A 52,220-nucleotide genomic window follows, 5' to 3' on the forward strand; every position below is an offset into this window, starting at 1 on the left:
ACGCGTTGTGGCTTTCCATCACTTACCAACTCCTCTGTTTGAAGTGCTGGTATCCAATATCTCCGAAACACGTCACCCATGGGTGTGCCTGCATTTGTTTGAGTTAGTAATTGATTATCTTCTGGTGTTAACATATGAATATGCCCTCCCTATTTACTATTTTTTGTTATGCCAACTCTACTTGCATAACCTGTTCAATTTTTCCTCGGAAAAATAGCAATGGCTCAGCTGTAGCATCATAGGAAACATTTTTTACATGACCGGTCACAATATAATGATCTCCGCCTTCAATAACTTCTGCAACATTACACTCAATTGTGGCTAGATTTCCATTTAGTAAAGGAACTCTATCCTCCGATAATGTATACGATGCACCAGAGAATTTGTCATCAGCTCTTTTTGCAAATCGCCAGCAATCTTCTTCCTGTTCTTTTTGTAGTATGTTAATCGCAAAAGGAATATCTTTTTTTAGTGTTTGCAAACTGCTAGACTTTTTATCAATACAAACTAATACTAAAGGTGGGTCTAATGAAACCGATGAAAATGCATTCGCCGTTAGCCCAATTTTCTCACCTTTATCAGTAGTTGTAGTTATTACTGTGACACCTGTTGCAAAATTCCCAAGTGTATTTCGAAATTCTCTTGAATCCATATTAATTCCCCCTATACTTTATAATGTTTTTATTCTTCCGAGTAATAAGAAAATTTGGAGCGCCATTTGAATCTCAAAGCGGCTATTGGAATTTGAAAGTTCTACAGAAAGTAACTCTTCAATTCTCAGTATTCTATATCGCATCCCACTAATCGAAATTGACATTTCACGTGCAGTTTTATGCAAATTAAACTCATTTTGTGAGTAATAAAACAATGTTTCCAATAACTCGGAATTCTTCTTCTTATCATAATCGATGATTTCTTTTAATTTTAAACTGGCGAAGGACTCCAATTCTTCTGGTTCTCTGGCATTTAAAAATAATGTTAAATTCCCTAATTCACTTGATAAAATAACACCCGAGTCTCTTGATCGAAACTTTGCTAACTCGACAGCTTTCTTGGCTTCTTTGGCTCGGCTATTAAAATCAGAAATCTTTTCTGTTTTATCGCTAATACCAATGCAAATTTGCTTCTCCGGGACATCGATTATTTTTAATAACCGTTCACCAAATTCTTGTATAGTTACATTTTCATTTTCCAAGAATTGCTTTGGGACAATTGTCTGCACGGTATTCAATTTAGTTAAGACAGGTACATTCGATGTATATTTATTCTCATTTTGAAACAAGTTTGTTAGCTGCCGTCTAATTCTTAAATAGTCATAATTCAAATTATCTTCTTCATTTATGATTCGATCATTTATTTCAATGTAAATGATGTAATGGGGCTGTTTAAGATCATATCCAAGATAAGAAAACCTATTAAAAATATCCCCAACATCTGCACTTTTTTCATTTAATAATTGCTCAAGTAGTTCCCCTTTGAGTCGTTGTTCTGTTTCAATTGCAACTCGTTGGTTTTGCATATACAATGCAACCACAACCGCTACCCGTTCCAGTAAATCTATGTGATAATTATCACTTTTTCTGTTCAATGCTATTGTAATAAATCCATAAACCTTATTTTCAAGTAAGATTGGCGTCGTCAATAATTTAAATGTTTTATCTTTAAGTTCCGTTTCAACGAATTCAGGTATGCTTTCATTATTCTCATCCCAGAAGTTTTTGGCTGACATATTCTTTTTCATACCTGGATTATCACCGTTTTTCCCAAGAACTTCATAATTCATATTTTCGATTAAAACTGGGCAATGTAAACTCTTTCCAAGGATCTCAGCAAACTCTGTGAATCCGCCTCCTTGAAGCATTACCTTTGTTAAATTACGGCTTAATGAGTACCCTGTCTCGAGTCTTTCTTTCTGACGTTCCACTTTTTGATACATTTGATCAAGTTCACCTGACATGTCTTCATCTTCGTAGTAGAGAAGTTCTTCAGAGATTTCATCTCCCCATTCTTCTACCGTTTTCCCAATATAGCTGCAGTGGTCGTCTCCCTTGCCTTTACATTTTACTTCCTTAAAAATAATTCTCTTTCCTAAACACTCACTTGTATAACCACTTGCATAGCCAATTAAGAAATAACAAATGGGTTCTACATGCATCGGGAAATATTCTAAATGCTGTTTGACTTCTGAAGAATCAATCCAGTATCCACAAACATTGAATTGGCCTTTCTCTATGTCTACATTGAACTTATCAGGATAAGATAGAGAACGTCCTGTTAAATCATGCATCTTAGAACCTGCAATCAGCCATTCCAAATCATTTTCCCACTTAATTTTTTCTTTCAATATACGCGCTTCATGCATTCCAGATCGATAAGCATATCTTAATATAAATCTTTTAGCTCTCTGAATTCCCAACGCATTGATTAAGTCTGCGCGAAGAACTGCCCAGCCGTCCATACTAGTTAATCCAAAGTTTAAATCCTGCAGACCTTCACCCAGCTTTGTGGAAATTGTTAGTAAGTCATTAAGAGTAAGTTCACTAGCTTTAAGCTTCAAATAAATCATCCTCACAAAGTCTTTCAGGTAAATGTCGTTCGGCAAAATTGGATAGACTTTCCTTTACGCCTTTTTTCCCAAATTGTAAAAAGAGTTTTTTTTCATTGTAAAATCCTTGTGTAAGCAAATAGCGTAAATAGGTATCCATTGCTCGACGACGTGATACAATATCTTTCATTCCATATTCAAAGAGCCAACTATCAATCACATTAAATATCCCTCGGTTAATAAAATAACTATTTGCACACCAGTCAAAAAACCTCCTATCTGGCAAATGAAAGACATCTTCCATTTGTTCTTGCGAAGGGAATATATTCGTTTCTATTGCATACATATTTGACCCTCCCTTTATTTACTATCCGTGAAAAGGAATTTGCATAGGATAAGACTGTCCTTCCTATGCAAACTTGTCCACCATTGAATAATTCTATAAAATACTAATATTGTACATTGGAAAATTATACTTTTTTACTTTATCGGTATCTTTATCTGTACACAAAGCTTGATTGTAATTTAATATATGTTTATATCTCCCCATGATAGCGCTCTCAAATGACGTCTAATATTTTCAACGCTTGGTTTATAAAGTCATAATACAAACAACTAAACATTTTTAAACAAAGTTTTCGTTTTAAATTGTTGAATCTCTCAGAATTCTTAGCATAAAGTATGAAAAACTCAAAGTTATTTCATATTTTTCTCTACTTCAACTATGCGATCTTATTGCTCTTTACGCATAACAAAGTCCAAAGAAGCTTCATAATGGTCGCCCTTTTTCTCAAATTTTGTAAGAAGATCTAAGCGCACACCATCTGCTACGTCATTTTCTAGCCATTTATCATCATCTGGGAAAACTTGTGTAATAAGTGTTTCATGCCCTTCCGCTTTAAACATTAAATGAAGATGTGCAGGACGCATCGGCTGTTTATCCGTGTATTCTAAAAATTCTCCTGTTGGACCACTTGTTGGAATTGGATAAGGAGTTGGTAGAATTGTTTTCACTTCAAAATCACCGTTCTCGTCTGTATAGAAGTGACCTCTTAGGTTATATTTAGGGGCTACTGAATCAAATGCTGAATAAGTTGCATCTGCATCGTTTTGCCACATTTCAACTTTTATATTACCAAGTGCATGGCCGTCAACACTACTTACATTTCCCTTAAAGTACAAGACTTCTCCTGCTTCATCAGGACGCTGTGTCAATACAAGTGGCCCGCCATTTTCTGATTTTAACAATGGAGATCCATCAATGAAATAAGGCCCTAAAAGTGAAGGTTGTGTTCCAGGCATCTCTGTATACATCGATCGCAATAAGTGCGTTTCTAGAAACACATCTGCAAACAGTGGAAGTTCGCCTGTACGTCCTAACCTATCAGCCCAGTTCACGAAGTTTGTATATTCTTCATGATTTAGTTCCGCTTCATCCAAAAAGCTTTGGATATGTTTAATAAATAAATCGAAAACTTCCACCACACGTTCATTCTTTTTAACCGCTTCTTTTTGCATGATTCAATTCCCCCTAATTATTATTCAATCTAACTTCTTCAATTAACTGTTCTACAAAAAAAATTATTATGAATAATAAGTCTTTCGAGAAGTTAGAATATTTAATCTACAATTACATCTTATTCTAACTAAAAAACAAAATCAACACACTATCAGGCCTAACTATACCAATTATTCAGACCTTTTAGTATTGTTTTTTCATTGAATACAATAAATATTTCTTATCTATAGATCTTGTCAATCTGACTCACAAACAATTCACTTTTATCATACGAAAAATTGCTTACACTGAAAGGTCGCACTCCAGCATAAGCAATTTTGAATTAGAGATGGTTAAATTTTTATTAGCTCTTTTGTTAGTTTTCCAAATTTGCCAGCGAAATAAGTTAAGGCATCTCCTTCATTACTTACGAAGTTCTGTACTTCTCCCACAAACAACACGTGATCACCGCCATCATATTCTCGCCATGGTTTACATTCAATATAGGCAAGAGAATCTTCAAGACGAGGAGCATGTTCACCTTCAATCCAGTTAAAAGGTGCAACTTCTTTCGGTCTACCCGCAAAATGCATTGCGACATCCTCTTGAGCAGAATTTAAAATATTAACAGTAAATGCGTTATTTTTCATATGTTCAAATGCTTTAGTTTTACGGTCTACTGAAACTAATACAAGAGGTGGATCTAGTGAGACAGAAGTAAATGAATTCGCTGTTAATCCATGAGATCCATTTTCTGTTTTACACGTCACGACAGTTACACCCGTTGCAAATTTCCCCATGCAGTTTCTAAATTCTTTAACATCCATTTATATACCCCCTATGATAATTTTATCGTGCGTTAGTTAAAGCGTATGGCTTCCTACCCAATAAACAATAAGCTTGTTCTGCTTTTTGTTGTCTGAAAAGGTCACGGATTCGTGTTGACGAAATAACTTCACCTTTGGAACACGTGACTACAGGATGTTGGAATGCATTAAAATGTTTAGTTAAGTCTTCAATCGAACCGCTTTTCCCACTTCCAAAATGAAAGCCAGGGCCAATCCATATTTCTTTCGGATTAATTTTACTTAATTCATCGATAAAATCTTGCACACTTCTTGATGCGTACACCTGATCAAACGAAGCGAAAACGGTATAGGAGACACCTAACTCTTCAAGAAACTTTTTCTTTTCAGGTAATGAGGTCAGCATGGACTGATTTTGAAAATAAACTTTAGGTGGCGGATCAAATGTGTACACGACTAGTGGAACGTCATAATAATCCGCTTGTGCCTTAGCTTGACTAATTAAAGCTTGATGTCCCCTGTGAATCCCGTCAAATGCACCAATCGTCACAACGGATTGATTCAATTCTAATTGATTGTTTTTAAAACAAATCATAATAGTCGCCTCGCTTTCTCAATTGTACAAAGAGAGAAGGATACTGTCCTTCTGCTCTTAAATTTTACTTATACAGTGCGCATTATAAAATCTAGGGAAGAGACTTTATGCCCATCACTTTCTTCGAGCTTTGTCATTAAGTCCAAGCGAACACCATCTGCTACATCTGTTTCTAGCCATTCATCACCTTCGAAAAATACTTGGGTAATAAGTGTTTCATGACCTTCCGCTTCGAACATTAAATGTAAATGTGCTGGGCGCATTGGATGTTGATCGGTATATTCTAAAAACTCACCTGTCGGTCCATCTGTCGGAATTGAATACGGAAGAGGGACTATGGTTTTAACTTCAAAGTCTCCATTTTCATCTGTGTAAAAATGTCCTCTAAAATTATATTTGGGTGCATCCGAGTCAAATGCCGAATACTTACCAGAAGCATCATTTTGCCACATTTCTACTCTAACTTTTGCGAGTGGTTCCCCATTTGTATTACTAACATTTCCGCTAAAGTACATGACATCCCCAGCTTCATTAGGGCGTTGTGTCAATACGAGTGGTTGTCCTGGTTTAGCTTCGATGAGAGGCGTTCCTTCCACGAAATAGGGTCCTAATAGCGAAGGCTGAGTTCCAGGCTTCTCTGTATACATCGCTCTTAATACATGGCTTTCCAAAAATACGTCTGCATAAAGTGGTAGTTCTCCAGCACTTCCTAAACGATCTGCCCAATCCACAAAGTTTGTGTACTCTTCATGATTCAACTTTGCTTCTTTCAAAAAATTTTGTACATGTGATATGAATAAATTAAATACCTCTTCTACACGTTCATTTTTCTTTGATAGTTGTTTTACCATTATAAATTCCTCCTTTTTATGTTTCATGTTTTTAAAAACTTACTTTTTTCCATAAGCATGTACATCATCGTTATTAACCCACGTCGGATTGACCCAACCATCTAAATCATAATCATCCATACATTTCTGTACAAAGTCTTCAAACTTCTGCGCTCGGCCACTAGCTTTCGCTGTTATTAAGTTTTCCAATCGGATATTTTCGTTGTTGCCTGAATAGTTTCTTTCATATAACTCGTGACGCCCACCATATTCAGTTCCAATTGCATCCCATAGTAACTTAATCACTTTGATTTTCTCTTCAGCCTCTATACCATTTGATCCGCGGTATAGTTTATCAATAATAGGACGTAGTTCAGTATTTTTGAAATCTGCAGCACTAGACGGCTGTACAATTAAACTTCCTGCAACAACTGTCTCTACAATGTTTTTCACATGTGACCAACCGTCAGACATGAACACTCGATATGCCAAGCCATATTCTAGATTGGGTAAAACAGTGTTGTTAGCTCCTTTTTCAGGATTCAATGCCATGGCATCACTCATTGCCCAAAACATATTACGATATGCAATCACTTCACCAATTTGGGCTTGGACACCGCGGAATGAATCCGTTCCATTCCCGCGTAATGCCTTAATGAGTAGACCAGAAATGAAGTCTAATTTCACAGCGAACCTTGTTACACCGTGGAAAGTTAAACGGTGGAGGAATCCACTCTCAGCAAAAAATGTATTCGCTTTTTCAATATCTTTGTAAACTAATACGTTCTCCCATGGTATAAGCGCGTTCTCAAAAACTAGTACGGAATCATTTTCATCAAAACGGCTACTAAGTGGATAGTCGAAAGGACTTCCTGTGACAGCTGCGTTCATTTCATAAGAAGCTCGACAGACTAGTTTAATACCTGGTGTATTCATATCAGCAACGAAAACAAGTGCATATTCTTCGCTAGGAATTGCCAATGCACCGTAGTGAGCAACGAAGTTATAGTTTGTAAGTGCAGAACCTGTTGCAACCATCTTCGCACCACTTACTAAAATCCCTTCTTCCGTTTCACCTACTGCATGAATAAAGACGTCTTTCACTTCATCAATTGGCTTATCTCGATCAACAGGAGGATTAATAATCGCATGGTTGAAGAACCAGTTTTTCTCTTGAACTTCTTTGTACCACCTTCTGGCATTGTCAGCATATTCTCCGTAGTATTCTGGATTTGCACCTAATGTCGCTAAGAACGATGCTTTATAATCCGGTGAACGCCCCATCTGGCCATACGACATTTTAGCCCATTCTGCAATCGCGTCACGCGTTTTAAATAAATCTTCAGGTGTTTCGTCTGGTACGAAGAAACGTTGTGTGTATCCATCGTTCCCTGTGTCAGTTTTTCTTGTTAATATATCTTTATATTTCGGATCATGTAAGGCATCATAAAGGCGAGCGATAGAGCGAGCACTATTTCGAAAACCTGGATGAGTTGTTACATCTTTTACCTTCTCACCATGTAGCCAAATTTCACGATTATCTCTTAAGCTTTCAAGGTATTCCTCACCGGTCATCGGTAGTCTAACTGCTTGTTTTACTGTCATAAATATTCCTCCTTTTAATGTAACCGCTTACTAATCTGAATATTACACTTAGTTTCACATGTATGTAACTGTAAATAAATAGTGACAAATGATTAACGACTATCAGTTTTTGTGGGAGTACATAGAATGACTTTCTAAACAGCAAATTTATTAAATCACATAAAATAAAGACGAATCGATGAGCGATTCGTCTTAGAATTTTTAATTTCCCATTACTTTTAATCCAAAGTATATTCTTGTAGCCAATTGTCCATTAAATCGACCCGATCCAGTTTTCAAATCTATGTCACTTAAAGATTCAATCTTCCCTATACGATAACGTAGACCTGCAATCGATAGATGTAGATCATCAGCCGTTTGTTGAAGGTTACCGTTATTATCTAAATAAGATTTTAATGTTATGAGTAGACTGCCTGAGTTACATTCATCATAATCAACCAGGGTTCCAATTGTGTTCATATAAAACTTTAGAAGTTCCTCATGATCTGTACCTTTCAAAAACATCATAATTCCCTCAAAATCCTTGTAGGTTGCTTGTCTACTACTTACTGGATACGTTAACTGAACAAAATCACAAATCCGTTTTGCATCGATATAACTTTCCTTTAACTTATATACGGAATCTACCAAACGTCCAGATCCAATGTGCACAATGACGTCAGGTATATTATTTTTAATTTCATTTATCAAATTAATGGATAGTTCTTCAGCATCCCGATTTATAGTTTGAGCAGTTATAATAACGATATAATCACATTTTATAAATAAATCCAGCTTAGGGTATTTATTCTCTAAAAAGCGTAACACTCTATCTTTCATACTCTTTGGAATGACTTTAAGAGTGATAATACGATGCGGTTTATTGATATTAAACCCAAAACTTGCAGCTTGTCTACTTAAAGTATTTTCATCTGTAATTTCACTATTAATCATTTTATCAAAAAAGTCTTCTCTCTTACTCCAAAGTGATTCTGCTATTTTACGTTGATGATACATTTGAATTGTAAAAACCATTAATGCTCGTTTAATAATCATTTGTTCTCTTTGATTCAATTTCTCTTTTCCGATGACCATTAGGTTTCCAAGAACTACCTTGTTCTTTATTAAAAATGATTCAAAAAATACACCATTCTGTTGGTTTATAATGACCCCACTTTCCTTCAAGCTTTTATATGCTAATTGCTCTTCATCACAAACAAAATGCGAGGAGTACACTTCATCGAAATGGTCAACCACAATACTGCGCCCCAGAACATTACCAATTGCATGCGTTATTTCGTTAATATCTTTACCTTCCAAGAATAACTCTGTCAACTGATTTTGAACTCTCTCAGATTCAATAATATCTTCATTTAACTGTTCGATTTCTAAATACATATCATCTATTACTGACTGCATAGACTCGCTTTGATAATAGCGTAGGTCTGTTAAATAAGCTTCATCACAATTTGCTACGGTCTCAGCAACAAAATAACATTCTGTGTCTCCTTTACCCTGACAATACTTCTCATACGCGACTACTTCTTGACCAAATGCACTCGTTAAATAACCGCTCGCATAACCAATTAACGTCCAACAAATGGCTTCGTTTCCTATTTCATTTTCAGCAATATGATTCGCAAATTCAAATGAATTTTTCCAATATCCTGTAATATATAAATGATTTCCATTAATCTCTAATATGTCAGGCTCCACAGTTACAATTCCCTCTAATGTGTGCATGACTGTTCCTGATAACATTAGTTCCTCCAGTGACGCCCAATCATATTTTTCTTTAATAGATTCAGCAGCCCGTTTGCCACAAGCCCAGCCGTAGCGCATCAAAAATCCTTTTGCACGTTCTTTACCTAACGTGTTTATTAAGTCACCACGTAAAATCCCCAATGCTTCTACAGAAATTAACCCCATTCTTTTGTCATGAAGTTTAATGATCCCTGTACGCGGATTAATATCAATTAAGTTTTGCAGCAGTAATCTATTTGCTTTCATCAATATATCTCCCTCACTTCATAGCGTGTTAATTTTCATAAGGATTCTATACAATAGTTAGTAATACAAAAACACCTATTGTAACCGCTTTCAACAAGTTCTATAAAAAATCCTCTTTTATCATTAAGAAAAAATGGTGATGTATTATTTTAATACATCACCATTTTTCACTAATCATTTGACATTTTCAACCACAACGGAAATCCCTTGACCTACTCCGATACACATGGATGCCAATCCTAACTTCGCTTCCCTTTTTTGCATCTCGTAAATAAGTGTAGTTAAAATACGCGTTCCACTAGCTCCAAGTGGATGACCTAATGCAATTGCACCACCGTTTACATTTACTTTTTCTATGTCTAAATCAAGCTGTTTCACACACTCTAACGATTGGGAGGCGAACGCTTCATTAATCTCCACCAAATCAAAGTCGGAAGCAGTTAGACCATATTTTTTCATTAACTTTTTTGTCGAGTAAATCGGACCCAGCCCCATCATAGAAGGAGCCAATCCAGCAGTAGCCGAACCTACGAATTTAACAAGTGGCGTTAAATTTAGTTCTTTGGCCAATTCTGCACTCATTAACATAACACCTGAAGCACCGTCATTTATGCCACTTGCATTTCCTGCCGTGATAGTTCCGTCATTAAATAAAGGACGTAATGTGCTTAGTTTATCCAGTGTGGTATCAGGGCGTGGATGTTCATCCGTGTCTATAATTGTTTCCAGTCCTTTACGATCCTTAATTGTCACTGGAATAATTTCATCTTTAAAACGGCCTGACTCCATCGCTTTCTTTGTAAGCTGTTGACTACGATAAGCGAAAGCATCCTGGTCTTGCCGTGAAATATTGCATTGCACTGCAACATTTTCTGCAGTTTGCGGCATGGTTTCCGTACCATACATACGATCTAGTTCAGAGTTTTTAAATCGCCAGCCCATTGTAGTATCTACTAAACCAATATCTCCGCGTGGATAATCCGTTTCGGGCTTCGCCATGACAAAAGGTGCCCTCGTCATACTTTCAGTTCCACCAGCAATGATAACATCACATTCACCCGAAAGAATAGAACGCGCGCCTAAACTCACAGCATCTAAGCTGGAGCCACATAGACGGTTTACAGTCGTACCACTGACTGTTTCAGGTAATCCAGCGAGTAGCAAAGACATCCTAGCGACATTTCGATTGTCTTCTCCAGCACCGTTGGCATTGCCTATAATAACATCATCGATAATCTCAGGAGAAACTTCGGGATTCCGTTCGACTAGTGCTTTAATAACGATAGCTGCTAAATCATCTGGACGGACGGACTTGAATTGTCCTTTATATCTACCGATAGGCGTCCGAACTGCATCTACGATAACTACTTCACGTTTCATACTTTCCCCTCCTGTAATAGTTCATTACTAATAGTATAAAACGCAGTGGTATTGGCTTGTACCTCTTCTATCGTGCTATCTCCCATTAACTCAACTAGTTCATAATTATCGCCTTGCCATTTGAATACCGCTAAGTCAGTAATAATTGTCTCCGCTACACGTTCGGATGTGATGGGGAAAGTGCATTCATCTACAAGTTTGGGTCTTCCATCATTCGCCACATGATTTGTTGTAATAATAATCTTTTTTGCTCCTTCAAGTAAATCCATTGCACCACCAACACCAATAATATCTTTTCCTGGAATTGCCCAGTTCGCAATTCGTCCTCTGGAGTCAATTTGCAAAGCACCAAGGATGGCAACGTCAATATGCCCTCCACGGATCATTGCAAATGAATCCGCACTACTGAAATATGAAGCGCCCAACGCTTCGCCAACAGGGAGTTTTCCAGCATTGACTATTAGCGGATCTATATCCTTTTCTTCAACAGAAGTAACACCTAACAGTCCATTTTCTGTATGTAAAGTGTATAATCCATCGTCAATATAATTAGCAACTAATGTTGGTATTCCAATTCCTAAATTAACAAATGAATAAGGTTCAAGTTCATCTGCGGCGCGTTTTGCTATTAGTTCCCTTTTATTTCCCAATGCTATTCACCCCATCTTTCGTTAATATCAGTTCACTCTTCACAATTGCATCTACAAATAAGTGCGGTGTAGCTATTTCATCTGGATCTAGCTCTCCAACATCAACAATTTCATCGACTTCTGCAATAACGTAGTTTGCTGCAGTTGCCATATTAGGATTAAAATTTCGAGCGGTCTTATAATAAACTAAATTACCTAATCGATCTGCTTTCCACGCTTTAATAATCGCAACATCTGCTTTCAACCCTTCCTGTAACAGATAGGTTTCACCATTAATTTCTTTCGTTTCTTTTCCTCTTGCCAAATCAGTACCCACAGCTGTTTTCGTATAAAAACCACCGAGACCTGCTCCCCCTGATCTAATCGCTTCAGATAATGTTCCTTGTGGTAATAGCTCAATCTCAAGTTTTCCTTCATTATAATACTTTGCCACATCGCGATTACTTGTAAAGTACGATCCAATCGCTTTCTTGATCTTTCCTTGTCTAAGCAAAATACCTAGACCTTCACCAGCTTCCCCAACGTTATTACTAATGACTGTCAATCCAGAGATGTCATGTCTTGTTAAGTGTTCAATGATGGATAAAGGACTGCCAACTAATCCAAATCCACCAACCATCAAAGTGTGGTTAGATTTAATTTCTTTCAAGGCGTCTTCAATAGAAAATAGTTTGTCTAAATACATCTCTTCACCTCTTCATTATTTTTCAAGTAGAGCTAGTATAGATTTTTCGACCTCTGGCTGCCGTTCGAACATAAGTGTGTAATGATTTGCCGGAACTTCAATGCTTGTTAGACTATTTGCTGTCTCTATTGTTTCGTTATATGTCTCTCTGGTGAAAAGTGAATCCTTTTGCCCTAATTTCCCATATGCAATGACGAGTAAAATTGGAGATGTCACTTGTTGGAAAACTTCTTTGGGTTGGAAATCGTAAAAACTATTAAAGTCTTTTTCCATAGCAGTCGCTTGCGATTTATGACGATAACCCTTTTCGTTTTTTTTCACTTCATATCGTGTAATTTCTTCAACAACCTCATCCCACTGAACATCTAATGAGTCATAAATGATTTTCGTTTGATTCACGTAGTCATCTTCTGATTCATATACCTTTTCCAAACGGCTAAGTGATGGAACGATTAATTCGCGTTGACGTTCTTCGGTAGTACCCGCGCCATCTAGTAAAATTAATGCCGCTACATCTATTTCACTAGCCACCTGAGCACAAATGTAAGCCCCCATTGAGTAGCCCATTAAAATGGGCTTTTCAATTTCATACTTTTTAATGAATGCTTTTAAATCTTCAGCATGTCGAAACAGAGAAGTTTGTTTATCGGCAGAACTACTATTGCCCCTCCCACGTAAATCATAACTAATAAACCGATAATCTTTCTCCAGCAATTGTCTATAATGATAAAAAGTTTTATGGTTACCCGTGAGACCATGAATCGCAATAATGGTCTTCTTTTCTTCAGGTATATCGCATACTGCAAGTTTTATGTTTTTATGAATCTCAACTTCTTTTAACATGATTGAATCCTCCTCTTAATCCACTTGATAGACAGTATATTTAACACCTGTAGGTAAACGTTGACCTGTCGAGATAAAGATTCTTTTATTCATCCAATCATATTTTTTAGAGGCAGTTTCAAATATTGGATTTGTACGGAAATAATATTCGTCTACAGTCACTTCTTCATTACGATCAAGACGTTCCAACACTTCTATAGGTCCTGTTCGGATACCACGATAAGACATCATGATTAATTCTTTATCATCTGTTTCTAATAGAATGCGCACGTCTTGGATAATTGTTCCATCCTCTCTGACTGTAATCCAATCATCACCGCCTGGAATAACTTTTCCCTTAATTTCACTGCCGCCAAAGTGGCCACCTTCTACTCGAATAATTCGTCTTGTGCCAATTGGGGTAGTCCCAGGTAAGTGGGCTTTCTCTACAACTAGCTCTAAATCAAATAAGAAAGTAAGTTGTGGTGCTTTAAAATACGCCATTTGTAACTCTCTCCTTTTTTCTTCTGTATTTCTCGATTTTCGTTTCATCTAACTCAACACCTAAACCTGCTCCTGAAGGAATAATTACTTTGCCTTCTTTAAATTTCAGTGGATTTTTAACTAAATCGTCGGCAAGCCATGGTGGTCCGAACGATTCACAGCCGTATGTTAAATTGCGTATTGTACCGAATGCATGAATACTTGCTGCAGAACCGATTGAACTTTCGAGAGACGTACCGCCAAAACAAACTAATCCTGCTGATTCCGCGATAGCAGCAATCTTTAAGGTATTTCGCATACCACCTGATTTATGAATTTTAAGAGAGAATATATCAGCTGCTTTTTCTTGGACAAGTCTTTGCGCATCCTGGATTGTTGCAACACTTTCATCTGCCATTACCGGTACCTTTTTCATGCTAACAAGTTTTGCTGCACCCTCAAAATCAAGTGGTGAAAGTGGTTGTTCCAAAAAATCCACACCAGCATCATTCAAGCGTTCCATCCAACGAACGGCTGTTAACTTATCCCATGAACCGTTTGGATCAATACCAATTGTTGAGATACCGTTTAGACCTTCAGCAATTTTAATTGCTCGCTTTGCGTCATCTATTGGTTGATATTTACCCGCTTTGATTTTGAAGTCTCTATATTGTTTACTACTAACCAGTTCTTTCGCTTCTGCAATATCACCATCTGCATCACCTGTCGCAAGTGCCCATTTTACATCAATCGCTTCTTGGAATAATCCACCTAATAGTTGATGAACAGGGGCGTTATATATTTTACCTACTACATCGAAAAGTGCCATTTCAACTGTTGCTTTCGCGAAAGGATTAGCACGTACATGCCGGTCAAATAATTGGAGTAGCTGTTCAATATTTCTAGGGTCCTGATTAATTAGCAACGGTTTTAGATAACGCTCAATAACAAGCTGCATTGTCTCCACGCTTTCACCGTTCCACCAAATCCCTGGCGTTGTGCCTTCACCAATACCAATAAGCCCATTTTCTAATTCTACTTGGATCACTACAAAACTTTTCGTTGATACAATCTCTGTTGAAAATTGATGAGGTCTTTTAATCGGTACATCTACAATTACTGAACGGATTTGCTTAATCATAGTTTTCATTTTATATTCCCCTTTAATAGATATACTGTTGCCAAATAAGATTTAAAATTGTACGATATACGTACAAGATACAACCATATCGTACAACATAATATAATCATGAAAGTAGGTAGAATGTCAATGAAGAATTCTAATAATTCTATTAAAGATGCTGATTTCATCCAGTCAGTAGAACGTGGTTTACTAATTATTCAAGCTTTCTCAAATGAAAAACCAACACTTACGGTAAGTGAAGCTGCGAAAATCACGAATTTAAGTAGGCCTACCGTGCGCAGGGTTTTACTCACGCTGGAAAGTTTGGGATACGCGGAATCTGCTGATGGTCATTTCTCTTTAACTGCTCGGGTATTGTCCCTCGGATATGCCTATCTATCTTCTAAAAACATATGGGAGATCGCACATCCTCATATGCGAGATCTCGTAGAACAAACTGGTGAATCTACATCTATCTCCGTATTAAACGGAAATGAAATTGTCTATGTTGCCAGAATTCCTACGAAACGAATTATGATGATTGCTTTGGATGTCGGTTCAAGATTACCTGCATATGCAACTTCAATGGGACAAGTATTGCTCGCCAACTTATCTCCATCTGAACTGGAAAATTATTTTACTGATGCACACTTTACATCATTCACAGACAGAACAGTTAGTAGTAAATTAGAATTGACGGAAAGACTTACACAGATTAAGAACGATGGATGGGCCTTTGTTGAACAACAACTAGAAGAAGGCCTTAGTTCATTAGCTGCCCCCATTCGAAATAATGAAGGCAAAGTAGTTGCAGCTATCAATATTTCTTCACATGCAAATCGTATTAACAGAGAAATAGTGAATGATAAATTTCTTCCACTGTTATTAACAACTGCTGAAAAAATCAGTACCGACCTTTCGAAATCACACCGTATTGTGAGACTGTGAAAAGACTCGCTTGGTTCACATGACCGAGCGAGCCTTTTTACTATCCGAGTATTATGGATGCTCTTTGAGATGACGTCCATGAAAATCGTACCCTAATGAATGGGCTTGACTACACATCTTTCCGTTTGAACCAAATAAATGAAAAATACCATTGGGAAGGTATTATATTTCACGTGATGTTGACAACTAAATTAATAATGTGTATGGTAATGTGAATCAATTGACTCAAATGTATTACCATTGGAGGGATATTTTTCATTTAATACCTAGTATTCTAATTTGTTTAATTAAAAAGGGTGGTGTTATTATATAAAGTGGTTTGACATATTCAGCATGAAGGAAGTAAAAAGCAGAAAAATACTAATTTACTAGTCTTGATTTACCTACAAAAAGAATACACTTATAGAGGTGCAATTGTTTATATTCTCCAAACGATATATCCTCATCAATAATAATGAAAAGGGTGAAAGTTTATGAAAAAGTATACTATGCAACTTATGCTCGTTGTTTCACTAGTTTTTTTGTTAGTAGCTTGCGGGAATGACGAAGGTGCATCTGAAGGTAATGAAATAGAAACAGGAAAGAAATACGAACTTAGATTAGGAACCGTCATTAGTGAACCCCATCCTTGGGCAGATATGGCAGAATACTTCGCTGAAGAAGTTGAAAAACAAACTAACGGTAATGTTAAAGTGTCAATTCATGCGAATGGATCGTTAGGAAACGATGAAACGATTATAGAAGAATTACGTATGGGAACAGTCGATTTTATTATTGGCGGTGCTCAAAACGCAGCGGCATTTGTTCCTCAGTATCAAATTTTTGGAATTAGTTACTTGTTTGAAGATATGGATCACTTCGAGAAAGCAATCAGTAATGACAGTCCTTTATATGATTATTTGAAAACTGAATATGAAAACAGAAGTTTAGACATGAAGTTGTTGTCCTTAGCAGGTGGTGGAACGAGATACTTATCGAATAATAAAGGTGAGATCAAAACTCCAGAAGATTTAGACGGTATAAAAATGCGCATTCCAAGCTCACCAATTGAAAGTGAAGTCTGGTCCGCATTAGGGGCGTTGCCTACATCCCTTGCATGGAACGAATTGTACTCAGCTGTTCAAACAGGTGTCGTCAATTCATTTGAAAGTACGTTGAGTGGCTATACAGGTAGTAAGTTATACGAAGTGGCACCATATGTTAGTTTAACGGAACACCTTTACATGGCATCACACTTCTCAATGAGTGAGACAACGTACAATAAGTTACCCGCTGAGTATAACGAAATCATTGAAAAAGTGGCTATTGAGGCTGGGAAATTAGGTACGAAACGCGGTATTGAAATGGATAAAGAGTTACTTGAAGAATTGCCAAGTCTAAAAGTGACGACGACAGAAGTTGATAAACAAGCATTTATCGACATATTAACGCCACTACACGATAAGTTGGCAAAAGACTCTGAAGCCACTGATTTACTAGAAATTGTGAGAGAGTTGAAAGACTGACCGATTTAACTATTCGTTTTGCCAGTGTGAAAATCTAGGTTATAAACTGGCAAAACAACTATCTAATTAGCAAGATTATTGTATTTGTCAAAGGGGTTTTTATAGTGCTGTTTAAATTTAACAACTTCGTTGAACGATTTCTAACCTTTGTCTCTGTACTATTATTAGCTACCTTTATTATTGTTGTATTTGTGAAGGTTATTGCGAGAAACTATTTTGACATTCCGATGGTTTGGGCTGATGAATTTTCGCTACTCTGTTTCATGTGGACTGTGTTTTTAGGTGCAGCCATTGCTCTTCGACATAAGAAGCACTTTATTGTCGACTTGGCACCGTCTAAATTGAAATTAAACTTAGGTTTCGATATTTTATCACATTTCATCATTCTTTCACTCATCTACGTCATGATTGTTTACGGTTATAAATTTACTATGTCGGGTATGTCGCGTGCGTCAAATTCCTTACCTTTTACATTATCTTATTTCTTTGCCACGATTCCCGTTTCTGGGGTTGCGATGTTGTTATTTACAATCGAATTGATTATTACAGATACAAAGAAGTTTTTGAAATTAACTAGTAAAGAGGTGTATGTTGATTGAATCCACTCATTCTACTCCTCATCGTGTTCTTTGGTTTGATTTTCATACGTGTGCCGATTGCATTCGCTTTAGGGATTTCCTCTATGGTTACAATAATATATATCGATTTACCATTTACGAGTGTTATAAATCATATGTTCGCGAGCATTAACTCTTTTACACTTCTTGCCGTTCCATTCTTCCTTCTATTAGGTAGTTTAATGAATGACGGGGGCATTACAAATCGATTGATTAATTTCTCGAGAACACTCGTCGGTCATATTAAAGGCGGCCTCGGCCACATCAACATATTAGTGAGTATGATTATGGCGGGATTGTCTGGATCCGCCGCAGCAGATACTGCAGCTGTTGGATCCACATTAATCCCAGCAATGGTAAAAGAAAAATACGATGCAGGTTTTACAGTAGCGATTACGGCTGCGTCTTCCACGTTAGGTGTCATCATTCCACCTAGTATTATGATGGTGGTGTACGGTGCAATGGCCCAAGTTTCAATTGGAAAGCTTTTTTTAGCCGGTATTGTGCCAGGTATATTAATTGGTTTAGTTCAAATGGGATATACATACTACATGGCTGTTAAGCATGACTACCCTGCTTACCCAAGAGCAACGATAAAAGAAGTACGAACTTCATTTAAGCAAGCTGTGGCTACATTATTATTACCGGTCATTATTTTAGGTGGAATTGTAGGTGGGTTTTTCACACCGACTGAAGCCGCTGTTATTGCTGTTTTTTATGCTTTAGTACTTATGTTTTTTTACAAATCCTTAAAAGTAAAAGAGTTACCAAGGATTTTAAAGGAGTCAGTCATTATGTATTCCTTGCCAATGTTCGCAATCGCGACTGCAGGTATTATGGGCTGGCTCATCGGTTATTTACATGCACCTGAATTGGTTGCGGATTTCATTACGAATATAACTACATCATCTTCTGGTATATATTTAATGATCGTTGCTTTTCTACTAGTAGTTGGAACATTTTTAAGTCCTTTGGAAGCAATCATTATTTTCTTACCAATTCTTATGAAGTTGGGGGCAATTGCCAATTTAGACCCAGTTCATATGGGCATCATCGTTTGTTTAACGTTAGCAGTTGGTATGGTGACGCCGCCTTATGGTATTTGTTTACTCATTGCGACGCAAATTGCGGAAATCTCCACACCGCGCGCATTTTTAGCAGTTTTGCCGATCATTGGGTTAACATTAGGTGTCATTTTACTCGGTGTATTTGTACCAAACCTGTTTTTATTTCTCCCTAATTTACTAATGCCTGATTAAAAAAACATCCACGAATAACATTTTAAATGGAGAGGAAAGATTGATGATGTATTCATTTATTAAAACACCGGAACAGAGGAAGTTAATAGAACAAATAGAAGCGTTAAAGCCTTCGTTTCGTGCACGCGAACCTGAACTAGATGCACTAGGTTCATTTCCTTTTAAAGATATAGAAGAACTTAAACAAATCAACTATCATTTGTTAACGTTACCGAAAGAAAATGGCGGGCAAGGTTTTGGATTGTATGAATATATATTAGCGCAAGAGGCTATTTCTGAAGGTAGTGGCTCGACCGGTTTATCGATTGGTTGGCATAATGGAATTGTGCTTGAATATGCGGAAAACCGCCACTGGAATGAACAGGCTGGTCAGTTTTTAGTAAAGGAAATACGAAAAGGTGCTCTCATTAACTCGCTTGGTACGGAAAATAATACTGGAAGTCCGACGCGAGGTGGATTGCCACAGACGAATGCAGTTGCTGATGGTGATGATCTAATCATAAATGGCGAGAAGACTTACGCCTCACTATCACCCGTTCTCGATTATTTTCTTGTTTCCGCAACGACTGAAGAAAAAGAAGTTGAGCACATTATGATTCCGCGTACAGCTACTGGTATATCTATTGAACAGTCGTGGGATAGTTTAGCTATGCGAGGTACCGCGAGTGATACAGTAGTATTTAACAACGTCCGTGTGCCAAGGATAAATATTTTGAAGAAAAACAAACCTGTTGAACCTGTATCAAAGGGTTGGTTACTTCATATTCCTGCTTGCTATATCGGAATTGCAGCGGCGGCAAGAAATTATGCTCTGGAATTTGCCACTTCCTATGTACCTGTCTCACTTGGTAAATCCATTGCCGAAGTGCCATCCATTAGTCAAAAGATCGGGGATATGGAGCTAGAGCTGTCTACAGCGAGACATTTATTGTACGGAACGATTGAACGCTATGAAGCAGCGACTGATAAAACAACTTTTGAAGAGTCATTAGATGTAACGAAAATAGCCGTTACAAGTGCGGCAATATCGATTGTTAATACAGCGATGGAAATTGTTGGTTCACGTGCATTGTCTGAGTCGAATCCCATGCACCGTTACTATTTAAATGTCAGAGCCGGCCTATATAATCCCCCGATGAACGACGTCGTTATTTCTAAAATGGCGAATAATGCGATTCAATCGATGAAAAAGTCTACAATGAAATAATTTAATAAGCAATACAATTATCCACAGTGATTCGAACAACTATAAATACAATAAAGCACCGCAAATTGCGGTGCTTTATTTCATATATTATTTAAAAAAATGTATTTTTTATACTTAAATCACATTTTCACATCTCATAAGCTCGTTCTTAACAAACACAGATGGAAGGTGTTTTCTATTATCGGAAGTAGCATACTTTATATAGCTAAGTATTGTGGCAGTAAATTACTTCTCAAGAAATTCTGGTTGTTCGTTTGTAATTCGTTCCCATAATGGTTGAAAACTAAACCATCCAGCTAATGATGTTCCTAATTCTTGTGCTGTATCTTCGGCAACTTCATCTGAAATAATTTTAGGTGTTCCTACAGCTTCCGCCATTAATTGCTGTTGACAACACTTCTCCATTGTTATAAACCACCAGGCAGCTTCGTCAATTGTTTGACCGACAGTTAAAAGACCATGATTTTGCAATATTAACGCCTTCTGGTTCTCAAGTAACTCACCCAATTTTTTCCCTTCACTATAGTCTAATACTACCCCATTAAATTCTTCATATAAACCATGCCTATTAAAAAACACACATGAATCTTGTGAAATCGGATCCAATGATCGTCCTAATGCTGACCAAGTGGTACCAAACGTAGAATGCGCATGGGTAACAGCATTTACATGTGGCAATGCTTCATGTATTTGTGAGTGGATAGCTAATCCTGCTGCATTTACAACAGAATCTTTTTTCCCTTCAATAATCTCTCCTTTGAAATTAGCTAGTACTAAATCTGATACTTTCATTTGACTGAAGTGTTTGCCAAAAGGGTTCACCCAAAATAATTCAGGATGTTCTGGGTCTCTTACTGTCATATGTCCAGCTATGCCATTATCAAATCCAAATCGCGAAAACAGTCTAAATGCCCCTGCCAATCGTTCTTTTATATGTGTTCGTTCTTCTTCATATGTTGCAAACTCTGGTGGTGTTGGAAAAGTAAATTCTGCTTTCATAATATCTCTTACCTCCATAAATTTAGTTTGATTATTACTATACATCGAGCATACTTTACAACGCGAAGTTATAAGTCAATTCAACTAAATGTTTTCAAGTTGAGTGTATGCTTTTTTAACTAATTCATATTGACAATACTATATTCAGTTCTTTCTATCCTACAATAGGTTACAGAAAATAATTGCTATTGAACCATACAAATATGTAGAGCACCATCCCTGTTAAATCAAGATTTATATTTTAAAATGAACTTTCAAGTGCCTTAATAATACAAATTACTCTACTAGTTAACTGAAGTTACAGTATCCAAAGATCGTCCTTTCATTAAATAAAGTATTATAAATAGTAATCTTATTACTCGACCTCCATCCCGCTTCCCATTTCCTTATACGGAAACTTTTTTCTATGATAACATATATTTTAAAATATCGCGAGTGGAATTCTAATAATTTCACTTATTCAATCTTCTTTTCCGCTATTCATACTACAAGATTCTTGAAATCTATTGAATACAAAAAACCTATGCGTGAAATCTCATAGGCTTTAAAAGTATTCATAGTTATTTTTGCTTAGTAAGTATTTTTAACACTACATATATATCAAGTTTTATTGAACAATACCTTAACGAAACTTTTATCTCTTAATCAACTTCACCACTTCATTCAGCAGTAAAGGTAAAATACTCAAACTACAAATAATTAACCAATCTAACACACCTAATGAATTCACACTGAACAATTTAGCGAATGGACCTATTGAAACGATTGCCACTTGTAACACCACTCCTAGTAGAATGGAGTAGATGAGATATTTGTTTTTAAAGATCCCTGCCTTGAAAACGGAGCGATTTATAGACCTGAAATTTAACGAATGGATTAATTGCGAAAAGCTGAGAGCAAGAAATGCCATCGTTTGTCCGTGCATTAATGCGCTATCAGAAATATTTTGCGTATTCATGGAGAACACACTACCAGAATAGCCACCTGATGAATATATGCCAATAGCAAACGCGACCAATGTCACGGCTCCAATCAGTAAGCCATTTAGTATAAGGAAGGCAATCATGCCATGGAAAATACTTTCTTTTCGATGACGTGGTTTTTCACTCATAACATCCGCTTCTTCTGGGTCTACTCCAAGAGACAATGCTGGGAATGAATCTGTTACTAAGTTAATCCAGAGAATATGAACAGGACGAAGAATAACCGGCCAGCCGAGGAGAATTGCTGTAAATAATGCAATGATCTCTCCTAGATTACAAGACAGTAGGAAGATAATGGCCTTTTTGATGTTTCGGTAGATTGTTCGTCCTTCTTCCACGGCTTTAACGATTGAACCGAAGTTATCATCCGTTAAAATCATGTCCGATGCACCTTTTGCCACATCCGTTCCCGTTATCCCCATCGCTACGCCAATATCCGCAGATTTTAGAGAAGGTGCATCATTAACGCCGTCACCTGTCATCGATACGGTATTACCTTTCGCTTTGAGTGCTTGGACAATCTTCACTTTATGTTCAGGAGACACACGTGCATAGACATTAAGCTGACTACTTTTTTCATTCAACTCCACTTCTGTTAATGATTCAATCATTTCCCCGTCAATCACTTCCGATTTATCATTAGCAATGCCGAGCTCTTTCGCAATTGCAAATGCTGTGTCTCGATGATCTCCTGTAATCATTACTGTGCGAATACCCGCTCTTTTCGTTACTTGAATAGCTTCTTTTACTTCTTCACGTGGAGGATCAATCATCCCAACCAAACCTATGAAAATTAAATTATCTTCCGTAATTCCGTGATTGGTCAATTGTGCTGAATCCACTTTTTTATAAGCACAACCAAGTACACGAAGAGCTTCATTCGATAATTTTGAAGCATGTTCCAATATTAAATTTTTATGGTCCTCATCCATTGGTTTGGTACCTTCCGCTGTTTCATACTGAGTACACTTCGCTAGTAAGCCGTCGATTGCCCCTTTTGTATGAGTATACAGATTTCTGTCATACGTATGGACAGTCGTCATCAATTTCCTACCTGAATCAAATGGGATCTCATCTAGACGGGGATGCTTAACATATAACTCATTCCTGTTTAATCCATACTGATATGCCGCCACAAGAAGTGCTATTTCTGTTGGGTCACCCGTTTCATTTCCATTTGAAAAGGTCGCGTCATTGCATAAGGTGATATTCTCAAAAAGCAATTGATGCACAGGATTTTCAAAGCTAGCTTCTACTAACGGACTCGAATGACCATCTGCGAAGAAATGAGTTACTGTCATTTTATTCTGTGTTAATGTTCCTGTTTTATCTGAACAAATCACATTCACCGAGCCAAGCGCTTCAACTGCTGGTAAATTTCGTATTATGACATGTTGCCTGATCATGCGTTGCACACCGATTGCTAGAACGATTGAAACTATAGCTGGCATCCCTTCTGGAATAGCTGCAACTGCTAGACTGACGGATAACATGAACATGTCAAGGAGATCACGTCCTTGAAGCATACCTATACCGAAAATCAAAACACAGATCACAATTGCAGCGATACTTAAATATTTACCTAATTGTGCAAGACTCTGTTGTAAAGGCGTTTGTGTACTAGAATCGTTATCAAGCATGGCTGCTACTTTTCCAATCTCAGTAGTCATACCTGTTTCAACAGCAATTCCAGTCGCACGTCCGTAAGTTGTTAGCGTGGACATGAACGCCATGTTTTTTTGATCCCCAATAGGTAAAGTAAGATCTCCAGTAAATCCAGCATCTTTCTCTACCGGTACTGATTCCCCTGTTAATGCCGCTTCATCTATTTTCAAGTCGACGGATTCTATAAGCTGCATATCACACGGCACGTATCTACCGGCATCTAGTAAGACTACGTCTCCAGGCACAACGTGTTCAGACGGGATTTCTCGTTGTACGCCATCTCTACGCACAAGAGCATTCGGTGTAGCCATACTTTTTAATGCTTCTAACGCATCTTCTGCTTTCGATTCCTGAACGAGTCCAACCATCGCATTGATGACAATCACCAATCCAATAATGATGGAATCTACAAACTCTCCAAGTAAACCCGAGATAACCGCTGCAACAATCAGTAAGTAAATAAGCACATTGTTAATCTGAGAGAATATCCGCTTAAGTAATGAACGACTCTTTGCACTTGCAAGCTTATTAGCACCAAATGTTTCTACCCTTTTTTGCACTTCTTCTTCACTTAAACCAACTAATGGATCTGTAGTCGTCAGTTGCTTCTCTTTTTCTAGCGGCATGTAGTCACTTCCTATTGAATATCTGGTTTATTTTAATACATCATATGTTTTTTTACTGTATAATTATCTAATAAATATAAGAATGTACTTCAATAAGGAGGTATCGTATGAAGATTGCCCCGATCACATATTCTTATGAACTTCAGAACATAATTAAGCATTCACATCATTTGGATCAAGGCTTGTCGGAAGTAGATGTAATTGATTACATCAGCAAGTTGCCAAAGATTGATGTAATGGATATGTATATTGATCATCATACAGGTAACGTAACTAGTCCAGTCATTTACAAAGCAATCTCACAAGCTTTTGGGTTCAATTTAGAACGTGTTCCCGTGTTGACCAAAGAAAAGATCCGTACTTTTGAGATTCCACTATCAACGAATTTGGAGGATTGCAATAGTTTCCCTTCAGAAACCATTTTAGATTTATATTTGGCGCATCATCATCATCACGTGACAGGTGACGATATGCGTACAATGATTAACCACTATTTCGGCATGAATTTAGCTGGCATTGATGGATTGGGAAAGACCAGAATTTCTTTGTATTCAAAAGGCCAGTGGCTCGTGAAAGATGAAAAAGACTTATTCGTCATTCATACTGGAACCAAAGATGTAAACGTGAAAATCTACGGCACAAACTACTTCAAGGAGCATACTGGATCGAAAAACATACCGACTGAATTACAACAATCTTTAACAAACCTTGGATACAGTTATAATCAGCAAGTAGATACGTATTACTTTTCAAACCCTTCAGGACTGTCCGTTACCAATGCCTTTAAAGGTGAAACAATAGAGGCAATCATAAGAGTGACAAATACAGTATACAAAAATATCTGACTATGAAATAACGCGGAGAAGAGGCAGCTGTAGCCTCTTCTCCGCGTTATTCACTTTCCAAAGGAAGACAGAAACTTCACGCGATCCCCCATTGGAGGTATCGTATTATCTATTAATGAAACTTCGAGGACTGACGGCCCCTTGGTATTCATAAGCTCGTCTATCACTTCCTGCGTTAGATCCTCCATCACTTCAATTCGTTTACTCGGTATATTCATAGCCACCGCCATAGCTCCAATATTCACCGGTTCTTGTTCAAATGATGGATGGGAGCGTTTATATTGTAACGAATGTCCATGATAGACCATTCCCAAACGCGCATTATTCATCACAACAAATAAAATCGGTAACTTATGCTCTTTGGCAGTCAAGATTTCCATACCATGCATGAAGAAACACCCGTCACCCGTAACGCAAACTACTGGACGTTCAGGTTCAGCAAGCTTCGTACCAATGGCAGAACCTATGCCGCTCCCCATTGCCCCAAAATGCACATTAATATCAAATGAGTCGGGCTCTACCACGTTCATGTCATGAATGATATACGCCATGAACTCACCGATATCGACGGTATATCTAGTATTGCGGGGAGCGTAATTTTGCAGACGCATCAATACATTTTTCGTATTGTACTCTTCACTATCTACCATTCCTATTTCCTGTTTAATAAACGCTTGTTCTTTGGTCGGCAAGTTTAAACTTTTTAATTCATCTAGTAACGCGGTCAAACTTAAATTTATATCTCCCCAAACAGCAGCATCCACTTCATATTTACGATTAAAAACGGATGAATCGTAATCCAATTGTATGGTATATCGATTTTCAGTAAGATTGACGTTCCAATTATTCGTAGCCGTCTCGCCTAAACTAGAGCCAACTACAAGTAAAGCTTCACCATTTTGTCCATTGATCAATGCAGAAGCTGCGTCATGACCAGCAAAGCCGAATACACCGGCAAGTAGTGGATGATTATCCGTAATATAGCCTTTTGCCTGTGGTGTTGTAATGATTGGCCATTGAAGCATCTCCGCTAGCTCAAGTAACTGATTGACAGAGTTCCTAATACCTTGTCCTACAAAGATATATCCATCCTGTTTACTAGCAATCTCTCTTGCCACAGATTGTATGATGTTTTGATCTGGAACAATCGGGGTTCTTTTTGGTAGCTTCGGTATTTTGGGAGATTCAATTTGATTGATCTGGATATCTATTGGCATGGCGATATGAACAGGACCTGGTACACCAGAAACCGCTAGTTCACATGCCTTTGCTACCTCGTTAAGTAAATCCTTCGAATCCGTTACGGTTACACTATATTTCGTCACTGATTTAAAAAGTGGTTCAGCATCCAATTCTTGAGAAGCATTTAAACCGACAGTATCGACGGGAACTGCGCCCGTCAAAAATAAAACTGGGACATGTTCACGCATGGCATTTGCGGCACCCGTTAGTAGATTGGTACCACCAGGTCCACTGCATCCAATACACACACTCATAGTAGCTGTATATTTGGCATATGCAACTGCCATATAGGCAGCTGCGCCTTCATGCTTTGTAACAATAGGCGTCAGTTCAGGTATTTCATACAACTCATCAAAAAAAGCATTGACAGAACCTGCTGGGATGCCAAAAACATGTTTTACTCCTGTAGCCGTTAAATAATCCAATACTGCACGAACAGCTTTCATAACAACTCTCCTTTAGTAACCAGATATGTGCTTTCGAATTCATTGACCTTTAGCGGTACATTAAAGTAATAACCTTGCATAATATAACATTCTCTCGAAGCCAAAAATTCGGCTTGTTCCAGTGTTTCGACACCTTCAGCTACTACATCTAATCCCAGATTTTTTGCTAAAGTGATAATTGTATTTGCGATGGCTGAATTATCGTCATTGCTTTTCAATTCTCGAATAAATGATTTATCTATTTTCAAAGCATTAATCGGCAAATTTTTCAAATACCCCAATGAGGAATAGCCTGTACCAAAGTCATCAATGGACATCTTGATTCCGATTGCCTGTAACTTTTTCATTGTCTGGATAGTCAGTTCTGTATTTTTAATGATTTGGTTTTCCGTAATTTCAAGACATAAAAGCTTTGGTGATACGCCTACTTCATCCAAAATCCCTTTAACCGTTTGGAATAAATTATTTTGTTCAAACTGGCGGGCTGATAAATTTACGGATACTATAATCGATGGATACCCTTTTGCTTGCCACTGCTTGATTTGGTTACATGCCTTTCTGATCACCCACTCTCCGATAGGAACGATTAGTCCAGTCTCCTCTGCCAGCGGGATAAATCGATCCGGCGAAATTAACCCTTCTGTTGAATGATTCCATCTCAATAACGCTTCAGTTCCAATGAGTGTATGTGTACTGTAATCAATTTGTGGTTGAAAATAAATTTCCAACTCCTCACGATCAAGTGCTTTATATAAAGCGTTTTCAAGTTTCACATTTTCAAACGTCCTAATATCCATCGCCAAGTGATAAAATTGATAACTGCTACCAGATACGGTTTTAGACTGATACATCGCAATATCTGCGTTTTTTATCAATAACTCCGCCGTTTGTCCATCTTGCGGAAATAAACTAACCCCTATACTGCTGTGGATATGCATTTCATGGCCTTTCAGATTGAATGGCTTGTTAAATTGATCCACAATCTTTTCGGCCACCTCTATCACTTCCGCTTCAGATTCAATATAAGGCAAGTAGATAACAAATTCGTCCCCGCCTTGACGTGAAGCTGTAGCCCCTTCAGGAAGGCACGCGGATATACGTCTTGCTACATGTACCAATAAAATATCGCCATAGCTATGCCCTAATAAGTCATTGACTGATTTGAAACGATCCAAGTCCATAAACAGGACCGCTGCTTTTTCTTTACGAGAATGAGCAATGCTCAAACCTTGTTGCATTCGATCCTTTAATAGCACTCGGTTGGGTAGATCGGTCAAGCTATCATAATACGCATGGTATCTGATTTCTTTCTCCATCTTCTTTCTTTCGGAAATATCTTTAAACGTAACGACTTCCCCAACCATTCTATCGCCTTCCTTGATAGAAGACCTAACATATTCTACAGGGAAATTAGACTGATCTCGCCTAAAAAATGTAACTTCATCAAGATTCGTATGGTTTTCATTGTAAATAATACTGACAGGTTTACCTATTAGTTCATTCTTACTATTATAGCCGAGCGTCGTAGCAGCCGCCGGATTACAAAACGTAATGACGCCATGTAAATCCAACCCGAATATCCCTTCACCTGCCGAATGGAGAATTAGTTCTTTCTCCCGGCTAAGCCGCTGTAATTCTTTCATTGTTGTTTCCAGTTCGTTGTTCTTTTCGGTTATCTCTTCAGTTCGCTGTTTTATGATCGACTCTTGCTTTTCCATATTCAATAAGTTTAATAAAGTGGAAGCCGTTGTATCGACAATAGATTGCGTCAGCTGTTGACTAGCCTGGGAGTAATTCGGATTTTTTTTAAACAGGTCTGCAATAACTATTAAACCTAATACTTTACCCATGGAAACGATAGGAAGTATAAACATCGATTGAATGCCAAAGTGTCGACATGCTTTATGGTTCACTCGATCGTCTGAAAAGACATCTGGAATGAGTTCTGCTTTTCTAGTTGCGATCACTTCCTCGAACACTTTATCATTTTCCACATCAAATTTTATCTCGTCATGGGATTTAACCCACGCTTCTACCGACCAGTCGCTCTTACGATTAATTGTTGTAGGCTTAATCTTCATATGAACTAATGGATCAACTAAATGTATCCCTATATTATTATTTCCAAGCACCTTTTCTATATAAAGAAAACATATATCCAGCGCTTCCTGCATGGTAGAACATAGTGATAAATCCCGAGTTATATCCAACAATAATTGCTTTTCCTTAATAAGTTCTTCTTTATGCGTTAACAGTTTGGCATTTTGAATAGCAACAGCAGCCATATTGACATAAGATTGGACCGTTTGAATCTCAATCTCCGTCAGGTTCATCGGTGTTCCATAGTCGAACAAGAAAACTAGTCCAAATAATTCCGTCTCGCCAGTAATGGGCAAAACCAATAGAGATTTTATCTTAAACGCTTCGACTGCCCTTGGGTCAGGTCGATGATCTTTGGATGTATCCGGTATATATATCGTTCGTTGTGTTTCAATTACTTCTTTCGCCAGCAAATCGAAGTCGGTATCAATTGTATGCATATCGAGCGTCATGCCATTGATCACTTCAGGTTTTCCTACGAAGCCCCTGAACGATCCATCTTGTTGTGGCAAATAAATTCCGACCGAGTCACATCGAACAATCTCCTCTGAGATAGCAGTCACTACGTGATTCAGTACATCTCTTAACTCTAGCTTTGTATTTATTAGCTTTGTTATATTCGCTAGTCGAAGATATCTAGTTTGATCTTTCACTATTCATACCTCCTCTTCTGCCCAATGTATTCTCTATTGATAGTATATTTAATACCCTCATCTAGTGAGATATCACCTCTTACTCTACTATTCGACAAAATATTTAAAATAGCCTTTTAGTAGATGATACAACTATATTAAATATATAACGAATAGGAGTATTATGTATAAGTATATAGTAGCAATAACAAATATCATGACAAAGTGCCCCCTCAACGGTAGATTCGCTGCCAAGAGTTTATAAACTTGTATAGTTAGTTTTCAAACGACAATATAACTACATTTGCTCTAGGTTTAGTGACAGTTGCAATAGGTTCAATCTAAAAATTACCCCTCTCTTTTCGCCCGCTCCACTAAGCCTTCGTTTTTTTCACATGCTCAACTTTCCAACTATTATAAATAACGAATTTTAAAATTTGAATTTTAGTTCAGGTATGTTAGTATAGAAACTAAGTTAATAGCTCGGGTTTGAGTAACTGAGAAGACCTCAAGAAGTGATTGCGCATAATGCAATCACTATCTTGGGGTCTTTTTTTGTTCTCTAATCCTCTATAAAAGGGAGATGAAAGAAATGACAACATTTTCATCAATGAATCGAAATGAAATCGCGAATACGTTACGTACTGAGAATTTTGACGTTTTAATTATAGGTGGCGGCATTACCGGTGCTGGCATCGCATTGGATGCGGCGGCAAGAGGGATGAAAACTGCACTTATTGAAATGCAGGATTTCGCTTCAGGTACGTCTAGTCGTTCGACCAAACTTGTCCACGGCGGATTACGTTATTTAAAACAATTTGAAATTAAAGAAGTTGCCGAATTGGGGAAGGAACGCGCGATTGTCTACGAAAATGGTCCACATGTTACAACACCTGAATGGATGCTATTGCCGTTTCATAAAGGTGGTACATTCGGTCCTACAACCACAGCTCTTGGATTAAAAGTATATGACTTACTAGCTGGAGTTAAGCGCAGTGAACGAAGAAGAATGCTGAATCTCGAACAAACTATACAACGGGCTCCCCTAATCAAAAGGGAAGGTCTTCAAGGAAGCGGCTATTATGTAGAATATCGCACAGATGATGCGCGCCTTACAATTGAAGTTGCTAAATCAGCTGCGGAAAAAGGCGCAACTCTGTTGAATTACGCAAAAGCGGAAGGTTTCATCTACAATGACCACAACCTACTATCAGGCGTTCAAGTCCGCGACATGATCACAAACGAAATGATGTCTGTACACGCGACAAAAGTGATCAACGCTGCAGGTCCATGGGTTGATGAAGTGAAAGAGTTCGATGGCCACTCCAACGGTAAAAACTTGATATTGTCCAAAGGGATTCATCTTGTATTTGATCAAAGCGTATTCCCTTTACATCAAGCAATCTATTTTGATACACCTGACAAACGTATGATTTTTGCAGTACCACGTGATGGTAAGGCATATGTCGGAACAACGGATACATTCTTTGATGGTGACCCGAAAGAAATGCAAATCACAGAAGATGATCGCACATATATTTTAAATGCCATTCACTATATGTTCCCGGATGTATCTGTTACTGAAAAAGATGTTGAATCCAGTTGGGCAGGTGTTCGACCACTGATTCATGAAGACGGTAAAAACCCCTCCGAGATTTCTCGTAAGGATGAAATTTGGGAATCCGAACGGGGACTAATCACCATTGCTGGGGGTAAACTAACAGGCTACCGTAAAATGGCGGAAACTGTTGTGAATAAAATCTCTACTCTTTTGCAACAAGAAAAAGGATTACATTTCAAACGATCCACTACGAAAAACATGCCCATCTCGGGTGGGGATGTCGGTGGTTCCGCTCATTACTCTCGCTACTTCAACCAAGCTATCAGCCGTGGTATGTTGCTCGGTTTCACTGAACGCGAAAGTCGACATTTAGCCGCTCTATATGGCTCTAACGTGGATAAAGTACTAACGATTCCTTATGATAAATCCGAATCTATGCCACGTATTCTTTATGTTAAGTTACGCTATGCGATTGAACATGAGATGACTGTGAAACCAACTGATTTCTTCATTCGACGTACAGGAGATTTGTTCTTCAATATTAAAAACGTGCAAGACGCAAAAGAAGATGTACTAGTTAAAATGGGTCAATTGTTGAACTGGTCTGCAGAAGAACAGAAGCGTTATCAGTTAGAATTGGAAGACGAGTTACTAAAGTCAACATCTGTTGTGTAAATACTATAATATAAACGTATATCTATAAACGGGGGTTACTTTATATGTCTTTTCATAACCAAAAAGTGTTGCCAGCTGCGCGTACATTAAAACAATTTGAAAAACTCTTAGAAAGTACTTTTGAATATATCGTCCTGCTAGAAGTGCATATCAGCAATTTAAAAACCGTGAAACAAGAGGCGGATAAGCGGTGCAAGAAACTAATTATTCATGCCGACTTGGTTCAGGGCCTAAAAACGGATAACTTTGCAGCCGACTTTTTATGCAATGATATTCGCCCTGCAGGTATTATTTCCACTCGATCAAATATTATTATGAAAGCAAAATCTAAAAACATTATTGCTATTCAACGTATGTTTTTACTCGATACAATTGCATTAGAAAAAAGTTATTCACTAATTGATCAAACGGCTCCAGACTTCATTGAAATGCTACCAGGTGTAATTCCCGAACTCATTGAAGAAGTATATGAGCGTACGGGTATTCCCATTATTAACGGTGGACTCATTCGGACAAAGCAACACATCGAGGATGCACTAGCAGCAGGTGCTGTAGCCGTGACGACCTCTGATAACCAATTGTGGGAACACTTTATTTAAGTGGAGAACTTTCTACGTCATTGTTGACAGAATAAACTTACCACTCTATACTTGAAAACAAGTTAATATAAGTGGTTGAGTTTAGGAGTCCACAATTAAGTTCTTGCACATAGCAAGATTTAATTGTGGACTTTTTTGCGTCGTAATTGCTCAACTACCAAACTTAAATTGGGTAGGAGGAGATATAAATGACACCTTTTGCAGGTGAATTGATCGGAACGATGATATTAATATTATTTGGTGGGGGCGTAGTAGGCGGTGTAGCACTAAACAAATCCAAAGCAAATAGTGGTGGATGGATTGTTGTTACTGTAGGATGGGGTCTTGCGGTTACACTTGGTGTTTACGCGGTGGGCCAAGCAAGTGGTGCTCATTTAAATCCAGCAGTCACAATTGGTTTCGCGACTATTGGTAATTTCCCTTGGTCAGATGTCCCTATGTATCTTTTAGCACAGATGATTGGCGCAATTCTAGGTGCTATATTAGTGTACTTCCACTACTTACCTCATTGGAAAGAAACAGAAGATCCAACTGCCAAACGTGATGTATTTGCTACTACACCTGCAATTTACAATCCGCTGTCAAACATAACAAGTGAAATAATCGGGACGTTCATTTTAGTACTTGGTTTATTATCTATTGGTGCCAATGAATTTACTGAAGGACTAAACCCGTTAATCGTTGGCGCTTTGATCATCGCAATTGGGCTATCACTTGGCGGTACAACTGGCTATGCGATCAACCCTGCACGTGATCTTGGTCCGCGGATAGCACATGCTTTCTTACCTATTCCCGGAAAAGGACCATCCGGATGGAAGTATGCATGGATTCCAGTAGTAGGCCCAATAATTGGCGGTACATTCGGTGCCCTATTCTACAAACAATTTTTCCTTAATGAAAACAGCATGACATTTTGGATTGTCGGTGCATTCATACTTGCAATTCTTCTCGCGGCTCAGTTTACAATCCGTAAAGAAGTAGTACAATCAAGTCTTCTAATTCAGACACATAAAACTACGAATGACTAATCATCTTCATAAATACTGGAGGAATAAATCATGACTAAAAAATACATTATGGCATTAGATCAAGGTACAACAAGTTCAAGAGCAATATTATTCGATAAAAAAGGTAAGATTTTTCATACTGCACAACAAGAGTTCACTCAATATTTCCCACAATCTGGTTGGGTAGAACACAATGCTGACGAAATTTGGAGCTCCATTTTGTCTGTCATTGCTGGTGTATTATCAGAAAAGAATATTTCAGCTGAGCAAATTGAGGGCATTGGAATCACGAATCAACGTGAAACAACGGTCGTTTGGGATAAGCACACAGGTAATCCCATTTATAATGCGATTGTATGGCAATCTCGTCAAACTGCAGAGATATGTGAGGATCTCAAAGAAAGCGGTTACAACGATTTGTTCAGAGATAAGACCGGATTGCTTATCGATGCATACTTTTCAGGCACTAAAGTCAAGTGGATTTTGGATAATGTCAAAGGCGCACGTGAAAAAGCTGAAAATGGAGACTTGTTGTTCGGTACGATTGATACGTGGATTATTTGGAAGTTATCCGGTGGTGCGGCACACGTAACAGATTACTCGAACGCTTCTAGAACGCTTATGTACAATATACATGAACTACAATGGGACGAGGAACTATTGTCTATCTTGGATGTGCCGGCATCGATGTTGCCTAAAGTGTGTCCTTCATCAGAAGTCTATACACATGCGGACCCCGAGCAATTCTTCGGTCACGCTGTTCCTATCGCGGGTATTGCAGGAGATCAACAAGCTGCATTATTCGGTCAAGCTTGTTTTGAATCGGGTATGGTGAAAAACACATATGGAACAGGTTGCTTTATGCTAATGAACACTGGCGAAAAAGCGGTTAAATCCGATAATGGGCTGTTAACAACCATCGCTTGGGGAATTGATGGCAAGGTAGAGTATGCGCTAGAAGGAAGTATCTTCGTCGCAGGTTCAGCAATTCAGTGGTTGCGCGATGGTTTACGCATGTTCCGAAACTCTTCCGAAAGTGAGCAATACGCAAAACGGGTCTCTTCTACAGATGGCGTCTATGTCGTACCGGCATTTGTTGGTCTTGGTACCCCCTACTGGGATAGTGATGTGCGTGGTGCCGTATTCGGTTTAACACGCGGAACGACGAAAGAGCATTTTGTACGGGCTACGCTAGAATCCCTTGCGTACCAAACGAAAGACGTCGTTGATGCAATGGAATCGGATTCAGGTATCTCCCTAAAAACGTTGCGGGTAGATGGCGGAGCAGTCGAGAACAACTTCTTGATGCAGTTCCAATCCGATTTACTAAATGTATCGGTTGAACGTCCGACGATTAATGAAACAACAGCGCTCGGTGCTGCATACTTAGCCGGACTTGCTGTAGGTTTCTGGAAAGACCGTTCAGAAATTGCCGCACAATGGGCAATAGATCGACCGTTCCAACCTAATATGGAGGAATCTGAACGCGAAAAGCTGTACGGCGGCTGGCAAAAAGCTGTACAGGCAGCGACTATGTTTAAATAAGTTCTTTGCTGAAAGTACCTGTAGGTTCATTTGTCGTGACTGTTTTAATTGTCATGCCTTTCCCTACAGGTATTTTTCATCCCGTTGTCTTTTTAAACTCGCGACCCGTATGAATCTACAAGGATAGTTTGTAGTGGCTAAAGACATCGAATATAGAGTAATAATAAAGTTCGCTGCCATCTAAAAATAATAGCCGATCCGCACGATTGGAAGTTAATTGTGGCTGCAATGGATTTCCATCAGGTTTACGGAAGTCGAGCTCTTGAACTATTTCGTAGGAATCAGCTTTTTGAATCAATTCAAAAAAGTGATGATGATCAAAGTACTCTCGATGCACGACCATTGCATCGCCATTGACCGCAAATGTTTGAAATCCAAGTGCGTCAGTAGAGAATTCGAACTCGCCACTCTCATTCATTAAACCAATTTGTGCATCCATGCCAATGAAATACCAAATTTCATCATTCGCCGCCACATTCAGCGCCAAACATTCTCCTGTGAGCTTTCTATCATTCCCGTCATCTATAATATTTCCTTCATGATCCCAGCCTACTAGCCCTGAATTACCAATTGGTTTCTTCCAACCATAATTACCGTACACGCCTTCATCAAAATAACCTGTCCATATCTGATTATCTTTCGTCGTATATATATGGTCGATTCCATCGCCTAAACAGAATGAACGAATCAAGTTCCCGTCCCAATCATAGACGCGTCCATTTTGATCAACATGGGTTTCATCATGGTAAATAGATCTTGCGCAGGCAAGCAGTATATGGTCATCGTCAATCGATTCAACTACATGATAATTACACTGTTCATTCGGCAAATGCAGTACCGTCTCCTTACCATCCTTCAGACGAAGTACTTTTACGAATAAGTCTGACAAGTATATTGAACTGCTATCAATTCATACTTTCCCATAGTGTACAGGTATATCAGATAGAAATAATAAAATGTGAAAAACAGTTATATATCACTACCTATTTCATTACATTTCGAATATACGTCAACCAATGCAGCGTGCTAAAATATATTAAATGCAATTCCAAAGAGGATGTGTAAAACTCAAAAGAAGTTCGTTATTAGCTGTACACTCATCACGTTACACGGTATTTGATTTATAAAATCAAACGATTAAAGAGGTGTTCAAAGTTGATAGCAGAAAATAAAGAACAAACGATATTTACTCATACAGGAAAGAAAATCATAACAGATCGTGTGATTGATATAATAGCGAAAGTCGATGAACCACTAGTCGTTGTACTCGGCAATATGTTAAGCGACGAAGAATGCGACGAACTGATTCAGCTTTCTACAGATAAAATGAAACGTTCTAAAATCGGCGTAATTCATGCAGAAAATGAAATTAGAACAAGTAGCGGTATGTTTATTGAAGAACCTGATAACTTGATCGTCCTACGGATAGAAAAACGGATTGAAACAATTATGAATATCCCCATCGAACACGGCGAAAGTCTCCAAGTTCTTCACTACCTACCTGGACAAGAATATAAAGCGCATCACGACTTCTTCTCAGCAACAAGCAACGTTACGAATAACCGGATTAGCACACTCGTCATGTACTTGAACGATGTCGAAGAAGGCGGTGAAACGTACTTCCCTCACCTCAAACTGTCCATCACACCTAAAAAAGGAATGGCTGTCTACTTTGAGTATTTCTATAATGATCCGTTATTGAATGATCTAACGCTACACGGTGGCGCACCCATCGAACTCGGTGAGAAGTTTGTAGCTACACAGTGGATGAGGAAGCAAAGAGTACGGTGAGAGACTTAAAATCTAACTTGCATTATAAAAACCGTTTGAGGCCGCAATTCAGTCTCGAACGGTTTTACAATATCAGCTCACTTGTTCAACCGTGAGTATGCGATTTCACCTCCAATTTATGTTTTCGTAAATATTCAAAACCACCTTTATTTAAGCCGTAACAAAGTTCTATAACCATTACGCTTAACTACTTTTGGTTTTGTAAGTTGAAATTATCGATCATTAGTAAAAAAGCACCAACTCTATAAAACTGGAGTTGGCGCTTTGAATGTATTTTGATAGAATGGCTTACATCATACCGCCCATCTCACATTAAATATAACTTATGGTAAAATTGTTTACTTCCCTTAGGAAAAATTCTCATTTCACTTCTATAACAATTTTTCCTTTTGCATGGTGAGTTTCGCTTAATTCATGTGCTTCTCGTAGTCCTTTTGCGGAAAGAGGAAATGTGTGACCTATATGAGTTTTCACTTCTCCTCTTTGCATTAGCTCACCGAGTTCAGCAAGTTGCTTTCCATTCGGATTAAGCCATAGAGATTCAGCTGTAATATGATTAGCTTCAGCCTTTTCAAGGTTTGGCTGGCCTGCAATCGAAACCAGTCGACCACCTTTTTTAACTACACTCAAGCTTTTCTCTAAAATCTCTCCGCCCATTGTATCCACAACTAAATCAACGTCTTTTACGACATCTGTAAAATCAGTTGTTTCATAGTTAATAAATTCGTCAACACCGAGCTCTTTTAAGAACGCTTCGTTCTTAGCACTAGCTGTCGATAGAACATAAGCGCCAAAACTTTTAGCGATTTGAATGCCCAAGCTTCCCACACCGCCTGAGCCAGCGTGAATTAATACTTTATCTCCAGGTTTAATTTGACCAAAATCAATAAGACATTGCCAAGCTGTTAGTCCTGCTAGTGGAACTGAAGCAGCTTCCTCAAAACTAACATCGGATGGTTTTAAAGCAACTAAGTCTTCGTTAACAGCAACATACTCAGCGTATGTTCCATTTTCCATTGCGGGCCGAGCGAATACTTCATCTCCTACTTTGAAACTCTTCACGTCTTTCCCTACTTCAGCGATTACTCCCGCTGCATCCCATCCCAAAATAAGCGGAAATTCAAAAGATATATTCTCTTTCATATAACCTTCTCGAACTTTCCAGTCAATAGGATTCACTGACGTTGCATGCATCTCTATTAATACCTGATGATGTTGTATTTCCGGCTTCGGAAGTTCTTTCTCAATAAGCTCTTCTGCTCCACCGTATTGTTCAATAACAATTGCTTTCATCTACTTCACTCTCCCTATTCTGTTCATTCAGTATAGATACCCGTTTAATCAAAAAAGTATTCATTTACTGAGCTAACATCGTTTTCCTCATTAATTAAATCTACTCTCCAAAAAAGGTTCTTCATAACTATTGAAGAACCTTTACATCCCTTAAGCAAAAAATTATTTTAGTGATAACCTTACATCATTGTGTGTGCACCAGGTACCTGATTAAGATGATCTATTATTGAATAGTTCGCGTGTAGATCAGGTTTTAACATATTGACAGATAATTCTTTATGGCATCATAACCCCCAACCAACCACTTTTGTGTTACAGTTGTTACATAAATGCGGTTGGTTTAAATAACCCCTAATTGGATGGTCTTCAAAAATATTTTATATTATAACGTAGAGAACGAAGAAATTCATTTGTAAAAAGGAGGACGGCATGAACCTAGGCCTTATTGTCTCATTGATTATCGTTGTCATAGTTTTAGTTGTCGGACTACTTTTGACCATGTCCATTGCTAATTCCAGTACTACTTCCGAGAAGAAAACTTATAATAGTAAAAAAAGCTTTTCCAATTTAATGTGGATTTATGTTTTATCATTACCAGTGATTATTATATTAACTCTTATAGCTATATTTATATTTTACTAACATTTCGAGAGTGAAATTGCGTTATATCTCTTAACTTCTTGGCACATAGATACACTACCTTTATCTATAATGTATCAGGGTCCTTGGATACTTACGGTCTAACCCATTTACCATACAAAACTTTTACATTTCAGCAGACGCAAAAGCGCCAACTCCATAATAATGGAGTTGGCGCTTTTAAAATATATAGTGGGAAAACGACTTACATCATGCCGCCCATTCCACCCATACCGCCCATATCAGGCATACCGCCACCTGCTGGTTCTGGTAGGTCTGCAACAACAGCTTCAGTAGTCAAGAACATTGCCGCTACAGATGCTGCGTTTTGTAGTGCGTAACGAGTTACTTTAGTTGGATCTACGATACCTGCTTCTACCATGTTAACCCATGTGCCTTCTGCTGCGTTAAAGCCGATGCCGACTTCTTCGCGCTTCAAGCGATCTACTACGATAGAACCTTCAAGGCCCGCGTTTGTTGCAATTTGACGTACTGGCTCTTCAAGTGCACGAAGTACAATCTTGATACCCGTTGCTACGTCGCCTTCAGTATCTTCAAGTAATGCTTCTACTTTCTTATACACGTTTACTAGTGCAGTACCACCACCAGATACGATTCCTTCTTCAACTGCTGCACGTGTAGAGTTCAATGCGTCTTCGATTCGAAGTTTACGCTCTTTCAACTCAGTTTCAGTTGCAGCTCCAACTTTGATAACTGCTACACCGCCAGCTAGTTTAGCTAGACGTTCTTGCAATTTCTCTTTGTCGAATTCAGAAGTAGTTTCTTCCAATTGTGAACGGATTTGACCAACACGTGATTCGATAGAACCTGCGTCGCCGCTACCTTCTACGATTGTTGTGTTGTCTTTTGTAACTACAATCTTCGCTGCGCGTCCTAGTGATGTAAGGTCAGCAGATTTCAGATCAAGTCCTAGATCTTCTGTGATTACCTGTCCACCAGTCAGGATTGCGATGTCTTCAAGCATAGCTTTACGGCGATCGCCGAAGCCAGGTGCTTTAACTGCAACTGCGTTAAATGTACCGCGAAGTTTGTTGACAACTAGCGTAGCTAAAGCTTCACCTTCAACGTCTTCAGCGATGATCAACAATGGTTTACCTTGCTGAACAACTTGTTCAAGCACTGGAAGGATTTCCTGGATGTTGTTGATTTTCTTATCTGTAATCAAGACATATGGATTATCAAGTACTGCTTCCATTTTGTCTGTGTCTGTTGCCATATAAGCAGATGCGTAGCCACGATCGAATTGCATACCTTCTACTACATCCAGCTCTGTTACGAAGCCTTTGGATTCTTCGATTGTGATGACACCATCGTTACCCACGCGCTCCATTGCTTGTGAAATCAACTCGCCGACTTCTTCATCTCCAGAAGAGATAGCCGCAACTTGTGCGATTTCTTGTCTAGTTTCGATTTCATCGGAAACACTTTGAAGACCTTCAACTGCTGCGATTACCGCTTTTTCGATTCCTTTACGGATACCGACTGGGTTTGCGCCAGCTGTTACGTTCTTCAAGCCTTCACGGATCATTGCTTGTGCAAGGACAGTTGCTGTTGTTGTTCCGTCTCCTGCGATGTCATTTGTCTTGGATGCAACTTCAGCTACAAGTTTTGCGCCCATGTTTTCGAATGCATTTTCAAGCTCGATTTCTTTTGCGATGGTTACGCCGTCATTTGTAATAAGTGGTGAACCGAATTTGCGTTCAAGTACGACGTTACGACCTTTTGGCCCAAGTGTTACTTTTACAGCATCTGCTAGTGTATCTACACCGCGGAGCATTGCGGAACGTGCATCTTCGTTAAATTTAAGTTCTTTAGCCATTGTATTTAATTCCCTCCAGAGTTTTCTATTTGTCTACTACATTTTCGTTATAATTAATTATCCAATAATTGCAAGAATATCGCTTTCACGAAGGATTAAGTATTCAGTACCTTCATACTTCACTTCAGTGCCTGCGTATTTAGAGAAGATGATACGGTCGCCTTCAGATACTTCTAGTTCGACGCGCTGTCCGTTCTCAAGAACACGGCCTGTACCAGCAGCAATTACTTTTCCTTCTTGTGGCTTTTCCTTCGCAGAGTCCGGTAGAACAATGCCGCTTGATGTTTTTTCTTCTGCTTCGATTAATTCGATAATGATACGGTCACCTAGTGGTTTCAACAAATGAAACAACCTCCTCGAGATAATGGGTAGTTTTTATTTTTCTTAGCACTCACTTACAACGAGTGCTAACACAACTCTTATATTAAAGAATTTCACACATAATTGCAAGTAAAAGCGTTCGACATTTTCTTCTTTTGCCAAACGTCTTTTTTCGCGTTAAACTAGTCAACATGTATGAAAGAAAGGTTGTGCACCGTGAAAAACTGGGTTGTTGCTCTGATGATCTTCATGTCGTATGTGTTGCTCCAGATTGCCAGCATTTTTCTTGCCCCTGAATTAATTGTTTACTTCACCGGCAAAGACTTGTCCAAAGTAGAAGCCGTGTCTCAAGGGTTCGCTTGGACGTTATTCATTACGCAAGGTGTCGCAGCGCTCATAATCGCCGCGATCCTGTTACGAAATAAAAAGTTCTTACCTGTATTTAAAGGAAAGCCATCGGGATTCGGAAGCGTTCTTCTATGGGGGATACTTGGTTTCTTCCTCGCCATGGCTGGACAAATTGTAGGAGCTGCGATTGAGTCGGTGTTCGGTGTGACCGCAGGCTCCGAGAATACGGAGTTATTGTCGAATATCTCGAAAACCGCCCCTATTATTATTTTTGCCATGGTGTTGTTTGCACCGTTCCTTGAAGAAGTCGTGTTCCGCCGGATTATTTTCGGTGGCTTGTACAGAAAGACGAACTTCTGGGTCGCTGCCATTGTCAGCGCCATCGTCTTTGCAGCTGTGCATGGTGAGTTGCAACACTTACTCATGTACTTGATGCCAGGTCTCGCGTTCGCTTTCGTCTATTACAAGACCAAGCGACTGCTAACTCCGATGATTGCCCATTTCATCATGAACAGTTTCGTCACCGTCGTGCAATGGAATGCGGATAAGCTGCAACAATTACAAGATATGCAACAGAGTATCATATTATTCCTGCAATAGAAAAAATCTCCCCGTGAATGGGGAGATTTTTTAATATGGATATGCAGAAAGATGAATCTGGCCTGTGGTTCGGGGATTGGAGTTCCAGCAGGGGACGCTTTCCTGAGGGCGCGGCCCGAGCCTCCAGGAGTCGCCCCTACTTCCACTCCAATCCCTACATTTAAAATATATGGATATAGATCACTTACTGACAGTGTGGTCTGAATTATTTTCAGTCTTTTACTTTTTTAGTTCAAGTGCAATTGTCTAGGTTTCTACTTATACTTTTCCAATCAGATTTCAGAACACAACAGTAGTTGATCGTAAGTGGAATGCTCCCGATGGATCAGCGTCCACCTGGAACGTCGATCAACGGCGTCTCACCCACTCTCAAAATCATTACTGAGCCGCCATAACTTGCACCATCTTATCAATATCAGGCTTCGCTGTTCCTCTCACGTTCTCTGTCAAAATACTAAAGATCAGCTCTTGGCCGCTCTTTGTCTTCACATAGCCGGATAACGAATCCGTACCGTTGAGTGAACCGGTCTTCGCCTGCACCTTGCCTCTGACAACAGGACTCGTCAAACGGTTGCGCAATGTCCCGCCTAGCATGCGGTCGTTCACGCCTGCGATTGGCAACGAACGCTCAAACGCTGGATACCATTCCTTAGACTGAGCAGCATACAGTACTTCCACAATCTTCTCGGAAGGGATTTTATTCTTATGCGACATACCAGAGCCATCCTCTAGATACATACCTTTCGTGCTAATGCCGTCTTTTTCTAACGTTTCCCTAACGACACGCAAGCCGGCATTCCAGCTTCCTTCATTATATACTTCACGCCCCATGGACTTGGCCAAGATCTCTGCATGTGAGTTGTTGCTGTACTTCATGAATGGCATCATCAAATAATATAAGGACATCGACTCTTTCTTTGCGAGTAACTCTGCATTCGCAGGAGTTTTCCCACGTGTTACACGAGCAGTCGATTGAAGTTTGACGCCTTCTTTAGCTAGCGCGCGTTTAAAGACGTCTGCAGTAAAGGCTGTCGGATTGGATACCGTCACCCATTGGCGCTTGCCATTCGAATTGAGTGGAACATTACCCGAAACAATAATTGTGTTCGTGCCTTGTTGACGTTTAATTGTAACGGTGTTGCGTTGGTTTTTCGGTACAGTGCGTGTGCGATTAACGACTTTTACGATGTCTGTGTGCGGAGTCAGTGTCACTGCTCCCGCCCTACCGTTTCGTGTCGGCTTCGCATGGACAATTGTCGTACCCGCGTCGTAGTCTTTATTCGGCGAGATCGTCAGTGCTGAAACTTGCGCTGCGTAGTAATACGTCTCATCCGACTTATGAATACCGGGTGATAGACGCTGTGTATCAAACCATGTATCGTCCGCCACGATATGTCCGGTTACGGATTGGATGCCTGATTCACGCATTTGGCGTGCCATGCGCAATAAGTCGGCTTCAAGTAAGGTCGGATCGCCTGTCCCACGCAAATATAGATGACCGTCGAGGATACCATTTTTCACTGTGCCGTTCGTTAAGACATCTGTATCGAATGTATAATCTTTCCCTAACACTTCAAGTGCAGATGTACTTGTAAGAACTTTGACATTTGATGCAGGTGTGACTCCTTGATTGCCACGATATTGATAGACTATGCGATTAGTATCCGCTTCACGTACGATGACGCTGCTTCGTGTACCACGCATACGCTGACTTGAAATCACTTGATTAATCCCTGTTTCTAAACCTTTATAGGACTGCTGAGCCGCAGCTGCTTGACCTTCTATAACTGGAGTCGTAACACTCACTATAAGCAACATTGCACCTAGTAACCATTTGCTCCATTTAGTTGGAGTCTTTTTACTGTTCACTTGTATTCATTTCCCCCTACTCATTCTATTCTTAGATAGTTTACCATAGGGGCATTGGTAAATGAACCCATATTTGACCACGTCAAGGAAAACGTAAAAGATCCTCCTGCGCGAGCAGGAGGATCTAAATGGATTTACTTATCGTCTGTTTTATTCATCACTTCATCAATCTGACGCTGTTGCTCTGCCTTCACTTCTTCCATCTGGCGCAGACGTTCCGCTTTCTCGAACTTCCGATAACCTAGACGTGAAATCACAATACTGACCTCATACAAAATGAATAGCGGAACCGTGGTGAATAAATGTGACACAATGTCCGGTGGTGTAATGAACGCTGCCAGTACGAACAAAACGAAATACGCAACTTTTCGTATTTTGACAAGTACCTTAGGTTGCAACACACCGAGACGTGATAAAAATAAAATGACAATCGGTAACTGAAAGACGAAACCGAACGGCAATAGTAGCGAGAATAAAAAAGAGAAATACTCATTAATACCGATTGTCTGCTCAATGTTTAATTGACCTGACAGATTAATCATGAATTTCATGACATACGGTAGCAATATAAAATAAGAGAAACTGATTCCTGCTAAAAACAGGAGAAAAGCAAACGGGATATATGACAGCGTGACACGCCGTTCCAAGTCACGAAGTCCCGGTGAAATAAAGGCCCAAAATTGATACATGATGACTGGTGAAATAATAACAATCGCAAGAAATACAATGACCTTCAAATAGATCACGACTGGATCTACGACGTTAAATGCATTCAATGTGACTTGTTCAGCCGGTGTATCGAACTGTATAAAATTAATGAGCGGCTTCGCCAAGAAAAAACTACCGATTGCCCCAACAATAAAGAAAACGACGATTACCATCAGCCGTTTTCGAACTTCATCTATATGTTCAATGATTGTTAAGTCTTTATCTGCCATCAGAATAACACCCTAACTCAGCGCACTTCTTCTTTCTTGTCTTCAACCTTTTTTACGTCGTCTTCGTCGTCTGTAAGGCCTTTAGTTGCGTTTTTGAACTCGCGCAATGAAGAACCGAACGCTTTACCGATTTCAGGTAATTTCTTAGGACCAAATATAAGCAATGCAATCACAGCAATAATCAGTAAACTTCCGATACCTGGAGCCATGTTGGCCACCTCCTTGTAATATGTCTATTCTACATGAAAACCTATAATTTTACTATCACAGTGTCACGTAATTTGTGAATCTTTTACGTCCGTTTTGATGAGATAAATCAATGTTTGCAACTCAACAGACAAGTCGATTGTCTGAATGCGGATTGTATCTGGTACTGCCAGCCGTTCAGGAGTAAAGTTTAAAATCCCTTTTACAGACGTTGTAGCGAGACGGTCTGTCAATTCCTGTGCAACACGTGATGGCACAGTCAAAATAACCATTTCAATACCCAGCTCATTAATTTTCTCTTCAATACGATCAGGTGGATAGATAAGAATATCGTTCTTCAGTTCGCCCTCATACGGTGCTTTCGGATCGAATGCGACCACAATTTTCGTGTTATGAATCTTTTGGAAATTGTATTTTAAAAAGGCGTTTCCGAGACTACCTACCCCGATCAATGCCACATTGGTTTCTTCATCTTGATCAAGCGTTTCACGGAAGAATTGCAACAAGGAGTCGACGTCATAGCCGTACCCTTTGCGCCCAAGCGCTCCAAAATGGGAGAAATCTCTGCGAATCGTTGCCGCATCAATCTTCATCGCTTCACTTAACTCACCAGATGAAATGCGTTGTACACCTTTATCTGCATAATTTCGTAAAAATCTATAGTATAAAGGCAACCGTTTTGATGTTGCCTGCGGAATTCTAGGTTTCCTCACAGCTGTGCCCTACCCCCATTGTCACTTCAATGACCAACCCCTCAACAAGGGTATAGCCGCTTTTATCGTACAGCACAACGAGTTCATTGTAAAGCCGATTATTGCATGAGGCGCCCCATTCCATTAAACTGATAAGGAATAGAGGTGTGGGGCTTGATTATTTTACAAGTGAATGGACTAACCAAGTCTTTTTCAGGTACGGATCTACTAGAGAACGTCCGTCTCGAAGTACAGCATCGAGATCGTGTCGCACTAGTTGGACGAAACGGTGCTGGAAAATCGACATTATTGAAAATCATTGCAGGTGAAATATCCGCGGACGAAGGAGATATCATCATTCCAAAAGGTGTACGTATGGGCTACCTCGAACAGCACAGCGGACTCGATTCGGAATTAACGATTTGGGATGAAGTGATGACGGTATTCGCACCACTTCGTGAAAAAGAAAGTCGTCTACGCGCGCTAGAGCATGAAATGTCGAATCCTGCGGTATATGAAGACGCGGACCGTTACGCTCGCGTCATGACCGAATATGATGAACTACAAATTGAGTTTAAGGAAGCGGGAGGCTATCAATTTGAAGCAGATGCCCGTTCTGTGCTTCATGGGATGCGTTTTTACCCGGATGATTTCGAGAAGCCTGTACATTTACTATCAGGCGGTCAAAAGACGCGTCTAGCGCTTGCAAGGATGCTTTTGAGCAAGCCAGATTTATTAATACTCGATGAGCCAACCAATCATTTGGATATCGAAACACTAAACTGGCTCGAACGGTATTTGTCTGGCTACGAAGGTGCGATTCTAATCGTTTCACATGACCGATACTTCCTCGATAAAGTCGTTACCACTGTTTATGAAGTATCTCGACGTAAAGTCTCAAGGTACAGCGGTAATTACAGCTCGTACTTAGACGAGAAAGCGAAGAACTATGAACGTGATCAGAAGTTGTTCGTTCAAGAAAAGGATGAACGGGCAAAGCTAGAGGAATTCATTCAGAAGAATATTGCACGTGCGTCCACTTCCAAAATGGCGAAAAGTCGACGGAAGCAACTAGAACGCAGGGACTGGATGGACTCCCCAGACGGCGATGAGAAATCCGCGAACTTCTCTTTCTCTATTGATCGGCCTAGCGGTAACGATGTCCTGTCACTAGACGATGTCAAAATCGGCTATGGCGAAGAGCCTGTATCGAAGAATATTAATCTGCGTATTTACAAAGGGGATCGTGTGGCTTTTGTCGGACCAAATGGTGTCGGTAAATCCACATTACTTAAAACCATAGTTAAGCGCAACGAACTTATGGGCGGCGAAATCCGCTATGGGACGAATGTTCAGTTCGGTTACTACGACCAAAACCAGGCAACACTTATCGGTTCCGGTACCGTCCTGCAAGAAATATGGGATGACTGGCCACTAATGAATGAAAAAGATGTACGCTCACTACTTGGACGCTTCTTGTTCACTGGCGATGACATAGAAAAACTCGTTTCTTCCCTGTCAGGCGGAGAAAAAGCCCGTCTTTCATTAGCACAATTAATGCTCGAAAAGTCCAATACATTAATCTTGGACGAGCCTACGAATCATCTAGATCTCGACAGCAAGGAAATACTAGAAAACGCACTCGACGACTTCCCTGGAACGATTCTATTCGTGTCACATGACCGCTACTTTATCAATCGACTCGCCACCAAAGTTATTGAAATGAGTGACGATGGAGCAGTTGAGTACCTTGGCGATTACGATTACTTCGTTGAGAAAAAAACGGAGACAGAAGAGATCTTAGCGGCTACACAACTCGAACAACGATCAAAAGAACCCGTCGTCAAGAAAGAAGTGGCGAATAAAGAAAACCAACGCCACGAACGCCGACTAACGAGATCCATTGCGGAGTTAGAGAAAAAACTTGAAGCGTACGACGAAGCAATCGAAACTTTGCAAGCCAAACTACTAGAACCCGAATTGGCGAACGATCACGTCGAACTAATGGATATTCAACGTCAAATTGATGAGATTCAAGCAATCCATGACGAACAATCAGAAGAGTGGTTGGTACTTCAAGATGAGTTAGAGAACTTGTAAAGATGTAGGAAGACTGAAGATTATGTAATACAAAACGAGCATTGAGAACTGATTGGTTCTTGATGCTTTTTTGTTTATGCTATTTTGGTTATGAGTGTTGCTGCGGTAGTTATGAGCTTTGGCAGTGTTGTGTAGGGCGGATGCGGGAGAGGTATGAGCGATTGTGGCATTGCATAGAGCAGACACGGGGAATCTATGAGCGGGCGCGGCATTGCATAGAGCGGACACGGGGGGATCTATGAGCGGGCGCGGCGTTTCATAGAGCGGACACGGGGGATCTATGAGCGGGCGCGGCGTTGCATAGAGCGGACACGGGGATCTATGAGCGGGCGCGGCGTTGCATAGAGCAGACACGGGGGATCTATGAGCGGACGCGGCGTTGCATAGAGCGGACACGGGGGATCTATGAGCGGCGCGGCGTTGCATAGAGCACATACGGGGGATCTATGAGCGGGTGCGGCATTGCATAGAGCACATACGGGGGATCTATGAGCGGCGCGGCGTTTCATAGAGCGGACACGGGGGATCTATGAGCGGGCGCGGCGTTGCATAGAGCGAACACGGGGGATCTATGAGCGGGCGCGGCGTTGCATAGAGCGGACACGGGGGGATCTATGAGCGGGCGCGGCATTGCATAGAGCGGACACGGGGGGATCTATGAGCGGGCGCGGCATCTCACAAATCGGACGTACATTCTATAGAGCAATCCAGGTATTTTATAAGCACTTCTGCGATAACTATCAGCACTTGTAGAAAAACACCATTCTTCAACTATATTAGCCAAACAATTACACGACAAATTGCGACAAGAAACCCTCCATTCCTCTTATCATTCGTCATTTTAATACTTTCATAAAAAATCGCAAGCTAAAATACACTTTATTTCTCCACAATCTTCTCCACAGTTCAAATCCCCATTTGAACACATATGAACATAGTTATCCACGTTGTCCACAATTATTTGTTTATTAGTCCACATAGTTATCCAATATGTATCCGTTTACCATACACAGGTTATGAATGTTACCCACAAACTATCCACAAACTGTGCATAAGTACGAATGTTCCCTCTTGACAAATTAATATTCGTCTAACAAAAAAACACACAATTTGCTGAAAGTTAGCAAACTGTGTGTATCTTCATTAATTCCATGATTTTAATGGCATTCCAGGTCGACCATTCATTCTAGAATCACTTCGAACGCCACTTTTCCACATCTCATAGCCAGCTGCAGCAATCATCGCTGCATTATCTGTACACAATGAAATAGGCGGAACATAAAAGGGAATTCCCTCATTTTCAAGCGCAGTAGTCAGCGATTTTCGCAGTCCTCGATTCGCAGCTACACCACCCGCTGCGATCACTTGCTTCACATCATATTCTTTCGCTGCTTTTACTGTTTTGACTGTCAGTACATCGACAACACTTTGCTGAAAGCCCGCCGCAACATGATCATGATTGATCTTTCCGCCTTTTTGCTCGATATTATGCTTATAATTGATAACGGAAGACTTCAATCCACTAAAACTGAAGTCATACGAATCTTTTTCGAGCCAAGCACGCGGGAAATCAATACTTTCATCACTCGCCTGCGCTAGCCGATCTACCTGTGGACCTCCTGGATAGGGCAAACCAAGTACACGAGCTACTTTATCATAAGCCTCGCCTGCTGCGTCATCACGCGTTTCACCGATCAATTCGAATGAACCATGTGACTTCATAACGACAAGCTCCGTATGACCACCTGAGACGATGAGCGCCAGCAAAGGAAACTCCATCTCATGAATCAATTGGTTTGCATAGACATGACCTGCAATATGATGCACACCAATTAACGGTAACTGATTCGCAAAGGCAAAAGCCTTCGCGGCATTGATACCGATCAACAATGCCCCCACTAACCCAGGTCCTTCTGTCACAGTGACTGCTTCCAAATCACTTGGTACAAGTTTCGCTTCATTTAATGCTTCCTGAATCACCAGTGTGATTTGTTCCACATGTAAACGCGAAGCTATTTCAGGAACGACACCGCCAAATTGCTTTTGCTGCTGGATTTGTGATGATACTATAGAAGAGATAATTTCCGTTCCATTTTTCACTATAGAAGCCGCGGTTTCATCACAGCTCGTTTCAATACCTAAAATATAATGATCTTTATCCATTAGAATTCCACCCACATGACGAGCCCATCTTCATGGTCGTCTGTATAATAGTTTTTCCTGATGCCGCCTTCTTGAAAACCTAACTTACGATACAACGTCCGTGCTGGTTCATTACTTACACGTACTTCAAGCGTCATGGTCTTTACCTCATTCAATCGGCACAACTCCATAGCCTGACGCATCAGATCTTCTCCATATCCCTTACCTCGGTAAGCTGAAAGTACGGCCACATTAGTAATATGACATTCATCGAGAACAATCCACATACCGCAATGCCCAATCACTTCACCCTCTAGGTCCGCTACAATATAATGAGCATACGCATTTCCTGTTAATTCATGCTCGAAAATCTCTTCTGTCCAAGGTGTTGCAAATGATTCGAGTTCTATACTCGCAACCGCTGGAATATCATCATGTGTCATCTTTCGAAATACCACTTCATTACTCATGGGAAGACTCCTTCTTCACCAAATTGGCTTCTGCTTCAGTAATCCTTTTATACTGTGGCGTAAACATATGCACTGTTTCCGCTTGTTCTGCACTTTGAGCCAGTAAAATAGCAGAAGATGCACGCGGCACATTCAGTGCGTACGAAGCAAAATGTGCTTGTTCTCCAAGATGCTCACGAATAATTGATTCATGCAGTTTCACATCTTCTCCAACAAATAAAATCGCCTCGTTATACTCTTTTAACTCCTTCAGCAACCCTGCAAGTGCACAGTGCTGATCTTCGAGCACATTGACCAGTTCAGTCCCCTTCGCACGATAGACACCAGCGTAGACATTAGATCTTCTTGCATCAATCATGGAACAGATAAAACCGTTGAATAGTTGTCCATTCAGTGCTAACGCCTTCAGACTCGATACACCGTAAAGAGGCTTATCAAGCGTCCAGGCAAGCGTCTTCGCAATCGTCACGCCAATGCGGACACCTGTATACGAACCTGGACCCTCAGAAACGGCAATTGCATCTATTTCCGAAGGAGTAATGTCTGCCTTACGACACGCCTCTTCCACTGCTGGCATTGCGCGTAGCGAGTGATTAATCTTCATCATACTTGACTCTTCGATAAGTAATACATCATCTTTAACAATGGCTACAGATAAAGGTGAATTTGCTGTATCTATACCTAACCATATCATGTAAAAATCTCCTCACAAATACGTGTAAATCGTTCACCTTTTGGCGTACATTCAACTTTACGGGAATCGGAACCTGTATGACGGATGACCAATTCCAACCGATGTTCGGGCAACTCTTCTTGAATATATTGTGCCCATTCCACTACAGAAATCGCATCTCCATAAAATAGCTCGTCCCAACCTAAGTCTTCCTCGCTATTGGCTAACCGATATACATCTAAATGATTGAAAGGGTAATCCCCTTCATACTGCTTGATAATCGTAAAAGTAGGACTACTGACTGTGCGTGTGATACCGATTGCTTTTGCAAGCGCTTTTGTGAATGTTGTCTTACCGGCTCCGAGATCACCTTCAAGTGTCAGTACGTCAGGTGGTCTTAGATAGCGACCGATCTCAGCAGCTAGCTTCTCCATCTCTTCAACGGACTCGATTTCTTTCTCCCACACGGCTAACTCACCCTTCTCTTCCTATTATAGTACTAGTGTACAGAAAAACCTCGTAAAACAAAAGCTAAGAAGACAGCATTGATTATTTACAATAAAAAAACGATCGCACCCGTTAAGGTGAAATCGTTTTGGAATGTTAAATTATGGCGGTCCCGACGGGAATCGAACCCGCGATCTCCTGCGTGACAGGCAGGCATGTTAACCGCTACACCACGGGACCACTGAAAAGAAGCAAAAAAATAAAGCCTAGCAACGTCCTACTCTCACAGGGGGAAACCCCCAACTACCATCGGCGCTGAAGAGCTTAACTTCCGTGTTCGGTATGGGAACGGGTGTGACCTCTTCGCCATCGTTACTA

Annotated in this window: 44 protein-coding genes, 1 tRNA gene and 1 rRNA gene; 13 read left to right on the forward strand and 33 right to left on the reverse strand. The window is 39.6% G+C overall.

Annotation, left to right across the window (positions count from 1 at the left end; translation table 11 throughout):
- Positions 1 to 166: 166 nt before the first annotated feature.
- The 15 genes from CSV68_RS13675 to CSV68_RS13745 all read right to left on the reverse strand — a co-directional run bounded on the left by CSV68_RS13675 (position 167) and on the right by CSV68_RS13745 (position 15,038).
- Positions 167 to 652, reverse strand: coding sequence for a flavin reductase family protein (locus tag CSV68_RS13675; protein ID WP_099662409.1), 486 nt, complete (start codon positions 650 to 652; stop codon positions 167 to 169).
- 18 nt (positions 653 to 670) lie between these two features.
- Positions 671 to 2,557, reverse strand: a complete 1,887-nt coding sequence (locus tag CSV68_RS13680) for a XylR N-terminal domain-containing protein (RefSeq protein ID WP_158233529.1) — start codon at positions 2,555 to 2,557, stop codon at positions 671 to 673.
- Positions 2,547 to 2,891, reverse strand: a complete 345-nt coding sequence (locus CSV68_RS13685; protein ID WP_099662411.1) for an RNA-binding protein — start codon at positions 2,889 to 2,891, stop codon at positions 2,547 to 2,549. The genes CSV68_RS13680 and CSV68_RS13685 overlap by 11 nt, the downstream gene beginning before the upstream one ends.
- A gap of 386 nt (positions 2,892 to 3,277) precedes the next feature.
- Complete coding sequence (locus CSV68_RS13690) at positions 3,278 to 4,063, reverse strand: dioxygenase family protein (RefSeq protein ID WP_099662412.1); 786 nt, start codon at positions 4,061 to 4,063, stop codon at positions 3,278 to 3,280.
- Between the two features lie 333 nt (positions 4,064 to 4,396).
- Positions 4,397 to 4,870, reverse strand: a complete 474-nt coding sequence (locus tag CSV68_RS13695) for a flavin reductase family protein (RefSeq protein WP_099662413.1) — start codon at positions 4,868 to 4,870, stop codon at positions 4,397 to 4,399.
- A gap of 22 nt (positions 4,871 to 4,892) precedes the next feature.
- Entirely contained in the window at positions 4,893 to 5,444 is a 552-nt protein-coding gene (locus tag CSV68_RS13700) for an FAD synthetase family protein (RefSeq protein ID WP_099662414.1), read from the reverse strand.
- 68 nt (positions 5,445 to 5,512) lie between these two features.
- On the reverse strand, positions 5,513 to 6,295 hold the full coding sequence (locus CSV68_RS13705; protein ID WP_099662415.1) for a dioxygenase family protein: 783 nt from the start codon (positions 6,293 to 6,295) through the stop codon (positions 5,513 to 5,515).
- A 39-nt stretch (positions 6,296 to 6,334) separates the two neighbouring features.
- A complete protein-coding gene (locus CSV68_RS13710; protein WP_099635254.1) occupies positions 6,335 to 7,879 on the reverse strand; it encodes a 4-hydroxyphenylacetate 3-hydroxylase family protein in 1,545 nt (514 codons plus the stop codon).
- Positions 7,880 to 8,080: 201 nt separating this feature from the next.
- Positions 8,081 to 9,868, reverse strand: coding sequence for a XylR N-terminal domain-containing protein (locus tag CSV68_RS13715; RefSeq protein ID WP_099662416.1), 1,788 nt, complete (start codon positions 9,866 to 9,868; stop codon positions 8,081 to 8,083).
- Positions 9,869 to 10,042: 174 nt separating this feature from the next.
- A complete protein-coding gene (locus CSV68_RS13720) occupies positions 10,043 to 11,248 on the reverse strand; it encodes a thiolase family protein (RefSeq protein ID WP_099662417.1) in 1,206 nt (401 codons plus the stop codon).
- Entirely contained in the window at positions 11,245 to 11,898 is a 654-nt protein-coding gene (locus CSV68_RS13725) for a 3-oxoacid CoA-transferase subunit B (protein ID WP_099635251.1), read from the reverse strand. Before CSV68_RS13725 ends, CSV68_RS13720 begins: the two co-directional genes overlap by 4 nt.
- On the reverse strand, positions 11,888 to 12,583 hold the full coding sequence (locus CSV68_RS13730) for a CoA transferase subunit A (RefSeq protein WP_099662418.1): 696 nt from the start codon (positions 12,581 to 12,583) through the stop codon (positions 11,888 to 11,890). The genes CSV68_RS13725 and CSV68_RS13730 overlap by 11 nt, the downstream gene beginning before the upstream one ends.
- A gap of 15 nt (positions 12,584 to 12,598) precedes the next feature.
- A complete protein-coding gene (locus CSV68_RS13735; RefSeq protein WP_099662419.1) occupies positions 12,599 to 13,426 on the reverse strand; it encodes an alpha/beta fold hydrolase in 828 nt (275 codons plus the stop codon).
- A 15-nt stretch (positions 13,427 to 13,441) separates the two neighbouring features.
- Positions 13,442 to 13,909 (reverse strand): DUF3237 domain-containing protein, encoded by a 468-nt coding sequence (locus CSV68_RS13740; protein WP_099662420.1) that lies wholly within the window; start codon positions 13,907 to 13,909, stop codon positions 13,442 to 13,444.
- Complete coding sequence (locus CSV68_RS13745; RefSeq protein ID WP_099662421.1) at positions 13,896 to 15,038, reverse strand: muconate/chloromuconate family cycloisomerase; 1,143 nt, start codon at positions 15,036 to 15,038, stop codon at positions 13,896 to 13,898. Before CSV68_RS13745 ends, CSV68_RS13740 begins: the two co-directional genes overlap by 14 nt.
- A 120-nt stretch (positions 15,039 to 15,158) precedes the next feature.
- On the opposite strand from CSV68_RS13745, the gene CSV68_RS13750 reads away from it, so the two are divergent.
- The 5 genes from CSV68_RS13750 (at position 15,159) to CSV68_RS13770 (ending at position 20,547) form a co-directional block, all read left to right on the forward strand.
- Positions 15,159 to 15,959 carry an IclR family transcriptional regulator domain-containing protein gene (locus tag CSV68_RS13750; protein ID WP_099662422.1) on the forward strand — a complete coding sequence of 267 codons (801 nt, stop codon included), beginning with the start codon at positions 15,159 to 15,161 and terminating at the stop codon, positions 15,957 to 15,959.
- Positions 15,960 to 16,432: 473 nt separating this feature from the next.
- Positions 16,433 to 17,464 (forward strand): TRAP transporter substrate-binding protein, encoded by a 1,032-nt coding sequence (locus tag CSV68_RS13755; protein WP_099662423.1) that lies wholly within the window; start codon positions 16,433 to 16,435, stop codon positions 17,462 to 17,464.
- A gap of 104 nt (positions 17,465 to 17,568) precedes the next feature.
- The gene (locus CSV68_RS13760; protein ID WP_158233530.1) at positions 17,569 to 18,063 is read left to right on the forward strand and encodes a TRAP transporter small permease; all 495 of its coding nucleotides are present in this window, start codon (positions 17,569 to 17,571) and stop codon (positions 18,061 to 18,063) included.
- Entirely contained in the window at positions 18,060 to 19,340 is a 1,281-nt protein-coding gene (locus tag CSV68_RS13765) for a TRAP transporter large permease (protein WP_099662425.1), read from the forward strand. Before CSV68_RS13760 ends, CSV68_RS13765 begins: the two co-directional genes overlap by 4 nt.
- A 43-nt stretch (positions 19,341 to 19,383) precedes the next feature.
- Entirely contained in the window at positions 19,384 to 20,547 is a 1,164-nt protein-coding gene (locus tag CSV68_RS13770; RefSeq protein WP_233192927.1) for an acyl-CoA dehydrogenase family protein, read from the forward strand.
- 225 nt (positions 20,548 to 20,772) lie between these two features.
- Here the strand turns inward: CSV68_RS13770 and CSV68_RS13775 are convergent, their stop codons facing one another.
- Together CSV68_RS13775 and CSV68_RS13780 are read right to left on the reverse strand one after the other, a co-directional pair.
- On the reverse strand, positions 20,773 to 21,591 hold the full coding sequence (locus tag CSV68_RS13775; protein WP_099662426.1) for a class II aldolase/adducin family protein: 819 nt from the start codon (positions 21,589 to 21,591) through the stop codon (positions 20,773 to 20,775).
- 589 nt (positions 21,592 to 22,180) lie between these two features.
- On the reverse strand, positions 22,181 to 24,820 hold the full coding sequence (locus CSV68_RS13780) for a cation-translocating P-type ATPase (RefSeq protein WP_099662427.1): 2,640 nt from the start codon (positions 24,818 to 24,820) through the stop codon (positions 22,181 to 22,183).
- A gap of 107 nt (positions 24,821 to 24,927) precedes the next feature.
- On the opposite strand from CSV68_RS13780, the gene CSV68_RS13785 reads away from it, so the two are divergent.
- Positions 24,928 to 25,665 (forward strand): hypothetical protein, encoded by a 738-nt coding sequence (locus CSV68_RS13785; protein ID WP_099635427.1) that lies wholly within the window; start codon positions 24,928 to 24,930, stop codon positions 25,663 to 25,665.
- A gap of 50 nt (positions 25,666 to 25,715) precedes the next feature.
- Here the strand turns inward: CSV68_RS13785 and CSV68_RS13790 are convergent, their stop codons facing one another.
- Both CSV68_RS13790 and CSV68_RS13795 read right to left on the reverse strand, forming a co-directional pair.
- Positions 25,716 to 27,353, reverse strand: coding sequence for a thiamine pyrophosphate-binding protein (locus tag CSV68_RS13790; protein ID WP_099662428.1), 1,638 nt, complete (start codon positions 27,351 to 27,353; stop codon positions 25,716 to 25,718).
- Positions 27,350 to 30,109, reverse strand: a complete 2,760-nt coding sequence (locus CSV68_RS13795; protein ID WP_099662429.1) for a bifunctional diguanylate cyclase/phosphodiesterase — start codon at positions 30,107 to 30,109, stop codon at positions 27,350 to 27,352. Before CSV68_RS13795 ends, CSV68_RS13790 begins: the two co-directional genes overlap by 4 nt.
- A 568-nt stretch (positions 30,110 to 30,677) precedes the next feature.
- Between CSV68_RS13795 and CSV68_RS13800 the strand changes: the two genes are divergently transcribed.
- From CSV68_RS13800 to glpK, 4 genes are all read left to right on the forward strand, one after another.
- Complete coding sequence (locus tag CSV68_RS13800; protein ID WP_099662430.1) at positions 30,678 to 32,321, forward strand: glycerol-3-phosphate dehydrogenase/oxidase; 1,644 nt, start codon at positions 30,678 to 30,680, stop codon at positions 32,319 to 32,321.
- Between the two features lie 44 nt (positions 32,322 to 32,365).
- Positions 32,366 to 32,920 carry a glycerol-3-phosphate responsive antiterminator gene (locus tag CSV68_RS13805; RefSeq protein ID WP_099635423.1) on the forward strand — a complete coding sequence of 185 codons (555 nt, stop codon included), beginning with the start codon at positions 32,366 to 32,368 and terminating at the stop codon, positions 32,918 to 32,920.
- 188 nt (positions 32,921 to 33,108) lie between these two features.
- Complete coding sequence (locus tag CSV68_RS13810; protein WP_099635422.1) at positions 33,109 to 33,948, forward strand: MIP/aquaporin family protein; 840 nt, start codon at positions 33,109 to 33,111, stop codon at positions 33,946 to 33,948.
- A gap of 30 nt (positions 33,949 to 33,978) precedes the next feature.
- Complete coding sequence (glpK, locus tag CSV68_RS13815) at positions 33,979 to 35,472, forward strand: glycerol kinase GlpK (protein ID WP_099662431.1); 1,494 nt, start codon at positions 33,979 to 33,981, stop codon at positions 35,470 to 35,472.
- 115 nt (positions 35,473 to 35,587) lie between these two features.
- On the opposite strand, the gene CSV68_RS13820 is transcribed toward glpK, so the two are convergent.
- Entirely contained in the window at positions 35,588 to 36,361 is a 774-nt protein-coding gene (locus CSV68_RS13820; RefSeq protein ID WP_099662432.1) for a hypothetical protein, read from the reverse strand.
- A gap of 266 nt (positions 36,362 to 36,627) precedes the next feature.
- Here CSV68_RS13820 and CSV68_RS13825 point away from each other — a divergent pair, with 266 nt between their 5' ends.
- Positions 36,628 to 37,263 (forward strand): 2OG-Fe(II) oxygenase, encoded by a 636-nt coding sequence (locus CSV68_RS13825; RefSeq protein WP_099635419.1) that lies wholly within the window; start codon positions 36,628 to 36,630, stop codon positions 37,261 to 37,263.
- Between the two features lie 360 nt (positions 37,264 to 37,623).
- On the opposite strand, the gene CSV68_RS13830 is transcribed toward CSV68_RS13825, so the two are convergent.
- From CSV68_RS13830 to groES, 3 genes are all read right to left on the reverse strand, one after another.
- Positions 37,624 to 38,556, reverse strand: a complete 933-nt coding sequence (locus tag CSV68_RS13830) for an NADP-dependent oxidoreductase (protein ID WP_099635418.1) — start codon at positions 38,554 to 38,556, stop codon at positions 37,624 to 37,626.
- 844 nt (positions 38,557 to 39,400) lie between these two features.
- Complete coding sequence (gene groL, locus CSV68_RS13840; RefSeq protein WP_099635416.1) at positions 39,401 to 41,035, reverse strand: chaperonin GroEL; 1,635 nt, start codon at positions 41,033 to 41,035, stop codon at positions 39,401 to 39,403.
- 57 nt (positions 41,036 to 41,092) lie between these two features.
- Complete coding sequence (groES, locus tag CSV68_RS13845) at positions 41,093 to 41,377, reverse strand: co-chaperone GroES (protein ID WP_029055048.1); 285 nt, start codon at positions 41,375 to 41,377, stop codon at positions 41,093 to 41,095.
- A gap of 195 nt (positions 41,378 to 41,572) precedes the next feature.
- Between groES and CSV68_RS13850 the strand changes: the two genes are divergently transcribed.
- The gene (locus tag CSV68_RS13850; protein WP_233190505.1) at positions 41,573 to 42,304 is read left to right on the forward strand and encodes a CPBP family intramembrane glutamic endopeptidase; all 732 of its coding nucleotides are present in this window, start codon (positions 41,573 to 41,575) and stop codon (positions 42,302 to 42,304) included.
- A 378-nt stretch (positions 42,305 to 42,682) separates the two neighbouring features.
- Here the strand turns inward: CSV68_RS13850 and dacB are convergent, their stop codons facing one another.
- The 4 genes from dacB to CSV68_RS13870 all read right to left on the reverse strand — a co-directional run bounded on the left by dacB (position 42,683) and on the right by CSV68_RS13870 (position 46,031).
- Positions 42,683 to 44,173 (reverse strand): D-alanyl-D-alanine carboxypeptidase/D-alanyl-D-alanine endopeptidase, encoded by a 1,491-nt coding sequence (gene dacB / locus CSV68_RS13855; RefSeq protein ID WP_099635415.1) that lies wholly within the window; start codon positions 44,171 to 44,173, stop codon positions 42,683 to 42,685.
- A gap of 134 nt (positions 44,174 to 44,307) precedes the next feature.
- Positions 44,308 to 45,111, reverse strand: a complete 804-nt coding sequence (tatC, locus tag CSV68_RS13860; protein WP_099635414.1) for a twin-arginine translocase subunit TatC — start codon at positions 45,109 to 45,111, stop codon at positions 44,308 to 44,310.
- A 17-nt stretch (positions 45,112 to 45,128) separates the two neighbouring features.
- Positions 45,129 to 45,320, reverse strand: coding sequence for a twin-arginine translocase TatA/TatE family subunit (locus CSV68_RS13865; protein ID WP_029055052.1), 192 nt, complete (start codon positions 45,318 to 45,320; stop codon positions 45,129 to 45,131).
- Positions 45,321 to 45,383: 63 nt separating this feature from the next.
- Positions 45,384 to 46,031: a redox-sensing transcriptional repressor Rex gene (locus CSV68_RS13870; RefSeq protein WP_099635413.1), complete on the reverse strand. Its 648-nt coding sequence runs from the start codon at positions 46,029 to 46,031 to the stop codon at positions 45,384 to 45,386.
- A 153-nt stretch (positions 46,032 to 46,184) separates the two neighbouring features.
- On the opposite strand from CSV68_RS13870, the gene CSV68_RS13875 reads away from it, so the two are divergent.
- Positions 46,185 to 48,110 (forward strand): ABC-F family ATP-binding cassette domain-containing protein, encoded by a 1,926-nt coding sequence (locus tag CSV68_RS13875; protein WP_099662433.1) that lies wholly within the window; start codon positions 46,185 to 46,187, stop codon positions 48,108 to 48,110.
- Between the two features lie 1,143 nt (positions 48,111 to 49,253).
- Here the strand turns inward: CSV68_RS13875 and tsaD are convergent.
- The 6 genes from tsaD to rrf all read right to left on the reverse strand — a co-directional run.
- Positions 49,254 to 50,273 (reverse strand): tRNA (adenosine(37)-N6)-threonylcarbamoyltransferase complex transferase subunit TsaD, encoded by a 1,020-nt coding sequence (gene tsaD / locus CSV68_RS13880; protein WP_099662434.1) that lies wholly within the window; start codon positions 50,271 to 50,273, stop codon positions 49,254 to 49,256.
- A complete protein-coding gene (gene rimI / locus CSV68_RS13885; RefSeq protein ID WP_099635410.1) occupies positions 50,273 to 50,722 on the reverse strand; it encodes a ribosomal protein S18-alanine N-acetyltransferase in 450 nt (149 codons plus the stop codon). Before rimI ends, tsaD begins: the two co-directional genes overlap by 1 nt.
- Entirely contained in the window at positions 50,715 to 51,416 is a 702-nt protein-coding gene (tsaB, locus tag CSV68_RS13890; RefSeq protein WP_099662435.1) for a tRNA (adenosine(37)-N6)-threonylcarbamoyltransferase complex dimerization subunit type 1 TsaB, read from the reverse strand. Before tsaB ends, rimI begins: the two co-directional genes overlap by 8 nt.
- The gene (gene tsaE, locus CSV68_RS13895) at positions 51,413 to 51,862 is read right to left on the reverse strand and encodes a tRNA (adenosine(37)-N6)-threonylcarbamoyltransferase complex ATPase subunit type 1 TsaE (RefSeq protein WP_233190504.1); all 450 of its coding nucleotides are present in this window, start codon (positions 51,860 to 51,862) and stop codon (positions 51,413 to 51,415) included. The genes tsaB and tsaE overlap by 4 nt, the downstream gene beginning before the upstream one ends.
- Positions 51,863 to 52,006: 144 nt before the next feature.
- Positions 52,007 to 52,082, reverse strand: a tRNA-Asp gene (locus tag CSV68_RS13900).
- A 24-nt stretch (positions 52,083 to 52,106) separates the two neighbouring features.
- Positions 52,107 to 52,220, reverse strand: a 5S ribosomal RNA gene (gene rrf / locus CSV68_RS13905); the annotation flags it as partial.

This window comes from Sporosarcina sp. P29, assembly GCF_002743265.1.
Classification (GTDB): domain Bacteria; phylum Bacillota; class Bacilli; order Bacillales_A; family Planococcaceae; genus Sporosarcina.

Coding starts and splice junctions, on each gene's coding strand:
- CSV68_RS13675 (WP_099662409.1), bottom strand. CDS start 652: ATGGATTCAAGAGAATTTCGAAATACACTTGGGAATTTTGCAACAGGT.
- CSV68_RS13685 (WP_099662411.1), bottom strand. CDS start 2,891: ATGTATGCAATAGAAACGAATATATTCCCTTCGCAAGAACAAATGGAA.
- CSV68_RS13690 (WP_099662412.1), bottom strand. CDS start 4,063: ATGCAAAAAGAAGCGGTTAAAAAGAATGAACGTGTGGTGGAAGTTTTC.
- CSV68_RS13695 (WP_099662413.1), bottom strand. CDS start 4,870: ATGGATGTTAAAGAATTTAGAAACTGCATGGGGAAATTTGCAACGGGT.
- CSV68_RS13700 (WP_099662414.1), bottom strand. CDS start 5,444: ATGATTTGTTTTAAAAACAATCAATTAGAATTGAATCAATCCGTTGTG.
- CSV68_RS13705 (WP_099662415.1), bottom strand. CDS start 6,295: ATGGTAAAACAACTATCAAAGAAAAATGAACGTGTAGAAGAGGTATTT.
- CSV68_RS13710 (WP_099635254.1), bottom strand. CDS start 7,879: ATGACAGTAAAACAAGCAGTTAGACTACCGATGACCGGTGAGGAATAC.
- CSV68_RS13715 (WP_099662416.1), bottom strand. CDS start 9,868: ATGAAAGCAAATAGATTACTGCTGCAAAACTTAATTGATATTAATCCG.
- CSV68_RS13720 (WP_099662417.1), bottom strand. CDS start 11,248: ATGAAACGTGAAGTAGTTATCGTAGATGCAGTTCGGACGCCTATCGGT.
- CSV68_RS13730 (WP_099662418.1), bottom strand. CDS start 12,583: ATGTATTTAGACAAACTATTTTCTATTGAAGACGCCTTGAAAGAAATT.
- CSV68_RS13735 (WP_099662419.1), bottom strand. CDS start 13,426: ATGTTAAAAGAAGTTGAGATTCATAAAAACATAAAACTTGCAGTATGC.
- CSV68_RS13740 (WP_099662420.1), bottom strand. CDS start 13,909: ATGGCGTATTTTAAAGCACCACAACTTACTTTCTTATTTGATTTAGAG.
- CSV68_RS13745 (WP_099662421.1), bottom strand. CDS start 15,038: ATGAAAACTATGATTAAGCAAATCCGTTCAGTAATTGTAGATGTACCG.
- CSV68_RS13750 (WP_099662422.1), top strand. CDS start 15,159: ATGAAGAATTCTAATAATTCTATTAAAGATGCTGATTTCATCCAGTCA.
- CSV68_RS13755 (WP_099662423.1), top strand. CDS start 16,433: ATGAAAAAGTATACTATGCAACTTATGCTCGTTGTTTCACTAGTTTTT.
- CSV68_RS13770 (WP_233192927.1), top strand. CDS start 19,384: ATGATGTATTCATTTATTAAAACACCGGAACAGAGGAAGTTAATAGAA.
- CSV68_RS13775 (WP_099662426.1), bottom strand. CDS start 21,591: ATGTATAGTAATAATCAAACTAAATTTATGGAGGTAAGAGATATTATG.
- CSV68_RS13780 (WP_099662427.1), bottom strand. CDS start 24,820: ATGCCGCTAGAAAAAGAGAAGCAACTGACGACTACAGATCCATTAGTT.
- CSV68_RS13785 (WP_099635427.1), top strand. CDS start 24,928: ATGAAGATTGCCCCGATCACATATTCTTATGAACTTCAGAACATAATT.
- CSV68_RS13790 (WP_099662428.1), bottom strand. CDS start 27,353: ATGAAAGCTGTTCGTGCAGTATTGGATTATTTAACGGCTACAGGAGTA.
- CSV68_RS13800 (WP_099662430.1), top strand. CDS start 30,678: ATGACAACATTTTCATCAATGAATCGAAATGAAATCGCGAATACGTTA.
- CSV68_RS13805 (WP_099635423.1), top strand. CDS start 32,366: ATGTCTTTTCATAACCAAAAAGTGTTGCCAGCTGCGCGTACATTAAAA.
- CSV68_RS13810 (WP_099635422.1), top strand. CDS start 33,109: ATGACACCTTTTGCAGGTGAATTGATCGGAACGATGATATTAATATTA.
- glpK (WP_099662431.1), top strand. CDS start 33,979: ATGACTAAAAAATACATTATGGCATTAGATCAAGGTACAACAAGTTCA.
- CSV68_RS13830 (WP_099635418.1), bottom strand. CDS start 38,556: ATGAAAGCAATTGTTATTGAACAATACGGTGGAGCAGAAGAGCTTATT.
- groL (WP_099635416.1), bottom strand. CDS start 41,035: ATGGCTAAAGAACTTAAATTTAACGAAGATGCACGTTCCGCAATGCTC.
- tatC (WP_099635414.1), bottom strand. CDS start 45,111: ATGGCAGATAAAGACTTAACAATCATTGAACATATAGATGAAGTTCGA.
- CSV68_RS13865 (WP_029055052.1), bottom strand. CDS start 45,320: ATGGCTCCAGGTATCGGAAGTTTACTGATTATTGCTGTGATTGCATTG.
- tsaD (WP_099662434.1), bottom strand. CDS start 50,273: ATGGATAAAGATCATTATATTTTAGGTATTGAAACGAGCTGTGATGAA.
- rimI (WP_099635410.1), bottom strand. CDS start 50,722: ATGAGTAATGAAGTGGTATTTCGAAAGATGACACATGATGATATTCCA.
- tsaB (WP_099662435.1), bottom strand. CDS start 51,416: ATGATATGGTTAGGTATAGATACAGCAAATTCACCTTTATCTGTAGCC.